Genomic DNA, 41952 nt, shown 5'->3' with positions numbered 1-41952 from the left:
CTAGTTCCAGCGCCTAGCCCCTCGGGTCAAACAACCCTCAGAGAATAAAAGGAAAGACCGCCTTTTTTCTTCTGAGGAACATTTGCCTGTCGGGGCTGACCAAGGCGCTTCCACTTTTGATGACAGGTGAGACCAAGGTTACGTACCCACTGGAACGTAACCCCGCAGGCAAATCTAGCTCCAGCGGCCAGCACCTAGCGGATTTCGGTCTCCTTCCTTGCGATAAGTCATCATCGAATCGCTTTCGCTCTTCGTGATTCCTTTATCTCATGCAGGAGCCCTACAATCCGTACGGTGCTGAACGGCCGCTTCCGCTTTTTATGAAGCCGAGGAGGCTCAGCGCCCGCCCCGCGGAGTCGTGCACCTGGAGCGGAAATCCTTTCTTTATACTCAGACACATTCTTTTGAAAAGAGCTTTTTATAGGGTTTTGTCCCAGCCTCAATTCATTTTTATATGAATCCCCAAAAAAAGATGGGGCTATAATCATTATTGCTGCCATTGCAGTAAATACAGTTTAAACTGCACCTGCCAATCCTCCACTCATTGCCCGCTCTTTATGTTTTCAAGTAACAGCTCCATCAGTTCTTCCCCGCTCAATACTGCATGTCCCCCTCCTTGAGCCAAAGAAGGTCTTCCTCCGCCTTTACCACCTGTCAAGTTGACAGCATATTCTATGAGCTTTTTCATATCCTTGCCGCAAGCTGATCCGGATCCAAAAACAAATTGGAGCTTATCTTCATTTTCGCTCACCAGCAAAACGACAACATCATTTTCCTGCAGCATCCTTCTGGCCAGACTTTGCAGATCTGCCATGGACCTTTTACTAAACACATGTGCTGCTACTTTAATCCCGCTTATATCATAGTATGCAAGAATTAGACTTTCAGCTTCGTAATCAAGGTTTTTCTGCCTTGCTTCTTCCAGTAGTTTTTCGTTTCTATTCCCATTTTTGATTAAAGTACGGATCGCCTGGACCATTTGGGAAGGAGGTGAATTCAACACCCCTGTAAGTTCCTTTAAGACTTCATTTTTCTTATGAAGCTGGGTGGAAACACGCTGGCCGCAGACAAATGTCACCCTCATATGTTCCCTCTGTTTTTCCCAATTCAGAACCTTGATCATCCCTACCTGCCCTGTACTTTCAGGATGTGTTCCCCCGCAGCCATTATAATCATACTCAGGAATGATAACGAGCCTGATGTCTTTTTCCACCGAAGGCGTTTTTCGAAGGGGGTATTTATGTAGTTCGTCTTTAGAAATCCATTTGGTGTATACAGGAATATTTTCAAGAATCTTCTGATTAGCCGCAGCTTCAGCAGACATGCACTCTTCTTTTGATAGCTCCTTACTGTTTAAGTCGATTGAGCAAATGTCTTGTCCCAGGTGGAAGCTCACAGTCTCATACCCTGCCTCTTCAAAAAATGCCGCTGAGAGAATATGCTGGCCGCAGTGCTGCTGCATATGGTCAAATCGCCTGTTCCAATCAATCCGTCCATTTATTTCATAATCGGAATCAAGCTGCCTGTCCATATAGTGCCTAATAATGCCTTCTGTTTCCTGGACATCCACCACAAAGTTATCATTCAGCATCCCGGTATCCGAAGGCTGCCCCCCTCCCTCAGGGTAAAAAGCAGTTTCTTCCAAAATCGCGAACCATCTTCCATTCTCGCTTTTTTCCTGTGCAATCAATTTTGTTTTAAACTCACGAACGTATGGGTCATTGTAGTACAATTTTTGTGTCAATTTCTTTTACTCACCTTCTTTGTTCAAGATAGCCGGAGGGATCGGCAAATAGAGATATACTATCAATTATACCAACATATACAAGAAACAATCCTAGCAGAATAAACCCTATTTTAACGATCTTGTTCTGTACATTATCTGCATCCTTGTCTTTCAGCCCCGCAAATGCAAAAATCAATAGAGCCAAACCTGCAAGCAGCGGTACAATGAACATCGGCACTCCTCCTAATTTCCTTCAAAAGACGAAATTTTTTTTAGTATCTTGATTTATATTTTTCCATTGAAATGAGTATTCAAACACTAGAAAAGCTTTCCTATAGAGCGAACAGGTGACAACTGTGGTCCACAACGGACAATCGCAAGTCAATTCAACTCCAAAACACGCCTGCACTTCTTAGTAGGTAATGCCCTGAGATGCAATAATTTTTATGTGATTTCAGTACAGGTAAGCAACAATTTATGAGAAAACAGCCTTGTTTTAAAAAAAAACGCACTGTGAATTCTAAAGAGAATACACAGTGCGTTTTATTTGTATTTTGAATGTATGTCTCTCTAAAGTAAACCACTTATAAAGAGAGAGCCTTGATTATTATCCGTTGACAATGGTGCCTCCGTTTACATGGATCATCTGTCCGGTAATATAGGAAGCATCCTCACTGGCAAGGAAGACGTAGCTGCCGGCAAGCTCAGCAGGCTGTCCAGGTCTTTTCATCGGCACAGGTACAGCGTCGCCGCCAAATCCATCAACTGTTTCTTTGGAAAATGTCGATGGGATGAGAGGTGTCCAAATCGGTCCTGGAGCAACTGCATTCACTCTGATTTTCCGGTCAATCAATGACTGCGAAAGAGATCTTGTAAATGTGGTGATCGCGCCTTTGGTTGCCGAATAGTCTATAAGCTGCGGCATCCCTTGATAGGCAGTTATGGAAGAAGTGTTGATAATCGAAGCTCCTTCTCCCATATGTTTCAGAGCTTCCTTCGTCAGATAGAACATCGAGAAGATATTGGTACTGAACGTTTTTGTCAATTGTTCTTTTGTAATGTCTTCAATTGAATCCTGCGGGTGCTGCTCTCCGGCATTATTAACCAGAATATCCAATTTGCCATATTCATCAATTGTCTTTTGAATTGCTTGCTGGCAGAACTCTTCGTCACCCACATCTCCCGGAATCAACAGACACTTGGCTCCTTCTTTTTCAACATACTCTTTCGTTTCTTTTGCATCACTGTCTTCTTCTAAGTAAACTATTGCTACATCTGCACCTTCTTTAGCATAAGCGACAGCAACTGCTCTGCCGATCCCGCTATCACCGCCTGTTATCATCGCTGTTTTCCCATCAAGTCTCTTAGATACACCAGCCAGGTTGCTTGTAAAATCAGGCCTTGGGTCCATCTCGGATTCAATTCCAGGCTGATGACTTTGTTCCTGGCCTGGTACTGATTCTGGTCTTTTTTTATCTGCCATAATATTGTCCCTCCATAGTTTTGAAATATATCTTAACCATTCCCTTTGACTTTTGTGGTAAACATCATTCTCTCACCATTATTTTTGGACTTTGAATGAATTTCCCTGCAGAGGGCATTTTATAAAAAAAGGAGGAGTTTCATGAATCAATTCATTGAAAGAATCAAAGCGTTTTCTAAAAACCTGACTTATGATATAGCGGACGCAATCCACGAACATACAAGTGAGAAAATTCCTTTCTCAGATATTTCTGAAGCTATAACAAGTCATGAAAAAACGAAGCATACAATGAAAAAACTTTTGGAGAACGTCTATCATTCATATGAACTGGACCTATCCCCTTACTTCATAAAATTGGAAACGAAAGGAGAACAAAATGAATTCATTTTGCAGCTGACGATATCATCACAAGAAAAGATGATTTATTCTTTCAGGTCCTATGATGAATCCCCCGCATACCAAGAGATAATTTCTGTCCCTGCCCCTTTATGGGAAAAGATAAACGATCCTCTTACTCAAAAAAACATTCACTAAATGTCTGACTGAAAATTAATCTTGAACAAATTTAACTCGTCAGGTTGAAAAGTACATAACGCTTAGCTGTCCAGAATTGGTTCTGATTTAAAGTACAGAACTAAAAAGCTCAAAAGGGGTGGATCAGCTCTTTTCACTCATTCATACCTGGATTTTTCTTAAAAACTTTTGGCGTTATCGAGCGAAATTATATTTAGTTTACAAACTGAGCCTTCTAAAAGCAAAACGGTCAGAGGCATTTTCGCCACTGACCGCTTTGCATTCCTATAACATTGATAATGTGATTGCATTAAACTAAACCATTATTTTGGCGAAATAGTACCTTAATAATTGTATTGGGCTGGATGCCTTAATCTCTAGGCAGACATCCTATTGAAGAAAAGTGGATACCATCTCTCCTTATTCCTTCAGCACACTTAAAGGGATATCAAAAATCATCCAGAGTGTAATGATAATCGGGCCAGTCAGAATCCAAGCAGCCAAAGGCCTTTTGTAATGTATGATCAGCATTGTAAACATGATTAAATTGAAGGCTATATCCCAACCAAAATGCCAGCCTCTATGGTAAGTTAAGCCGCCGAAAAAATTAGTTATGAATTCATTCACTCCATAAATCGCTGTCCACATCAGCACACTGAAAACCTGCCCGCCTAAACCTTTTGGCAGCCTTCCAATAAAAATGGCGATTGTCACAGTGTAATGTACCGCCATCTTTAATAAAGCAATAAAAGTATGATTCAAATGAAAGAATTTACCGATGGGATCAATGGGGTGAAACATCCATAGAGAGTGTTCATATAAGAGAAACTGTGCCAGCAAATCACCTATGATTAAATAAAGCAAAGTAGGATAATACTTTTCAAACTCGGACCATTCACCGAATTTAATTCCTGCTAGAATATATATAAATAAGATAATCATACTCATTACAAAACCTGCCATATCAATATTTCTCTTAGTTTAAATCAAAATCTCCCTTTTTATGTGCAATAGTTCATTTCAACTTGATAAAAAAGGGGTGAAACCATAAGTGATTTCACCCGCCTTAGTAGTAAAATTGTTAATCAGTCATGGCACCATGAACGGGATAATCTTTTAAATCCAATTCCGTCTCCATGTCCAATGCCAGTCTGGCCAGCTCTGCACCCAGGTACGGTCCGCTTGTCAACCCTGAAGCTCCAAGTCCATTGGCAATCAAGATGCCTTCAAGTCCGGCCGGCCTTCCGATTATGGGAAGGAATCCTGGTGTAAATGGCCGGAAACCAACTCTTGTTTCAATTATTTCGCCATTAAAGATTTCAGGTGCAACCTTAATGGCTTTGTCCAATATTTCATGAATTCCTCCAGCAGTTGGACGAACGTCATAGCCGGTATCATCTTCGTGTGTGGCTCCAGCTACAATTCTTCCATCCTCAAAACTAAGCAAGTATTGATTGTTTGGCGGCATGACAACCGGCCAGTCTTCTGTCTGGACTCCGCTCATTCGCAAATGTACAATCTGTGCTTTTTGAAACGTCACATTCAGCTTCAGCTCCAAAGGTTTTAGAAGGTCGGCACTCCAAGCCCCTCCTGTAAGGATGACTTCATCCGCCAGATAACGTTCACCCTCAAGTGCGGCACCATAGACCTTTTCACCTTCAAAAAGGAGGGAAGCCTGGCCATGCAGCAGGCGGGCTCCATGCTTTTCCGCTCCGCTCAGTAACGCATTTCGGAGTGCCCTGCCATTGACTCGTGCACCTCCGCTCACATACACGGAACCGTACTCTTCGGATAGAATGGGGAACAGCTTTTGAGTCTCTGCCTCGGACAGGACACGAACTTCTCCAATTTCCGGAGCATCTTCACGCCTCTTTATGGCTCGTTCAGCCATCTTAACTAATTTAGCTCTATCTTGATGAAGGCTTAAAGCCCCAACCTGTTTATACCCGGTATCCGTCTCTCCATCCTCTTCAAGCTGTTTAATAAGATCAGGATAATAACGGGCACCTCCTTTGACAAGTCTGTACCAAGCTTTATTACGCCTTTGTGACAGCCAAGGACAAACTATTCCGGCAGCAGCATCTGTAGCCTGACCTCTGTGCCCTTTGTCCATTATGAGAACTTCTGCTCCTTGTTTTGCCAGATGATAGGCTGCTGATGCGCCAAGAATTCCTCCGCCAATTACTATGATTTTCTTCATTTGAACACCACTCTTCGCATTCTCTATTCGTAGATTGTACTAAAGGAATGCTGAATTCTCAACATTTTAATGATGTAACACTACAGTGTAAGCGGTGCTCAAAAGTTAAGGCTGTTTTCGCAAAGATTGTGGCTGAATTAAACGAAATGGATTTCCGCTCCAGGCGGACGACTCCGCGGGGCGGGCGGTGAGCCTCCTCGGCCTTCATATAAAGCGGAAGCGGCCGTTCAGCACCGTACGGATTGTAGGGCTCCTGCATGAGATAAAGGAATCACAACGAACAACGTGAGTTGATGATGACTTATCGCAAGGAAGGAGACCGAAATCCGCTAGGTGCTGGCCGCTGGAGCTGGATTCGTCTGCGGGGTTACGTTCCAGTGGGTACGTAACCTTGGTCTCACCTGTCCCGCTAGTACCGCAGGAGATCATACGCCTTCCGCTTCAATCCTCCTACGAAAAAAGGGGGGTGAAATTGAATTCTAAATCTGCAATTAATTAGAAAAATCCTATTAAAAAAACTGTTTTCGCATCAATTTTTCATTCGGCAGTATCACCCTCCTGACACTAAGAGTTATTCACTCTAAGCGAGGAGCAGCTCATTTCATTTGACTTAGCAGAATATAATGCCGTTACCTTAAGAAGTTAATATAAAACAGCAACAAAGTTTACGAAAAGAGCCAAAGTTAAAAAATCAGATTCATGTTGAGGCAGTCTAAACGAGATAACCCAAAAGAATACTTGGATTGAGTTAAGAGCCTCCCTCCAATGATTAAACAGATGACACTTCCTTTTTGAATTACAAAGAAAACAGCCCGGAACAAGTAAAACTTTTTGTTCGGGGCTGTTTTTTATTTCTTGGATAGAGAAACCACGTGCTTAGCTATTGAATTCGAAAGTGTGGATTCAATTGAAATCCTGTCCAGAGGAATGCCCAGCTGGACAGCTGTTACAGCTATCTCTGGCCGGATTCCGGAAAGGGTCGTTTTGACACCGATCAGGTTAAGTGCATCTATCAGCTGGAAAATTTCATGTGCTACCATCGTATCTATTATGACGACACCTGAAAGATCAATAAAAAGTTGATCGACTTCCTTTGCTGTGCATTGCTGAAGCGTATTTTCCAATATCACTTTGGCTCTGGCTGTATCAATGTCTCCCACAAGCGGAAGCAAGGCAGTATCGGAGCTGATTGAGATAATAGGTGAACTAAGCTCATTAATCATTTCCTGCTGAGCTTTTAGTTGTTTCAAGGAAGCGTTATGAGTGCCTTCGACAAATTGAAGAACGACATAATCAAATACGTCTTGGATAAGATCTTTCCATTGATCAATTCTCTGTTGTTCAATTTCTTTGTCGTTTTCTTTTGCAAATCTGTTGATATATGAGAAGTATTGATCTCTCACTCTTAAGAATTCTCTGATTACATAATGAATCGGTGTATCTATGTGCGCAGAATCATTTGCTATTTTATGTATCCACTTATTAAATTCATCAAAGAACGCGTCTCTTTCTTCAAGAAAGAGGTTTGCCATATGTAAGTAGAACTCATAATTTTGCTCCTTCAATTTTTTAACAGAGTCCTGGTCGGTGGTAACATAAATACCAGAGGATTCTTTTTTATTAATGGTTTGATACCATTCTTCACTCATTTCTTTTGTACGATTCAAGAAAAACTCATGCAATTCTTTGTTCAAGTGCATATAGTCTTACTCCCTTCTGCAGCGTTTACCATTTTATAATAACCTAACACCCTCAAAAAAGATACCTATAATGCTTTCGTGTCAAGGTTCAAACGCATTATTTCGTTTGAAGGACAGCACCAGGAATTAGTTTAATTTGAAGATTCCGCTTCGAGTTTATTGACAGTCCTGCTTTGCTTGAAGATGGAAAGCAGCATGGTCAATATAGGCAAAATCCACAAAAACACAGCATACGGAAGATATGAAAGGATTGGCACTCCTAAGATCGTGCTGCACATGATAGCGAGTACACTCCAGGGAATCATCCCCGGAAACAGCATTGTGGAATCCCCCATGACTCTTGCTAATTCCGACTTATTATACCTGTTGCCCCAATGGCTCAGGAAAGACCGGCCGGTTAAAATGATAGGCAGAGTCTGGTTTGCCGAAATCAATGAAATAACTAATGTAGCCAATATTGTTTTGAAGGAATCATAGAAGAGTCCCTTTGATTCTCTCAGCCATCGGTCAAGGAGCGGCTGAATGATCCGGTATCCTTCCATTATTCCATTATACGCACCAGCCAATGCTAAAAATAACAGCAGGAAATACATACTGGAGAGTCCCCCTCCAATCTCATCGGCTCCAAACCAAAGTGCTTTCAGGATTGAGCCGATCCTTATCCCGTCCAACAAAGCAATGAAACTGGCCGTTAGTACACTGCCTATGAACGCATACAGAATGTTGACCCTCAGCACTACAAAAGCGAGCAGGATAAAAGGGGGAAGAAATTTGATCATTGAAATAGTTTCCCGGTCGAACACCTCATTGATAAAAACAGTTGTCCCGTAATGCCTTTCCGAATCCATCACCATATAAAAAACTGCGCAAATGGTTATGGCAGCTATCGTAGTAGGAAGGAATTTAACAAATTGCTTACCTGCCCCGACTTCCACTGTATGTGAAAGAAGCTGATGAGAGCTTGAAAATGGAGAAGTCCTGTCTCCTACAAATGCACCTGAAACCAGCGCACCCGCAGTTATGGCAGGTGCAAGATCAAGCGTAAGCGCACTGCTCATGATAGGGATGCCGACAGCACTTAACGTTCCTACCGAAGTGCCAAGAATCATTGAAAAAACCAGAGAAATCAGGAAAGAAAGAAAATAAAAATGTTCCGGTGTGATTAAATAAAGAGCCAAGGAGACAAGCTGTTGAATCGCACCGGAAATATACCATGATGGAAGAAGAAAGCTGACGAGAAGCAGGATATAAATAACCCCTCTTGTCTTCTTGACTCCGTTCCAAGATATGCTAAGCACTTGCTTAACAGGCGCCCCTTTTAGAACAACCAGTATTGCCAGGGTGCTATAACCAGGCAGGAACCCGAAGAAAAGAGGAATGCCCAGACTGACAGAAAGCAAAACTCCTGATAATGTAACCACTATAATAGCCAGCACTTGCCTCATGGTAAAGTGCAAAGATTTCATAAAACACACTCCTATCCTTCTTAACTAAAGTTTACTATAAATCTTATTTTCTTGGACTGCTTTGAGTCTCCATATATTATATATAATAGGTTGCTTAATTAAGGGTGATAAATTACAATTATCTGAAATTCGATCTAGACTTCATCGAAAAATCAGCTACCTCCATTGTTACACCGGTTCTTTTTACAAACCTGACAAAATTGTCTGTCAAGAAACAAGGACAGGTCATTCAAGGTGAAAGCGGCATTTTATCAATAGAGTAGAAGCTTGAGAAACAGATGAGCTTCGCTTGTCGAATTACTCACTTAAGCAGTAGTGTCCGGTTCAGATTATGTTCTGATCAGACACTACTTTTTTCTTTAATGAAAGCTGGAAGCGGGCGATCAAATTGCACCACTAAACCAACGGCATTTATTTCTAATTCCATCTGCTTTGAGTGCCACTAAAAAGGAAAAAGCCTTTCTGGTGGCACTCATGGAAGTCGTGAGTGCCAACTTAAAAGGAAAAAACCTTTCTGGTGGCCCTCGTGGGAGTGGTAAGTGCCACTAAAAGGAAAAAGCCTTTCTGGTGGCACTCGTGGGAGTGGTGAGTGCCATTAAAAGGAAAAAGCCTTTCTGGTGGCACTCGTGGAAGTCGTGAGTGCCATTAAAAGGGGAAAAAGGCTTCCTGGTGGTACTCGTGGAAGTCGTGAGTGCCACTAAAAGGAAAAAGGTTTCCTGGTGGCACTCATGGAAGTCGTGAGTGCCACTAAAAGGAAAAAAGGTTTCCTGGTGGCACTCGTGGAAGTCGTGAGTGCCATTAAAAGGGGAAAAAGGCTTCCTGGTGTCCCTCCCCCACACACTCTCAACTAATTATTTAACGTCCGTGACTTGGGCTATGTGGAATCAAAAAAGCGATAAGAATTTGCGAAAAGTTGATCAGTAAATAACAAACGCACTGTGAATTCTAAAGTGAATTCAAGTGCGTTTACATATGTTCTTTAAAGGTCTGTGCCTCTATAGTAAACCGGATAAGCTGTTATAATTTACGAGTGTGTTAGATGAAAAGATGACAACTCTCTTCGTCGCTAATTACAATTTATAATTCCCTGCACCAAGGAAACAGTTTCAATTATTCAAAGTTGAATTCCCGCAGCTTATCGCTGTGGCTGGCGATCATTGCTATAATGGTATTTGCTTCTTCCTTACTGAAAATGAAATGAGATTCATCCTTTATCAGTTGGTCGTCCTCTGTCAGGATTCTATTCAATCTTCTCAAAACACCATCACCTGTTTCCTTGATGATTCCAAACTGATACGTGACTTCCACTTCATCACCGTGAATAAAGGCAGTGACCTCTGGTGTTTCCCATTCCACATCGACCTCTTCGAGAATATCATCTCCTTCTGCCTGCTCTTCGTAATCATAATCATGGTCATCAACTACATAATGTACAGGACCTTCTTCATCTTCATCATCCACAATATAATCAATATGATTATCATATTCATCGGTTTTATCACAGTAATCAAATTCTTCCATATTTAAATAGTCATGAAGACTTTCATGTACGGCATCAATCAGGTCTTCAATATCAGGAAGAATAATTTTCAGACTCTGTCCATAATCGACATCATAGGATTCCATGTAAAATTCCTCATTGTAGGGATCGAAAAGCAAAGAACAGAAGTAGTCTCTTTCTCCATCTTCCGTCTCTACATAGAATTCTATCCGGGGATGCTTAGCCCCTCGATCTATATTCATTTGACCAACGCGGTCATATTTCTCACAAATTGATTCAAGATGATCTTGAAGTTCACCGCTAACTCTGTCAAACCACTCTAAGTTCATAATAATCCATCCCTTCTTTGTCTGTCATAATTTTTTTCTGATATGAAAAACAGTATTTGGTAACATGTTCCTCAATTTGATTATGTAGAGGAAACTCACCTATGAACTAGAATCTGAACTCTTCTAAAAAAGTCCCATACTTATATACCTGGACAGCCCCTTTTGAGTACTAACACTGAATTCAGTTTCAAAGACAAATCCATTTCAATCTATTGCTCCCAGATTCAGTCTCCTCATTGGGCCCTTCTTTTAGTATGATGAAAATTCATTAAGAATAACCCCTGTTATCTTGATTTACTTTTTATGATAAAATTTCCATATGCACTTGATCAGACACTTAAGGAGAATGGATAATGAAACAATGTTTTAATTTTTGGCTGGAAATTGACAAGCTAAAAAGAGTAATTAGAAGAACCTACATTTCTGATGCGACCAGAAACGAGAATACTGCCGAGCATTCCTGGCATGTTGCCATGATGGCCATGACTCTCTGGGAAGTTTATGAACTTAAAGAAGAAGTCGAGTTATTCAAAAGTGTCAAAATGCTGCTGCTTCATGATATCGTCGAAATAGATGCCGGAGATACATATGCATTTGATGAAGAAGGGTACAAGGATAAAGTGCACCGGGAAAATCTTGCTGCTGACAGGCTGTACGGCTTGCTGCCTTCAGAAATCAGAGACGACTACAGAAGCATTTGGGAAGAATATGAGGACTTCCAATCCCCAGAGTCAATTTTTGCTCACATTATTGATCACATCCAGCCTTTGATGCTGAATATTGCCACGTCCGGCGTTTCATGGAAGGAGCATGGCATCCACTCTCACCAGGTTTTGAAACGAAATGAATGGATCCGGGAGGTTTCTCCGTCTATCTACAGCCAAATTGAGGAGTGGGTCGAAAAAGGCATAGAAAACCGCTGGCTCAAGCTGTAGTAAAAAACCTTATAAAGGAGAACATACATTGGAAAATTATGAAGCATTATCAGAATCATTGAGGGAATATAATGATTTTCTTAAAGAGGTTGTATCACCAAATGAGAATCATGCTGAAATATCAATAGCTGAGGGGAGCTGGTCCATCAAACAAATCATCACTCATATGTACCGCTGGGATCTATATCTTTTAGAAGAAGTACTGCCATCCGCTGTTGCCAAAAAAGAGGTGAGTTTTCCTTCTCATAATGAATACAATGCTGAATCTCAGGAGTATTCAAAAACAGTCAGTATTGAAGACCTCCTTCAACAGTCCATTTTACTAAGGGGACAATTGATAAAAGAGCTGGAAACTGAAAAATTTAAGATTATGCTGGATGAGCCTATTACATTAAACGGTCTGACTCATTGTCCAAATACCAAAACGCGGTACAGCCTCACATATCTGATGCATGAATTTGTTGATCATGACAAACATCATACCTGGCAGATCACCGATTTTTTGAAACTGACCCAGACAAAATAAAAACGCCATCCCGGCGTTTTTTATTCGTGGCTATCATTGTTTCCAGTTACATTCTTGATTGTTTTTGATGTCACATCAACGGCTCCCATAGCTGTATTTTCAGTAGCTTCCAGAGCTTTGTGAGTGGCATGGAATAGGGCGCCCGCTCCATCTTTAATATTGTTTGTGATTGTATCTTTATGATTTTGTCTATCTTGATCGGACATGAATTCACCTCCTGAACAACCTTAGGTTATGCTATTGTCAGGAAATTATCCTTTAAAGAATTTCTGATTCACATCTCCAGCCGCTTCTCAAGAAAGAATTGCCGCTCACCCTTGGGGAAGTCTTCCACTTTTCCAATAACTTTATATCCCAATCTTCTGTAAAATTCAGGAGCCTGAAAACTGAACGTATCCAGCACTATTAAGTATCACCCTTTATCTTTCGCCAGGTTCTCCATCTTCCTTATCAACTCTTTCCCAAACCCCTGCTTCCTGCAGTTTTGAGCGACCCACAAGAAATCGATATGACAGTGGCCCCAGAATAAGGTGCCTGTTATTCCTCCTATAATCTCCTCCTGCTCATTTCTGATAATATAGCTTACATTTTCAAGCGGTGTTTTCACTTCATCACTTATAATGTCCATGTTATGCTCTATCACTTTTTTTCTAATAAAGTCACTATCTTCCTGATTCCATTGCTGAATGATTTTCATTTCAAATTCTCTCTCCTTTTATCTGAAAATGTACTGCTGAATCGACCTGCCTTCAACTTCAAACTTAGTCCAAGCCCCTTTTTATACGTTTCAATAACTGACCTCCCAAATTTATTCGCCGGTTGATCCCCCTTAATCTGTGAAACCTCCCAATCCCCTTTGAACATATTGAACAATTGGAGTTCTGTCATCAACGCCGATGATTTTTCAAGAAAAAAATTCCGCAACCGTGAAGAATTTCTTATCTCCTTCTTGTATGTACCTCACGAAAACAAATCCTGCATCCTTATTCTCATACTTCAGATCATTGAAAATCTGCCTTCCTCTCTCCAGTAATGATCCAGACAGGGGTATTCTCTAAACCTTCCGTCGTTGAAAGCATCCGCACGATTAAACTCAGAAAAATCATAGAAGTAAAACTGCATAAGATTCCGGATTGTTTCTATTTCCTCCCTTGCCGCCTCCACAAGTTTACCATTCATTATTTGCCTCACTCCCCCAACTTGCTCCATTAGCGAAATTTATTATTTTCACCCCTTGGTTTGGAAGAACCTATGGCTGCCTGAAGAAACCTTATATACTATTCTTAGATGAATCCCTTCTTTCGGTATCATTTTTAACGATTATGAGCAATACCTTTTCAAAAGGTCTCTTTCATATGCTAACTTACATATGAAGATACTAATTATTGAGGAGGAGTTAATATGATCCCCGAAAAAAGCAGAAGTGTCAGCTTAGCGTCACGCCCGCATGGAAAACCGGAAAGGAACGACTTTCAATATGAGGAAATCCCTGTCCCTGTACTTGGAGAAAACCAAGTACTCTTGAAAACGATCTACCTTTCAGTAGACCCTTATATGAGAGGAAGGATGTCTGATGCCAAGTCGTACGTTGAACCTTTCAAATTGGGAGAACCAATTGAGGGAGGAGTTATTTCACAGGTTGTTAAATCCACTTCAAGCCGATTTTCTGAAGGAGATTATGTAATTGGAATGCTCCCTTGGCAGGAATACTGTGTCGTTTCCGAAAATGATGTTCGAAAAGTGGATGCTTCAATAGCCCCGTTATCCTCTTACCTTGGCATCCTTGGAATGACTGGTCTGACTGCCTATTTCGGCTTGACCGATATTGGCCAGCCTAAAGAAGGTGAAACAGTAGTCATATCCGGGGCTGCGGGGGCAGTCGGTTCTGCGGCAGGACAAATTGCCAAGATTAAAGGAGCCTATGTTGTAGGGATTGCAGGTTCCGATGAAAAGGTTAATTATTTGACTGAAAAACTCGGGTTCGATAAAGCTATCAACTATAAATCGTGTGGAAATATCAAGGAAGCATTGAAAGAAGCCTGCCCAAATGGAATCGATGTATATTTTGAGAATGTCGGCGGTGAAATAGGCGATGCCGCACTCAGCCTTCTCAATAAATTTGCCCGTGTCCCGGTTTGCGGTGCTATTTCAGCTTATAACAGCACAGAAGGTGATATCGGAAACCGTGTCCAGACCATTCTCATTAAATCAAGTGCCCTTATGAAAGGTTATGTAGTCAACGACTATGCAGACCGCTTTAAAGAAGGTGCTTCTCAATTGGGGAAATGGTTATCGGAAGGAAAACTTTCTTACGAAGAAACCATCACAGACGGCTTTGAAAATATCCCTGACGCATTTCTCGGCTTGTTCCAAGGGAATAATCTAGGAAAGCAGCTGGTTAAAGTCAGCGATCCCGAGTAAGAGACAAAATCACCTAACTTACGATTGTAATCAGCGAACACCCGGTCAACTACTCTGGTTCGTTAATAGAACGGACAGTTTAGTCGATAGGAGCCCTACTGCGTAGATAGAAATTTCATTTCGTAGATAGGACCACCACTTTCGGCGATAGAACCAGATTAGCCATCTTGGTAATAAAAGACAATGAGAAAAAGATCGACTTACGTAAATCTGTAGGCATTTAGCTTTCAGTATACTAAAAGACCGGCAGAATTTGGGCAGCCACTGAAAATCTTCAGATTTCAAAAATATTATTTTGAATCATAAAGTAAGTAAAAGCCGTCTCTTCACCCTATTAAAGGAATGAAAGACGGCTTTTTTCTCCTCGTTGATTGGAGTGGAAGGTGAGCGACCTCCTGCGGGACTAGCGGGACAGGTGAGACCAAGGTTACGTACCCACTGGAACGTAACCCCGCAGGCGAAGCCGAGGAGGCTCACCGCCCGCCCCGCGGAGTCGCACACCTGTAACGGAAATCAAGACCTTTGGAGTGAACGATTGCATTTTTACTTATTATTTGACTTTTTCAGTGACCACGAATTTAACTGCCGGTCTTTTACTTTACCTCTCAACCTCTATGTTTTTTGCCAGGCTTGTATTCTCTGCCGGCTCTTTTTCTTTAGAAAGAAACCATCCTCCCGCTGCAATGAGAAGCAGTACTGCATAAAAGGTAATCTTCCATTCTGGTGATTTAGCAAAACTTTCGCTCAGCACTCCTAAAGCAGGGTGTGACAGGGTGTACACGGTTAACTTAACGCCCACCCATCCAACAATCAAGAAAGCAGCAATTTCGAGCCCAGGTTTCCTGTGGAGCAATTTTACGAAGAATCCAGCTGCAAATCTCATTATGATCAAACCAATTAACCCTCCTGCAAAGATGACAAGGAATTTCCCGCCATCTAAGCCCCCTATCTGCGGGAGAGGTGTATCCGGAAGCACAATAGCAAGGGCTACCGCTGCCAAAATTGAATCCACAGCAAACGCTATGTCGGCAAGTTCAACTTTAAAGACGGTTGACCAAAACCCTGAAGGCTTCTTTTCTTTTTTAGCTGATGCTCCGTCGTTCTGTTTCTGAACGACAAGCTTCCTGAAAATATGATTACCAGCAATAAATAGAAGATAAAGAGCCCCAATTGCTTGAACCTGCCACACATTCACGAGGAAACTGATAGCGAAAAGGGAACCGAATCTGAATACAAAAGCTCCTGCTAATCCATAAAACAATGCCTTCTTCCGCTGCTCCTCAGGCAGGTGTTTAACCATTATTGCCAGCACCAATGCATTGTCTGCTGCAAGAAGACCCTCAATTCCTATTAGCAGCAGCAAAACCCATAAATACTCCATTATTAAAGCCCATTCCATTTATTATCTCCTCCTCTGTCTTCTTAACAGCCGCGCATTTGACTGATTGTTATAACATCCTGGTCTTTACTTTCAATGCCTTCCTTAAACGAAAGCCTGGTTTTAAACTGATAAAAATTTGTTTTTGTTGAAGGAGAGAGATTCTCAGGTATCTTAAATGTGAAGTTCCTCGGAGATTTCTCTTCAGCATAAATTACAGTAGAAGTTAAGATGGTTGCTGAATCAATCAAACTTTCTACTTTAGCAAGCTTGTCAATCCTGACTAACTCACATTCAATTCTGTTTATCCTTTGGTCCACCGTGCCTCCTTCAATATTAAATACTCCCTTAACAACTTCGCCGGGACAATATTCTTCTTTGGGGAGCTGCAAGTCAATTTTTGCTGCACCAATCCCCAACAAAGACATATATTTCCTTAAAAGCAATCCATTCGCCTCCATAAAATCATTGTTTTAATTCTTCATGTACTTTTCTTCAATACGCAATTCAATTTTTTCAATCTTCACTTTATCTTTTAGCAGCTCTTCTTTATTCCTTTTCACAAGCTCTTCTATTGTTTGTTGACCTTTTTTCATAAAGCTCACTCCCTTCATCCAATCATCGTCAATGTATCTCCAAGCCTTTTTTTCAACAAAAAAAGCCTTTACCAACTATGTGGTAAAGGCTTTATAAACGTAAATAAAGACCTGTACCAACGAGGTAAAGGTCTTGCTAACAACATTTCTGCTGCCAACAAAGCCGAGAGTTTTCACTCTGAAATGACGACTTTGCTGTAAAAGCTACTCCCCTTTAAGGAGAAACTATTCAACTTGTAAATTAACTATATAACAATCTCAAGAATCTGTCAATTAGTCAAATGCTCAATTTAATTTTTTACATGGTAATAAATCGTTTATTTACAATCCGCTGTTCAGGCAGACAGTTGGAATAATTCAACCTGTTTGAATTCTCTAACACCTTAGAACAATACTGAATTATTCTGTTATTGAAGTGTTAATTCTCAGTCTCTCAGTCTGCAGGGAGGCTGACGTTAAAGAGGAATAACCTATCCTTCTTTTTTTCAGAAAATCTATTGTATTGACCTGATCATTTAAATGTTTTCGCATAAATAATTAATGATCGGGCAAACTTTTCTTAACCCTTTCACAGTTAAAAATCTTATATCAAGATAACATTTTTAATCTTAATAATGTTCAAAATATTGTTCATTTTGACAAACTTGTCAATTTAATAACTATTTTGATATAAGATTTAATTGTTGCATTTGTAAAAATTTTTGATTAACATGGAAACTGTTCCCTAAGAAAGGGGATACATACAATAAAACAGATAGGTGGTTGCGTTTACATGAAGAAACAGTCAATAATTTTACTGTCTATCCTGCTTGTTTTAAGTGCTTTTCTAACAGCATGCGGCGGCGGTAACAACAACGACAATGACACTGCCGATACTGGCAGCGGTAAAGATGAGCAAGTTCTTAACTTGCTGGAAAGTTCAGAAATCCCATCATTGGATTCCACACTGGGAACAGATTCTGTTTCCTTTAACGTTATGAATAACGTCTTCGAAGGTCTATACCGCTTAGGTGAAGGTGACGAGCCTGTTCTAGGTATGGCTGCTGAAGAACCAGAAGTTTCTGAGGATGGTAAAACTTATACTTTCAAAATACGTGATGCTAAATGGTCTAACGGCGAGCCTGTGACAGCCAAGGATTTTGAATATGCCTGGAAAAAAGCTTTAGATCCTGATAATGCATCTGAATATGCCTATATCATGTTTGACATCAAGAATGCTGAAAAAGTTAACAATGGCGAGCTTCCTCTTGAAGAAGCCGGAATCAAAGCACTTGATGATAAGACACTTCAATTGGAACTAGAAACAATTGTCCCATACTTTAAATCGTTGCTTACATTTGCCACATTCCTTCCTCAGAATCAGGCATTTGTTGAAGAGCAAGGAGATCAGTATGGTCTTGAAGCGGATACAGCGATTTATAATGGTCCATTCGTATTATCCGATTGGAAACATGAACAAAGCTTCCAAATGAAGAAGAATACTGATTACTGGGAAGCGGATGTAGTTAAACTTGAAGAAATCAATTTCAATATTGTAAAAGATACGTCAACTCGTGTGAACCTTTACGAAACGAATGAGACGGACGTCGCTGTATTGTCTGAACAGTATGTAGATACTTATCAGGAAGATCCTAACTTCAATACACAGCTTCGCACTTCAACTTTCTTCCTTCGTCTTAACCAGGAGAATGAGGTACTGTCTAATAAAAATGCCCGTAAAGCTTTCGATATGGCGTGGGATAAAGAAGGTCTGGTAGAAGTTCTTCTTAATGATGGTTCCATTCCAGCCTACTACCTTGTCCCAGACGATTTCGTAACTGGACCGGATGGCGAAGATTTCCGCGACACTAATGGAAAGCTTGGTGAATTCAATCCAGAAGAAGCAGCAAAGCTTTGGAATACTGCTAAAGAAGAACTAGGTATTGAAACAGCTTCACTTGAGTTGTTGAACTATGACAGTGAAAATTCCCGTAAAGTCGGTGAATACTTGAAAGAGCAGCTTGAGAACACTCTTGATGGCCTGACAATCTCAATTTCTCAACAGCCATTTGCCCAGAAGCTTGAAGTTGAGCAAAGAGGAGATTATGACTTCTCATATGCCGGCTGGGGTCCAGACTATCCAGACCCGATGACTTTCCTGGATATGTTCATAACTGGAAGCTCTTATAACCAAACAGGCTTCTCTAATGAAAAGTACGATCAATTAATCGAAGATGCTCAAACAACTTTGCTGGATGACCCAGAAAAACGTTGGGAAGCTTTGTTGGAAGCTGAGCAAATCCTTTTAGAAGAACAAGCAATCAGCCCAATGTTCCAAGATGGCTCTGCTTACCTGCAAAGAGAGTATGTCAAGGATCTTTATCGCCACTCATTCGGTGCTGACTACTCTTATAAGTGGACACACATTGAATAAGAATATTTGAAAAGAGTCTGGGACAAAACCTTATTAAAAGGCTCTCTTCGCAAAGATTGTGGCTGAGTAAAAAGAATGGATTTCCGCTCCAGGTGCACGACTCCGCGGGGCGGGCGGTGAGCCTCCTCGGCTTTGCCTGTGGGGTCTCACCTGTCCCGCTAGTCCCGCAGGAGGCCGCACACCTTCCGCTTCAATCCGTCTACGTTCAGGAAAAGCGGTAAATAACCTGAAAAGTAATCTGTTTTAATAGAGATAAATAAAATGTAAAAACCGCCTGAAGTCAAGTATATAACCTTGATTTCAGGCGGTTTTATTTTCGATTATTATAACTTACATCGACTAGTTTTCAACTTATGTCCCAGCCTCTTTTTGCATGCAGTTCATTTGCAGGTTATTCTTTTGAACATTAATTCAACCACTAACGTTACCATTTTAGACACACCTTGAATCATATTCTCTATAGACTATGATTCAGTATAATTATAAAATGTAAAAAATTAGTGATTATTTTTTTGGAATTCATGTTTGTAGATCTGTCGATGGGTTATGGTACATTAAATACCTTTTAGCCACTAGCACGTTCTATTTGCTTTGAAGAATAGTAACTAAGGTCATTTTTTCAGCTATCTTATTTGCAGGCGCCATGGATAACTTCTTAATAAAGGTGTGACTCTATTGCGGGTGGTAAAAGTTTATTTCCCTGAAACCAAAGGTGTCATCAGGCTGATGGCCGTCGTTTATATTATTCTTTTGGCTGGCGGCAGCGCCTTTAGCCTTATTCTTCATGAAACACTTGCCCAATGGGCCTTTTTCTTGCTGCATAGCCTGCTATATATATTGGTATGTTCACTTATTTATTTTGCAATTAAAAGCCAGCGGATCATTATCACCGAGAAACAATTCATCCTGAAGGTGATCGGCATCACACGCCATAAGATCGACTTTGAGCATATCCGACAAGTCAGAAAAGGGAAAATGAGCGGATCTCCCATCATGGAAATCCTAGCTGTAAAGGGTTCATATTCTAAGGTATGTCCCGTTCCATTTCTTCCATTCTCAGAATCCTGGGTTGAGCTCCTCATGACAATTGAGAAGAAATGCGGAAGCAGTGCGATAGGAAATATGGACTTAAAGAGACGTAAAGGGGAAATCCGGTCTTGGAGAGAGAATTAATGAAACTCAAGAAAAAGGACAGCGAAAACTGTCCTTTTAATTTGCCCAATATACTCACCAAAGGCCTCACCAAATCATCTCCGCCCATTCCGGGTGATCGATAAACGGATTCCTATTTCCTTGATATTCTTCAAATATGAGATTATTTCTTCTCCTCTCCCTTTCATCTACCGGGTCCATGCTATGCCATTCCAATAACACCGACACCTTTCCATGAAAAGGATTGGAGCCATTCTCAACTTTGTCATTCAATTCTAGGTCCAGTTCACCTTCATCTCCTTCATACCTCAGGGCCATATAAAACAACATCCGTGCAGTATCGCCTTTCACTTCATCCCTCGGCTCCCATGAATCGGTATCAGAGAAATTTCCTTTGGCTTCTTTATGCGGAATACCTCCGTTATCGAAATCGAGATTGCTCCTTGAAGAATTAACCGTTGTATCTGTCGGGCGCAAATGATGTAAATCAGTTCCCTCTCCTTTAGCAGTTCCAAACCCTCCATGAGACTTCGCCCATACATGCTCACGATTCCACTCATCAGAACCTCCCCCATTCAAAAGTTTTGATTGTGAACGGCCTGTATAAAATAAAAGCACATTTTCTGGATTGTCAGGGTCTTCATCCGTTTCCCTCAGTGCCTCCCAGACCTCATCATAAGAAAGGGTTCTGTGGTCATCAATAATCTCGTGCAGCGCAGTCTTTAATTCCCTTCCTGTCTTACCAGAAGCGGATTCATAATAAGGATCAATTATTTCAGGTGGTTCAGGCTCTTCTTTCTCATCTTCTCCTCTATCCGTCTCTTCATCGGTTGACTTAACTTCAATAGAAGAGATGGATTTAATACCGGGATGGGCGAAATAGCTTTCACGCTGTCCAGTTACTATTATTTTTTACCCATTAATAAAGGGTTACTCTGTAAGCCATAGGAATTACGATAGTTGTCAGTTATTTGGACAAAGATCATTTTTCCGATGTCATTTTCTTCTTTTGAGTCAGCTATAGCCAAAGCGTAGTCATTCGTAAATTCCTCTTCCATAATGGTACTATTGGATATAGGTTGTCCTATAATATAGCCTTGTGTGGTAACCTCTCCTCCTTCCTCTTCAACGATTGTTTCTTCCACTGTCAGTGATGAATCTTGAGCAGTGTGGTAGGATTGGTGGAGGCTGCACCCTGTTAATGACACAAACAAGATAGCCATAATCAAACCGGTATATTTATGAATAGACAAATTTTCTTCTCCCCTATCCGGCAGTTTAAATGTAAAACATATTCTCACTTACTCTCATTAAGCTTACTATAAGATTTACTATATAGTAACCGCCAGATAGCTTGGTACATTGGAATTACTTACTTCAATGTATAAATTTTTCAGACGAGTCCCTCGCCTTAAGGCAATCCAACTCTAAAACTCTTTTACAAATTTCTGTAAACTTTGTTGCTTTTAAATTTGGACATCGAAACATAAGGCTATAACGATTGAAATGTCCTGGTTAGCAAGAAAGAAAAAGTGCTGCATTCCTTCTTAAGAGAAAACCCCCTTAGTATCCAGTTTGCAAACATTTTTTCGGGAGCATCCTGTTTGTAAATTAACAATTTTTAAAGAAAAGTCAATTATAAAAATCTAACAGAGCAGCCTTACTTGGCATTTGCAGAAGAAACGTAATTCAATGATACTTGAATAAAGTGACCTTAGTTTGAGCCTCTTATTTGGCAAGCGAAAAAGAGCAGCCAGGTAAAAACCGGACTGCCCTTTCCTTCTAATCTATAATCCTATAAGTACTAAGAGTATTTGATATTCTTAACTTCAAAACTTTATAGCTTCAGCCAGCCTTTTTGCAAAGGATTCAGGCTTTTCAAATGTCTGGACATGTAAGTATTTAATGGCAGGCTCTGCAAACAGCCAGTGGTTAGGAATTGCTGATATGGGAATGTCATTCTTCCCTAAAGCCAAAGTAAATTCAGGAACCTCCTTATGAAGCAGGACGATTTCTGCATGATTCTTAGCTGTTCCTTCTTCAGGTAATGCTTCAAAATATAGCTCCCTATCCGATTCGCTCTTGAAAGGCCTCCCTTGCACCGTCACATTAATATTCCTTGATATCTTCAGTGCAATCATCCCTTCGTTGGAATCTCCTTCCGCTCCCAGCAATTCCTTTAGTTTAACTGTGATCTTTTTCAAGTCTTTCACCTATACACTCATATCATATACGGAAAGTTTTTACAAAATCCGTGTTACTTTTCTATTGAAAATTCAATAAATTCGCTCGAAAGATTTTTCGCAGTATGTTTATTGAAGTTTTTCAAAGCGTTAGAAAGCTCCAAGAACCACTCCTTGTCGTTGGTTTCAAGCGCTTTATCAATTAAAAAATTCAGCTGTGGTTCTGTCAGCGCACTGCTTGTCTGCATTTTCTCCATCAAACTGTCATCCATATTAAGTGTGTACCCGATCAAATCCTTATCGTCACTGTCGATTACTCTTATCTTGAACAAAGGGTCAATGGGATCAATATTTTCCATGTATCCTTGAATCAAAGCCCCATTTTTGGCAAAACCTCTAACCCAGTCACCTACATTCACTTTATCGCGTTTGAAATTACTCATACTATTACACCGCCTTGTTTTTTGGTTTTCAGAATTCATTTTAATAAATTTATATTAGATTTTTTTATTATCTTAATTGCTAATTATCCTTTAATCGAGGAAGTCAAACATCTTCACCACATATTTAAAACTCTCTTTTCAAGAAAATAGCGACAGTCAATGCTGCTCTACTCAACTACTCTTTAAGAGATTTTTTCGGCAGGTGTGCTCTCTCCGGCAGACTAGCAGGCTCAAATAATTTGAAATAAAAAAACTTACCTATAAAGGAAGTTTTTTTAATATTGCGGCTGAAATTTTTTCCACCTCAAAAAAATTGGAAACAAGAGGGCTTATGAGTAAACACTTGCCTTTCCGCCAGTCCAGTTTCCCTTCATTCCTCTACAATCAATGCGATTGATAACACAACAGAGGTCAGAAACGCAATCATAAATGAATATCCGGCATATGCAGTGTCATCACAGAAATAGGCTGTCCCTGAACTAATGATAATGATTACAGAGCAGGTCATGATAACCTTAGGTTTTAATGTTTCTTGTTCCATATACATCTCCTAAACTTACTATTTTAAGAGGAAGCCCTTACCGGAGAGATTAAATGAATTGTTGATTTCTTATTATATGGTTTAATGGTAAACGGCCTCATGCTTCCTCCGAAACTCAGTGACACTAATTCTTCTTGTATGGATTTTAAAGCTTCTGCAAAGAACTTCCCATCGAAAGATACTTTCAGGTTTCTTTCTCCTTGGACTTCCACAGGTTCTAATCTTTCATGAATCTGTCCAACTTCAGATGTGCTTGAACTTAACCTGATTTTACCGTCCATATTCATTGAGAGGGTTACATTATTATTCTTCCACTGTGCGGCAAGCAGATTAGCCCTTTCTATCCCTTCGAGTAGCCTCCCCTTTTTAACAACCACTTCTGTAGCTGAATCTTTAGGAATGATCCTGTTAATATCCGGATAAGTCCCCGATATCAGCCGGGAGTAGAGGATCAAGTCTTCTGACTGAAATGTAAACATACTTTCACTGGGATACATGTTTATAAATTGATGTTTATCAATGGAATGAACAAGTTCAGTTAAAGTCTTTATAGGCAGGATGAAGGTTCCAGTCAAGTTCGTTTTCAAAGATGCCTTCCTCAATGCAAGCCTCTGTGAATTTGTCGCAATCATCGTCAATTCCTCTTCTTTAAAGTTCCAGTTCACACCAGTTAAAACTGCACGCGTATCTGATTTAGCAGCAGCGAATTGAGTTTCCTTTATCATTTCTGTCAGCAAAGAACCCTTGATACTGATTCCATCTCCAGGTGGTTTTTCAGGCACAGCAGGATAATCTTCTTCGTTTAGTCCACTCAGAGTTGTTTCAATATCCCCGCAAGTGATTTGTACCTTCTTATAGAGTTTCTTTATTGTAACCAGGCTGTTATTCGGCATTCTCTTAATAAGTTCATGAAAATACTTGATCGGTACCACAAGTGTTCCCTGCTCCACTATTTCCTCTTGTGGGCTTTCTTTCAAATCTATGGTTTTTATGATGCTGATGTCCGAATCTCCTCCCATAACTATCAGACTTTCCTTAACACCTTCTAATTTTACGCCGCTTAGGACTGGAAATGACGGGTTTGCGGAAATTACTCTCCCGACTATGTATAATGCTTTCTTTAATGTGTCAGTATGTATAATTAATTCCATGTTTCTCTCCCTCGTTTTGAATTCTTTCTCAATGATAACATATGAAATATTCTGAAATTAGGGAGAAGGTGTAATCAGGCTCTTTAGACTTTTCCGAAATCTTTTTATTAAAGCACCGTTCACAAGGATTGGGGGCTGAACTAAAAAACTTTTTTTCTAATGTTCAACTAGGAGTTAATCCAAGACTAAATCTTAAGCCGGTCTGCTTCTATGCCTGCTTTGTTGAGCTTTTGTTCAGCTTCATCCTGAATCAGGTCTTTCAGGATTACAAGCTCCGGGCTGAACTCACAATGACTTCCAAGCCGAAAACTCATTGCATGTTCGATCTGAAGCCAGGTTGATATGTCACTTTCGTTATGTTGAATCTGCGCTTCCAGCTTATCAAATGCATTTGCCACTTGGGCTTCAATAGAAGCTTTGTCTTCAAAATCCATCCATAATTCGTAAATTTCTTCACCAACCTCACCTCCCAAGGTATCTCTTATATTCATAATGGCTTTGATTTCATTTTCTCTTTTCTTAGATTTGATAGAAGCATTATTTAAAGTTTCAAATGCTGGAATATCCCCTGCTTCAGCTTCCACTAAATCATGGATAATGATCATCTTAAGAAGTTTTTCCATATTTATTTCAACGGAAAGTTTAGGACTGATCAATACCGCCATGAGAGCCACGCGCCATGTATGTTCTGCCACACTTTCTCTGCGGCCATTAGACAACCAGCTGTGCCGGAGTTCATATTTAAGTTTTTCACCTAGTTTGATTATTTCCATCACTTTACTTAATTCTGTTCTCATTTTATCCCACCTCAGTAATGAAAAGCGCATCCTTGCTGCAGGATGCGCTCTTTATTATTATTTCTCCTCTTTATCCTCTTCTGACGGTTCTTGCCCGCTGTCCTGGACAGCTGCTTGTGGTGCTTCTGCCAGCGCCGTTCCTCCACCCTGATGGGACGAATGGTTTGAATTGGATCTGGAGGCATAGGATTTAAGCAATTCACCTACATCAATACCTGTCATTTCCTTTAATGGTTCCTGCATATCGACCATTGTTTTGGTGATGCTTTTTCCGAAAGAAGGAATACCGTTTCCATTGCCGGAGTCAATGATTTTAACAGAGTCAATGTTATTTAAAGGCTGGGCAATCTTCTCTGCGAATAAAGGAAGCATTTCAATCAGTTTTTCGGTAATGATGACATCGCCATGTTTCTCCATGGCTTCAGCCAGCAGTTTACGCGCTTCTGCTTCTGCTTTACCACGTTCACGAATAACGTCCGCCTCAGCAGAACCTTCTTCACGGCGGATTTTGGCTTTTGCTTCTCCGTCAATTTCCGATCTGCGGGCTTCTGCTTCCGCTTTTCTCGTAGTTTCGTAGTATTCTGCGTCAGCTTTAGTTTTACGGACCTTGCTTTCTTCTTCCTCGAGTTTAACAGCACGTTCACGCTCAAGGAATTTCAATGTTAACTCTTCTTCTTTAACCTCTTTTGATAACTTTGCTTTTTCGAGTTCATAGGATTGTTCAGATTTGGCGCGCGCTCTTTCTGTTTCCTCTTTAAAAGCGGCATCTTTGATATCCTTTTCTTTCTTACTCTCTGCTATGGAAATTTGACGCTTATACTCTTCTTCTTTTGCTTGCTGATCTGTTTGCGCTCTGTGAATCCTCGTTTCACGTTCATTTTCCGCCTCAGCAATTTCAGCCAATTTGCGTACTTCTGCTATACGAGGGCGTCCAAGGTTTTCTAAGTATCCGTTCTGTTCATCCGCATCCCTTAAGTCAGTCAATCCGAGGGAAGTAATCTTGAATCCCATTAAATCCAATTGCTTCTGAGCGATTTCAGCCACATCTGCATTGAATTTTTCACGGTCGCTGTTGATATCCTCAACAGTCATCTTTGAAAGTATTGCTCTCAGGTTACTTCCCAATACTTCAATAATTTCCAATTCAATTTCGTCTTGGTCTTTACCGAGGAACTGCTCTGCATAATTAGCTATACCATTCAGAGAATCAGCCACCTTCACCATGGCAACCGCGTCTGCAACGATTGGCACTCCGCCATTGGTATAAACACGAGGTGTGGAGAGCTTCAATTGAAATGATGTCAGGTTGACAGGTGTGGAAGTTTGGAACCTTCTTAAGCGGTAGCCTCCTCCACGGATGATCTTCATGGATCTTCCTTCATCATCTGTAAAGATATTCGTTTCTTTTTCAGGATCACCCAATCTTGGTCCCGTAATAATCAAAGCCTGGTTGGACTTCGCAGTGCGGTACCTGAACCTCACCCAGAAGAAGTATGCAATCCCGGCGATTGCTGCGACAACAAGCACTGGAATCAAAATCATTAGTACACCGAATAATTCCATATTCAAACCCCTCTCTATGTTTGTCCCCTCTTTTGATTAACTGCTAGAGGGTATACTATGTATACGATGGAGAATACAAAATAGTTTCATATTTTACATTTTTTTAAAACTTTGCGCCGTTTCCCTGTCTTAAAATGGGGAAGACCTTCGGATGCAGTCGAGTCCGGGGGCAATTTTTAGAAGCCACTTTGTTATTCAAATTTTTAATTTCATAACGGCTGAAATATTTTATTAATATTTCTACTCTCTTCCCATTTTGAACATTCCTCATCTTCATCTAATTGAACAATGACGTCTGTCACTCTGTTCTCTCTTAATATCCCATCTCGAAGCCGATCTTTAATATCATCTGCATCTGTTAGATAGAATGATTCTCGTCCTTCAAAGGGCACACATCTTCCTAAAATTAAATGAGATGATATGTTAGGGAAATCTGCTTATCACTTCATTAAGGGGAAATCTTTTATACCACGCTATAAACTCTCTTGAACCTCAGGCATAACCAGGGGTTTTTAAAGAACATCAAAATAAAAAAGCCAGCAGGTAAACCTGCTGGCTTGAAAGACTTTCACTAAGTTTATGAATTATGCTTTATTAACGTTTGCAGCTTGAGGTCCGCGTTGACCTTGCTCGATGTCAAATGTTACTGCTTGACCTTCGTCAAGAGATTTGAAACCTTCGCCTTGAATAGCTGAGAAATGTACGAATACGTCTTCTCCACCTTCAACTTCGATGAATCCGAAACCTTTTTCTGCGTTGAACCATTTTACTGTACCTTTTTCCATGTTTGTTGCCTCCTAGTGCGTTTCACACATTATTAATACTATCCTTGCTCTCAGGGTATTCAGAATTAAAGATTTCATTCTCTTTCTTTCTTACATACCGAACAAAAATAATTCTTATTAATCATAACAGGTTATCGGAAGATTTGAAAGGAAAACACACTACTTTCTTTATAAAAAATTAATTTATTTTCTCTATGACATATTTCAGGCCTGCATGGGCATTTCTGAAAATAGGAAGCTGACCTGATAAATCTCCCGCAGCCAATGCAAATTCCGGGGTAATGCCGGCAATTACACATTGAGAACCAATAAGACTCAGACAATCACAAAGCTTTTGTATGTGGAATTTAATATTCATGTCCAATTCATAAATTCCGCTTAGATCCACCAGTACATATTCAACTTTGTTTAGTGCACATTCATGCAAGACAGAAGCAATCATGCTTTCAGCACGATCGTTGTCAAAATGTCCTATCAGCGGCAATGCAATGGTGTTGTCCCAGACTTTTATAATTGGGACAGAAAGCGACTTAATTAGTTTTTCTTTTTCTTGTTCCTCTATTGCCTTAGTTGTCACATCCATAAGCATGACGACATATCCATCAATTTTATCTTTCTCGTTTTTTATGGGGGTAACGACTATATCAGCAGCAAATTTATCGCGGATTGATATACGGGCCCTGTGGATTTCAGTCAGTTTATCCATTACTTCTTTTTGGTGAGAAGGAGTATGGTGAAATGCACTCATATTCAACCCGACCATGTCTTCAGCAGTATTCAGCCCAAATAATGGTGCGAGCTCAGTCATTAGATCAGCAGCATGACTGTTCATCCAGGAGACGGTATAATCCAGGTCTGCGATAATGATATTTTCTCCTATACTATTTAATGCATTTAACAGAGAAATTTTCTCAGGTAATTCTCCGATTGGTTTCATCTTTCTTCACCCTTACTAACAGAATACCCTTATTATACTACAAGTATATTAAAGAGTATCCTTAACATTATTGGGAAAAAGTCCGCATCTAACTAAAAAGCTCCATTATGCCTTGATAACCAAAATATGCCCCGAAGCCTATCAAGGACAGGCCGGATAAAATCGATACCGCGATAAGAACATTAGAATTAAAATATTTTTTTAAAGAAGTAGTAAGCAATGCCACAAAAACATCCCAAATAGTCAGCCCCAGAAATATCATGCTGCTGTAAACCAAAAGATCTCCAGTACCATTTTCCGAAGCGGTTTTCGCCAGAATTGATCCGTAAATGCCTAGCCAGAAAAGGATTGAGAGCGGACTGGATATAGACATAATAAAACCTGTAAAAAAGCATTTGGTCAACGAATCTTTTTTTCTGATGCTCTCGAATGAGTAAGACTTTACACTTATCATGCTTTCTATCCCTGAATAAATCAAAATAAATCCGCCGAAAAGCCAAAGAAATATCTGGACTGCTGGAATATTCAAAAACTGGACCATCCCGACATAGACCAACAGCATAAAGACAGCATCCGCTATCATTGACCCGGCTCCAACTACCCAGGCATGCCAAAAGCCATTCCTAATACCTTTATCCAGCCTTGCTGAATTGACGGGACCAATTGGTGCTGCCAGTGTCAAACCTAGAAAGACATAGCTGAAAAGAATTGTGATACTCAACGAACCTCTCCACCTTTATAAAAACAGCTTGTACAGTTTATGTTTTCTGAAGGTAAATTAGAATCAAAGAAAGTGAATGATTGACTGTCTTTCTATCAGAACTGCCGACAGACTGTTTCATAAAATTGGGCTTTCTGCTTGTTCATATTAGGCTTTTATCGTAAACTTTGTTTCCGGGTAATTTAATTCCTAAAGATGACGACTCATCTCATCCGAAATATCCTTGTAATCGAAAAAGAAAACGGCTTCCCTTGTTTTAAGAGAAATACTTATGAAGCGGGAGGATATTTCCCAGATTACGAAGGACACCTAGCTTCGAAAAACGGACTCCTGGTGTCTCTCAACATGTTCTCGAGGGACACCTATCATCAATAAAACGACTCTTGGTATCCCAAGCTGCTCAGCAGGCACCCCTAACAAAAAATCCGACTTTTGAGATTTTTCCGAAAAGCAGCATTGATAGCGATAACCGCCTCATACAAAAAACCTTTTGCTGGCAGCAAAAGGTTCAAATCTAATAATACAAGGCATATCTCTAAAATGGGATTCATTCGAGAATCTAAATATTAAATGGGTGCGGCAGCCCCATCAATTTACCGTTAAATACTAACTCGTCTTTACAAGCTCATTCCTGCTTTAGAAAAGCTTATTCTAAAAATCTTAATAAGTCACCATAAATGATGTCATCGGAAAGTTCCAGCTCACGCCTCACAGTTTCCTTATAAGGAATACACTTTACAGGAACTACCTTTTCGTCCGTGTTTTCATAGCAAATCCCATCATTGAAAGTAAGGTCCTCTGTTACAAAACTTCCATCTCGGAAAATAACCGGGTGTTCCTCATCTCTGGTAAATAAGACGTGTCCAAAAGAAAGTTTATTTTCCGTCTTGATGCCCAGCAAGTGAAGAATCGTAGGACGGATATCAATTTCTCCCCCTGCCCTGGTAACCAATCCACCTTCCTGACCGGGAATATGGATAATCAAAGGTACTTGCTGCAATGAAACATGGTTAACAGGGGACGCCTCTTTCCCCAGGATTTCATATATGCCCTCTTCAAACTTCTCTGATATTCCATAATGGTCTCCATAAAGGACGAACATAGTATTATCATAGAGTCCTTTTTCCTTCAAATCCTTGAATAACTTTTTAATTGCTTCGTCCTGATAACGGACAGTGGTGATATAACGATTGACAACCTCCACTTCGGTATCCGCTTCTTTGATATATTTATCTTCCTCTTCAAGAAGGAATGGGAAGTGGTTGGTCAAAGTGATCAGCCTTGAATAGAATGGCTGAGGAAGTTCCTCAAGCTTATCTGCGGTTTGACTGAAGAATTCAATATCTTTTATCCCGTAATTCACTGAGTTCTCCTCTGTTACATCATACTCACGTTCTGAGTAAAACCGGTCATAGCCCAAAGCATTATACATTTTTTCACGATTCCAAAAGGTTTTTTCGTTACCATGAAAAACGGAAGTATAATAGTCCCTTTCCTTCAAAATATGAGGAAGACTGTAATAGGTATTTTCAGGCTTTTGTACAAATACCGATCCGCTTGCCAGCGGGTATAATCCCGTATCAATCATGAATTCAGAATCGGATGTCTTTCCTTGGGCTGTCTGATCATACACATTGCTGAAATAAAAACTGTCTTCAATCAAATCGTTTAAAAACGGAGTAATTTCTTCTCCATTGATTTCACGGTTGATCACAAAATTCTGAGTGGATTCCATACTGATTAATACCAGATTTTTCTCACTCGCAGCGCCAAATAAGTCAGTTTTAGAACCTTTCTTGCTCTTTAAATAATCTACAGTATGATTTGCATCAGTCTTAGTGGCAAATGTCCGGTTAAGAGGGGTCACCGCCCCGAGAGCAAAATCAAAAAGATGGTAATTATAGGGCCCGAGTGCCTTTACCATGCCATCGCGGTCATACGAGGCGGCAAAGAGATATGGTGATCGGAGCAAACCGATACCGACCGTAAATAGTACGAGCAATGCTCCTGCAGCTGCGTATAAAACTTTCACCCTCGAATTAATTAAAGTCCCTTTTTGTGTTCTTGTTCTCATTATCCAAGGTAAAATAAACAAATCCGAAAATAGCAGCAGGTCCCAAGGGCTCATTAATTCCACGGTACTCGGACCCAATCCTCCTACATTGCTGAACTGAAAAAGTATGGGCAGGGTGACAAAATCAGTATAGAACCTATAGTACAGCAAGTCTCCATACAACAATGCATTGGCGACTACCCAGGCTGTCCAGAAGAGAAAAGGTTTGAAGCTTTTCGTGAAATAGAAACTGAAACCGAACAACAGCAGTAACGAACCAATGGGGCTTATCATGATAAAAGGAATTTCAACCGCTGATATAATTTTCAGATCAAACCCTAAGAATAATACAAATAATGTTTTTATCCAAATTGCGGTAACAGCTATGATGACTAGTCTAATAGATGAGATCTTGATGGCAGGAGTGATCGTGGGAAATTTCATAGGACCGCTGCCGCACTGGCTGTTTGTTCTTCATATTCTTCTATAAATTGATCCATAGCCATCATCACTTCGCTGGAATTATATTCGCCCATCAAGGCGATTTGAACCCAATTTCTTTTCAATAAGTAGTCACTTTCATAGCTGATAAGAATTTTTTCTTTTTAAATTATCACCAAAATCCCTTGAAGAGATGACGCCCGGCAGAGGAATGGTAATGATACCCGGAGAATAAGTGCTGTCTCCTAGACAAGTTATTCCCGACCTTTCCAGAGTCATTCTTACTTCCTGGTTAAGCTTAGCTTTGCTACAAGGATCCAATTCTAGTAATGCGGCATGAAAAGCGGCTACCAGGTTAGAAGAGTGGGTATAAGGAACGCTATTATGCTTATGATACATACCAAGATCTAAATATCGAGGCAATGACTTATCCGCGTCTACTGGATCACGATGAAAGACAATGGCCAGTCCCGGGTAAGAACCAATTGCTTTACCGCTGACAGTGGTTGCCATGAATACCCCCCTTAGATTCAACTGTGTGACACCAGCTGAACTGCACGCATCCACACATAAATTCACTTCATGCTTATTGCACAGCTGTTTAAACCTTTCCAAGTCGAACATATAACCAGTGGAAGTTTCACAGTGAGCCAGCCATAACCATCTGATATCAGGATGGCAATCAAGAAACTCATCTACTTCTTCCATAGTAATCTTTTCATTCCAATCCTTTGCTATAACTTCGTAGTGAAGTCCCATCCGGCGTGCGTGATCAATGAGGCGCAATCCGAATTCCCCGTTAGCAAGGATCAATCCCTTTTCCTCCTGGCGTAGCAATTGCGCTGCAACAAGATCATTAGATAGAGTGCCAGTCCCGACAAGCACATGAACATTTGTCGCACCAGTCAACTTCTTAAGCCTGCTTTGCACATCATTGATCTGTTCCATGAAATCCGTTGATCTATGGGAGACTGCTTCCTTAGAAAATGCTACTTCCACCTTCTTGTTTACCGGCACTGGACCAGGAAGGAAATTCATCATCTTCCTTTTTGAATCTTGTCTGTGCATCAGCCTGTTAAATGCCTTGGTCGCCCTTTCAAAATTGTCCTTCGTGATATACATAGGCTGGAAACGAGCGTCGTTTTCACCAACAAGCGGACCAAAAGTCTCAAAGCCTATACGCTTATACAATTTCAGCTGCCTGACAGTCCCGGAAATGAGCGCCAGATTATATCCATTCCTCAAGCAATGGGACACCGCTCTCTCTACCAGCTTAAAAAAGACGATACTGCTGCGGTAGTCCTTTTGTACAGAGAGTAACCGTATTTCACACGGGATCCCTCCTTCAGGCAAATAAGAATCAATTTCAGGTAGTTTTTGATCCAACGAGAATGGTCTATTCCCCCTGACCGCAATCATCCCAATCAATTCATTCCCTTTTTTTGCAATAATATATGTATTTTCATTGTGAAAACGGTCAATGAGCATTTTTTCTGGATTTCTTTCATGCTGAGGAATTTCATCCACAAAAGTTTCATAGTTCATTCTATGAATCTGGTTAAATTCTTCCCTCTCGTTTGCTATCTTAAAGTGAAGAGAAGCAGTTTTCATTCTAAAACCTCCTAATGGTGCCGGTTATGAAGTTGCGGCAATGGTGATTTTTTTATGTACGAGCAAGACTATAACAAACATGATCAGCAAAACTGTCCAGTATTCGAAAGGAGCGTCTACGAGATAAGCAGTGATGGGAATTGAAAGCATCGACATAAACCCTGCTTTCTTGTAATCCTTTAACAATATGAAAGTTATTCCCATGATAATACCGCATACCGGAATACTGATAGGGACCAGAAAAAGGGAGTTTGCAAAAAAGACAACTACTCCTTTTCCTCCCCTGAATCCAAGCTGCAGAGGAAAGATATGCCCGATTAGCAGGAAAAACGCACTCCAAGCCATGGCGAGACTTTCATTCTCAGTCATCCAGTAAGCAATCGCCATGGCAGCCGCCACCTTTGAAACATCCACGATGACTGTCAATATAAAACCTTTTTTCCCAAGAATCCTTCCTGCATTTGTAGCTCCCACATTTCCGCTTCCATAGCGGCGGATGTCGTCCTTTAAATAATATCCGGTTAAATAATACGCTCCGTTCAGACCTCCAAAACCATAGGAAAGGAGACAAACAGCGATTAACATATATAAATTCATGTAAATTCACGCTCAATCTTAGTTTTTTCAAAAAAGGAAGTGGGTAAAAAGACCGCCCCTTATAACATAACGAATCATATCCTTAAAAAGTTTCACTTTAACCATTGTTTTTTAAGAAAGCTGTTTTCACCTAAATTGCTGCTTTTGGATATCATCGAATTCCAAGGTTATCTTACTAATCGAAGTGAGCAGCCAAGTTTCATGTAAATTATGGAGTTATCACAACAAATATATATAAAAGCAACTTAGTTTACGAAAAGAGCCAATAAGAAAGATTCAAAGAGTATACCTATTCTTAGTTAATAATCCCGTTTTTTACTGATTTCTGTCTGCAATGATACTTCTATTCTAATAAAATTCCTTCTTGAAGAATATATTAACACTATCTTACTTATAGAAAAGAGGTGAGGAAATGGACTACAGAGGAAATCAAGAAGGTGATCAGTTTTTTTGCGCACAGACATCAAATCCTGCTCCTTTGTTTTCAGCGGAGGCTTTTTTTAATGCCGATAAATCAATTAAAAACATTTCATTGAATCAGCTGCGTGGTAAATGGGTGATCCTGTTCTTTTATGGAAGTGATTTTACATTTGTATGACCTACTGAACTAGCAGCGGTCGCTGCTATCTACCCTGATTTTCAATCTTTAAACGCTGAAGTGCTGGCTATAAGCACTGACAGTGTATATGCCCATAAAGTTTTTAGCGAAGTTTCGCCTTCACTTTCCAAAGTAATGTATCCTCTCGTGAGTGATAGAACACAAGAAATATCAAGAGCTTACCGGGTTTTGAATGAGAAGAGCGGAGCGGCATTGAGAGCAACCATTATAATCGACCCTGAAGGAATCATTGTTTCTAAGCTTGTCAATCCACTGGAAGTCGGCCGCAATATATACGAGATTCTGAGGCTTCTTCAAGGTATACAATATGGACGTGAAACGGGGCAGGGCATACCTGCCAACTGGATTCCGGGACATTCCGGCATTTCAAGGGACCCAAAGTTAATAGGCAGAATCTAAGATGACTAAAGTACCTGGTATAAAACTGCCCTTTATACCAGGTACCTGATTCTGCCTAATCCTGCAAAGCTTTCTTTACAGCCTCTTCAGCATGAATGGCAGCTGTATCAAAGATGGGCAGCTCCCAATCTCCGCCTGTTATAAGAAGGCCGATCTCTGTACACCCTAAAACAATTCCTTCAGCTCCCTTACTATATAACTTTTTCATAACTTCTTGGAAAAAATCTCTTGATGGACTCTCAACCCTGCCCACACATAATTCGTCAAAAATAATAGCATTAATTCTTTCTCTATCTTCTCTTGCAGGTATTATTACGTTAATTCCATTATTCAGCAGACGTTCTTTGTAAAAATCCTGCTCCATCGTATACCGTGTACCAAGCAGTCCGACTGTGACGATACCTTCCTTTCTGATTTGAGCTGCAGCTGCGTCTGCTATATGCAGAAAAGGGATAGTGACGCTGCTTGAAATATCCTGATACACTTTGTGCATCGTATTTGTACATAGGATAAGAAAATCGGCCCCGGCCTTCTCCAAGGATTGTGCTGCCTCTATCAATAAACCCGCCGCTTGATCCCATTTCCCGAGTGACTGGTATCTTTCAACTTCTTCAAAGTCCACACTGTATAGAATACATTTTGCTGAATGAAGCCCGCCTAGAGATGATTTCACCCCTTCATTGATGAATCTGTAATATTCTGAAGAAGATTCCCAGCTCATTCCGCCTATCAAACCGATAGTTTTCATAGATAAACACCTCAAATACTTCGAAATTATATAGGGATATTATAAGGTAAGTTTCTGTTTTTGGGGAATATTTTGTCTCTTTGATTTAATATCCTACTTCTTCACCTATCCTTCCAGAGTTATACAGCTTTGATTCTTCAGGAACTTTTCTTGTAGCAAAAGAAGGGTTCGTTTTTCAATAGCTGGATGATTTCACTGAATCTGTTTGGATACATCTTCTTCTTATTCTTCTTATTCTTCTTTTTCACTTGTTTTTGTCCTCAGGTTGTCTGCTTTACTTCTTCCTCTCCATCGTTTTCTTTGTTTGCAGGTTGATTTTCATTCCCGCGTCAAAGATCATCATTACTTCTAATGGAACATCTCCGGCCAAATAGCAACCTAACAGCTTCGATTCCTCGAACCATAGACTGTGCTGGTTGCACAAGCCTCAGGTCATAAACTATTGTAAATGGAGGGGCTGCCTTTCTAAAATCCCTTTACAAACACCAAGAGCCAACAGCTTATTTATCAAGCTGTTGGCTCTATAAGGGGTTTAGTTTCTCAAGAACGTATTTTTTCTTTATCTTTCTTGATTTGCTTGCTGCGCAATTGCCCGCAAGCAGCATCGATGTCTGTACCATGTTCAGTTCGGACGCCGCAGTTAATTCCCTGATCCATTAATGTACCGTAGAATTCCACGATTGCTTCCTTGGTACTGCGCTGGTATTGCCCATGCTCGTCCACAGGATTATAAGGAATTAAATTTACATACGAAAGATGCTTTTTACTTTTCAGAAGCTTGGCAAGCTGAATAGCTTCTTCTTTATGATCATTGACATCCTTTAACAAGATATACTCAAATGTAATCCTTCTGTTTGTCTTCTCCAGATAATAGTCAATTGCCGGCATGAGCTTTTCCAGTGGATATGCCTTATTGATTTTCATGATTCTGGATCGAAGTTCATTATTCGGCGCATGCAATGATACTGCCAAGTTCACTTGGATGTTTTCATCAGCCCAGTCATATATTCTGTTTGCCAGGCCGCTTGTAGATACGGTGATATGCCTCGCCCCGATTGATAATCCTTTTTGGTCATTCACTACACGAAGGAAATCCATCAAATTATCATAATTATCAAATGGTTCGCCGATTCCCATGACAACGATATGACTTACCCTGTCATCATTTCCTTTAGCGTCAAGATGATGCTGAACATTCATAATCTGCTCAACGATTTCTCCGCTTGATAGATCTCTGTTTTTTCTCAGCAGGCCGCTCGCACAGAAAGAACATCCTATATTACAGCCAACTTGGGTAGTGACACAAACGGAATATCCATAATTAAATTTCATCAAAACCGTCTCAATCAAGTTTCCATCTTCAAGTTTGAAAAGGAACTTGATTGTGCCGTCTTTTGATTCCTGTTTGATTTCCTGCTGAAGCGTACCGAGATGGAAATTCTCTTCAAGCAATGCTATCAGCTGCCCGCCTATATTCTTCATATCAGAGAAGCTTGTTACGCGCTTTTTATATAGCCAGTCCCAAATTTGTGAAGCACGAAATTTCTTTTCGCCCTTTTCAACAACCCAAGACGTCAATTGATCTATTGTTAATCCATATATAGAAACTTTTTCCATTGAAAACCCTCATTTCGAAATACTTGCCTTTTTCTACTTTTCTATACTACTTAAAGTATGCCAATGTCGCAACCCATTTATAATGAAAAGAAAAATATTATTGCCTAAAGACAAAGCAGTTCTATTCAAGAAGGCATAATGAGATTTTTTCCTTTGGCTCTTTCCTTAAACTTGTTGCTTCCTCACCTATTTTACCGGAACTATTATGGGAAGCAAGAAAACAGTACCCAGGAGAAAAATCCGGCATTTAGTAATTAAGGAAAACAATCTATCCTAAAATAGCTTTTCTTTTAAATTCGGAAAACGCTTTTTAGCAGACTTGTCATTTAGCCGTCTGTTTATTAAAATATGCTATCACAGAGTTTTTCCATCCCGCACATCTTTCAATATCCATCAGTTTTTCACTAATTAAACAGACGGCTTGCTCCAAATTATCTTGTTGTGTGTGAATTACAACATCATACTCCTCATTTTGCTGATGCACATAGTTCAGTTGACCGCCAGCCTGCCCAACCGGCCTGTCTCCCCTGGCCGCTTCCCTTCTTTCCAGTTCATCCGGAGGGCAATGGGATTGTTTAACGTCCTATAACAATCTTCATGTGTTTCCTCATTAAAAAGAATTTGATCTACAACGAGATTCACTCCTTTATCAGAAAACATAGCCACCGTTTTATGAAAGAAATATTCAGTCGGCACGGGTATTAATCTCTGATTATCACGGTCCTCCATCTTTTCGATGATATAATCGTAATCATCGATTGATAGATGGAAATAATTCGGCAGTTTTTTTACAATTGCTCCTGCTACTGTGCTTTTTCCAGAACTTGATACTCCATTTAATAAAATTATTTTCCCCTTTGACATGTCGGACACCATTCCATTTCTATACTATTTACTGACAGGATCACCATTACCTCTGCAGCTGGAAAACGTAATAACAGAAAGTTAATAATAAAGCATTAAAAAAACGTTTTAATTATTTCTATATACACTGCGAAATATCCTTTTTATAAAAAGCTATTTTCGTAAACTATGTTGCTGTTTAGTATTAGTTTCAAAGATATCGCCTTACTTCACAGAAAGCCTTTTAAAATATAGGCTAAAGAGAATTGGTATATGGGGGCATGCAAGTAAATGAGTTAGTGTGAGAAAAACTGTACCATTACTTATTGAAGCCACGAAGTTAATGGCATGATTAGCCAGGAATCTTACCATTAAATAATGAAGCAACGAAGTTAATGGCATGATTAGCTAGGAATCTTACCATTAAATCATGGAAACTCGAAGTTAATGGCATGATTAGCTAGGAATCTTACCATTAAATCATGGAAACTCGAAGTTAATGGCATGTTTAGCCAGGAATCTTACCATTAAATCATGGAAACTCGAAGTTAATGGCATGATTAGCCAGGAATCTTACCATTAAATCATGGAAACACGAAGTTAATGGTATGTTTAGCCAGGAATCTTACCATTAAATCATGGAAACACGAAGTTAATGGTATGTTTAGCCAGGAATCTTACCATTAAATCATGGAAACACGAAGTTAATGGCATGTTTAGCCAGGAACTTCCGCTAAAGTTCCTCCTGTGGGACCAGCGGGACAGATGAGACCCCAATCCAGTTACAGCGCCTAGCCCTCAAGGTCTGATCAAGGCGAATCCAGCTTCAGCGGCCAGCGACTAGTAGATTTCGGTCTCTCTCCTTGTGAATCTAGCTGCATGGCCAAAGGCGGCTAGCGGACTTCCCTGCCTCTTTGCGATAAGTCAACATCAACTTAACTACGTTCGTTGTGTTTCCTTTATCTCATGCGGAGACTGTCCAGTCCGTACGTCGCTGAACGGCCGCTACCGCTTTTAAAAAGCCGAGGAGGCCGGGCATCCGCCCCGCGGTGTCGGGCGCCAGGAGCAAAAATCCATTAATTTAAAATAGCCACAACCTTTGCGAAAATAGCTATACAAAAAGATCGATTTAAGATTTTTCCCCTGGCTCGAATAAAACTAAGTAAAATCGAAATAGAACGAAACTTTTTTGCCCTGTCAATCGTACTTGATAGCAATGAATATATTTTAACGATTTTCATCACTCTGCCTTTTTACCACTGGCCAATAAAGTTATATTATTGCTTTTCTTATCATCTTTATATTATATTCGGCAGACTAGTAAATTTAAGACCCCCGCCGCTTAAAACTCAGTCTTCGGACCGAGATAATAATCTATCAATTCAGATAAAATATCTATATAATAGAAAATACGTTTAACATTACTTTTATATTAAGGAGGGGTATTATGACAGGCACCATCGCTGTTGTCATGATTTTTTCCATCCCGATTATAGCCATCGTTACCGACCATTTTCAGAAAAGCTATAAGTATAAGCAAGCCTTATTAAAAGATGAACTTAAATTGGAAAAACTTAAACAAGAGAACTTTGTCATGGAAACTGAAATGATGAAATTGGAATTGGAGCGAATGAAGCTGGACCGTCCGAAAGAAGACAAGACTGAGGTCCTATAGATATACCCGGCCCCGGAACCCTCGATGAATCCTGGGCCGCTGCATCTTTCGTAATGCCAAATTCACTTCACTCCTTGCTTTATGACAGGCAGATCTACCACACCTTCTACCCGATTTCAAATTCCCCTGCCAGTTTCCTTGAATATTAATCAGTCGGGCAGGCAATGATTTCTCCCCCGGCTCAAGTCAGATTACTCCTAATACAAGGCATTTCGGTTGTAAGTATATTAATTCTTATGTACTATTAACTAGGAATCTTATAACTTATATACTAATGGGGTAAAAACATGGATCAATTAGAGTTACTATCGAAAAAATTAATCGAGAATAAATATACCATTGCCAGAGAAATAACAAATATCAAACCCTATCAAGAGTTAGACCTTGATGAATCTGTAATCCAAGAACTGCTTGAAGGCAGAGCACAATTCATTTACCTGCTTGCCCAATCACTTCAGCAGGATAAACCTGATTCACTCATGAAAGACATAGCTCACTGGGCTGAATTTGCCGGACAGGCGGCTATCGCTTCCAATGCACCAATGAAGAGCACTTTGAGCACTTCAAAGTTATACAGAAAACATATTTGGAAGTATATCCGTGAAATAGCCACAGAATATGACTTATCTCTTGAAACGGTTTTTGACGCAGCATCAATCATAGATCCTTTATTGGATGAAGCCATTTTGATTTTCGGGTTAAGCTATGTTCAATATCATGAAAATGCACTCAAAAATACAAAAGAGGAATTCCTCAGTATTTCCTCTCCAGTTGTTAAAATCTTTGATAGTGTTGCGATACTGCCGCTGATTGGCGATATTGATGGGGAGCGGGCACACATCATCCTTGAAAAAACCCTGAACAAGGCATCCCAATACCGCCTCTCACATTTAATCATTGATCTTTCAGGAGTCACGATGATGGATGATATGGTGGCATCAGAAATCATGAAAATCGCTGAGGCCCTGAAGTTACTTGGAATCAAGGTAATCTTAACGGGAATCCTTCCTGATATGGCACATAAGATCATCCAGCAGGGAATCCACCTTCCGGACATCGAAACACTTGGCTCACTTGAAAAAGCCGTCAGGGAACTCCTAATGATACAATAAAGGGAAGCAATTTTGCTTCCCTTTTCTATTTGTGCAGGCAAAATCTTCTCCAGCAGGAGGAAGTATATATTCATACATTTTTATTCTTGATTTAGATGATGAATTCTTGTTTTGCATTAATCCATTCATCAGCAAACTCAAGAATTTCGGCTAATGCATCTTCTTCAAAAGGGGATTTCAGTCCGGCCGCCTTGATGTGCTCATGAAATGTCCTGCTGCCACCCGCTTTACACATTTCCAGATAGCTTTGCCAGGCAGCCGCTGGGTCTTTTTGAGCTTTCTTCTGCAACTGTACTGCCACTGTATGTGCCAAGTCATAGTCTATGAAGTAAAAAGGGGTTAAATATATATGGGCAATACTATGAAAACTTCCGCCACTGCCCAAATATTTATTTCCGTCATAATCCATTTCAGGCATGTAGCTTTCTTCCAGCTCTCTCCACTTTTCTCTTCTTTCCTTGATAGAAGCTTGTGGTTTTTCATAAATGAAATGCACAAATTCATCCACTGCATTTGCGAGAGGCATGTACATAAACGCTTCTGCCAGGTGGGAGTACTTGTATTTCGATGAATCCTCTTTAAAAAAGTCATTCATCCACGGCCACGCAAACCTTTCCATTGCAAAAGAAAAAATCTCTGCAGAATCGACTGGAATAATATATTCAGGACACCCCAGCCCGCTGCTCATAAAAAATTGAAAGGCGTGCCCCGCTTCATGAGTAAAGACACGAACATCATTTGAAGCACCTGTTAAGTTTGCAAATATGAAAGGCTTTA

The 41952-nt window shown here is 40.2% G+C and carries 41 protein-coding genes and 2 pseudogenes (1 of these 43 only partly in view); 10 read left to right on the top strand and 33 right to left on the bottom strand.

All coding sequences use genetic code 11. From position 1 onward, the window contains the following. Window positions 1-541 precede the first annotated feature (541 nt). From B9Z54_RS19940 to B9Z54_RS19930, 3 genes are all read right to left on the bottom strand, one after another. Window positions 542-1744, bottom strand: coding sequence for an alanyl-tRNA editing protein (locus B9Z54_RS19940; protein WP_113930118.1), 1203 nt, complete (start codon window positions 1742-1744; stop codon window positions 542-544). 10 nt (window positions 1745-1754) lie between these two features. Next, on the bottom strand, window positions 1755-1958 hold the full coding sequence (locus tag B9Z54_RS19935; RefSeq protein ID WP_113930117.1) for a hypothetical protein: 204 nt from the start codon (window positions 1956-1958) through the stop codon (window positions 1755-1757). 375 nt (window positions 1959-2333) lie between these two features. Next, the gene (locus B9Z54_RS19930; protein WP_113930116.1) at window positions 2334-3209 is read right to left on the bottom strand and encodes an SDR family oxidoreductase; all 876 of its coding nucleotides are present in this window, start codon (window positions 3207-3209) and stop codon (window positions 2334-2336) included. 141 nt (window positions 3210-3350) lie between these two features. Here B9Z54_RS19930 and B9Z54_RS19925 point away from each other — a divergent pair, with 141 nt between their 5' ends. Beyond that, window positions 3351-3743, top strand: a complete 393-nt coding sequence (locus B9Z54_RS19925; RefSeq protein WP_113930115.1) for a hypothetical protein — start codon at window positions 3351-3353, stop codon at window positions 3741-3743. A gap of 399 nt (window positions 3744-4142) precedes the next feature. Here B9Z54_RS19925 and B9Z54_RS19920 read toward each other — a convergent pair whose 3' ends face one another. The 4 genes from B9Z54_RS19920 to B9Z54_RS19905 form a co-directional block, all read right to left on the bottom strand. Continuing rightward, on the bottom strand, window positions 4143-4685 hold the full coding sequence (locus B9Z54_RS19920; RefSeq protein ID WP_113930114.1) for a hypothetical protein: 543 nt from the start codon (window positions 4683-4685) through the stop codon (window positions 4143-4145). Window positions 4686-4803: 118 nt separating this feature from the next. Further along, window positions 4804-5922, bottom strand: coding sequence for an NAD(P)/FAD-dependent oxidoreductase (locus B9Z54_RS19915; protein ID WP_113930113.1), 1119 nt, complete (start codon window positions 5920-5922; stop codon window positions 4804-4806). 848 nt (window positions 5923-6770) lie between these two features. Then, entirely contained in the window at window positions 6771-7622 is an 852-nt protein-coding gene (locus B9Z54_RS19910) for an STAS domain-containing protein (protein ID WP_113930112.1), read from the bottom strand. 131 nt (window positions 7623-7753) lie between these two features. After that, complete coding sequence (locus B9Z54_RS19905) at window positions 7754-9088, bottom strand: Na+/H+ antiporter NhaC family protein (protein ID WP_113930111.1); 1335 nt, start codon at window positions 9086-9088, stop codon at window positions 7754-7756. Window positions 9089-9192: 104 nt separating this feature from the next. Here B9Z54_RS19905 and B9Z54_RS25020 point away from each other — a divergent pair, with 104 nt between their 5' ends. Beyond that, window positions 9193-9351, top strand: coding sequence for a PTS sugar transporter subunit IIA (locus B9Z54_RS25020; RefSeq protein ID WP_162785301.1), 159 nt, complete (start codon window positions 9193-9195; stop codon window positions 9349-9351). 847 nt (window positions 9352-10198) lie between these two features. Here B9Z54_RS25020 and B9Z54_RS19900 read toward each other — a convergent pair. Then, window positions 10199-10918 carry a hypothetical protein gene (locus B9Z54_RS19900; RefSeq protein ID WP_113930110.1) on the bottom strand — a complete coding sequence of 240 codons (720 nt, stop codon included), beginning with the start codon at window positions 10916-10918 and terminating at the stop codon, window positions 10199-10201. 353 nt (window positions 10919-11271) lie between these two features. On the opposite strand from B9Z54_RS19900, the gene B9Z54_RS19895 reads away from it, so the two are divergent. Beyond that, window positions 11272-11853, top strand: coding sequence for an HD domain-containing protein (locus B9Z54_RS19895; RefSeq protein ID WP_113930109.1), 582 nt, complete (start codon window positions 11272-11274; stop codon window positions 11851-11853). Window positions 11854-11881: 28 nt separating this feature from the next. Next, on the top strand, window positions 11882-12379 hold the full coding sequence (locus B9Z54_RS19890) for a DinB family protein (protein WP_113930108.1): 498 nt from the start codon (window positions 11882-11884) through the stop codon (window positions 12377-12379). Window positions 12380-12399: 20 nt separating this feature from the next. On the opposite strand, the gene B9Z54_RS19885 is transcribed toward B9Z54_RS19890, so the two are convergent. The 3 genes and pseudogenes from B9Z54_RS19885 to B9Z54_RS19870 form a co-directional block, all read right to left on the bottom strand. Further along, the gene (locus B9Z54_RS19885) at window positions 12400-12585 is read right to left on the bottom strand and encodes a hypothetical protein (protein ID WP_113930107.1); all 186 of its coding nucleotides are present in this window, start codon (window positions 12583-12585) and stop codon (window positions 12400-12402) included. 68 nt (window positions 12586-12653) lie between these two features. Further along, window positions 12654-13076 (bottom strand): annotated as a pseudogene (locus B9Z54_RS19880) (GNAT family N-acetyltransferase). A gap of 299 nt (window positions 13077-13375) precedes the next feature. Next, a complete protein-coding gene (locus B9Z54_RS19870) occupies window positions 13376-13558 on the bottom strand; it encodes a hypothetical protein (protein WP_113930105.1) in 183 nt (60 codons plus the stop codon). Between the two features lie 225 nt (window positions 13559-13783). On the opposite strand from B9Z54_RS19870, the gene B9Z54_RS19865 reads away from it, so the two are divergent. Further along, complete coding sequence (locus B9Z54_RS19865) at window positions 13784-14800, top strand: NADP-dependent oxidoreductase (protein WP_397541226.1); 1017 nt, start codon at window positions 13784-13786, stop codon at window positions 14798-14800. A gap of 598 nt (window positions 14801-15398) precedes the next feature. Here B9Z54_RS19865 and B9Z54_RS19860 read toward each other — a convergent pair. Genes B9Z54_RS19860 through B9Z54_RS19850 form a run of 3 tightly spaced genes read right to left on the bottom strand, consistent with a single transcriptional unit; the run spans window position 15399 to window position 16774 of the window. After that, window positions 15399-16199, bottom strand: a complete 801-nt coding sequence (locus B9Z54_RS19860; RefSeq protein WP_113930103.1) for a TerC family protein — start codon at window positions 16197-16199, stop codon at window positions 15399-15401. A 23-nt stretch (window positions 16200-16222) separates the two neighbouring features. Continuing rightward, window positions 16223-16624, bottom strand: coding sequence for a sporulation protein (locus B9Z54_RS19855; protein ID WP_113930102.1), 402 nt, complete (start codon window positions 16622-16624; stop codon window positions 16223-16225). A 27-nt stretch (window positions 16625-16651) separates the two neighbouring features. After that, window positions 16652-16774 carry an FbpB family small basic protein gene (locus B9Z54_RS19850; protein ID WP_113930101.1) on the bottom strand — a complete coding sequence of 41 codons (123 nt, stop codon included), beginning with the start codon at window positions 16772-16774 and terminating at the stop codon, window positions 16652-16654. A 772-nt stretch (window positions 16775-17546) separates the two neighbouring features. On the opposite strand from B9Z54_RS19850, the gene B9Z54_RS19845 reads away from it, so the two are divergent. Both B9Z54_RS19845 and B9Z54_RS19840 read left to right on the top strand, forming a co-directional pair. Continuing rightward, a complete protein-coding gene (locus tag B9Z54_RS19845) occupies window positions 17547-19187 on the top strand; it encodes a peptide ABC transporter substrate-binding protein (protein ID WP_113930100.1) in 1641 nt (546 codons plus the stop codon). Window positions 19188-19862: 675 nt separating this feature from the next. Then, window positions 19863-20360 (top strand): hypothetical protein, encoded by a 498-nt coding sequence (locus B9Z54_RS19840; RefSeq protein WP_113930099.1) that lies wholly within the window; start codon window positions 19863-19865, stop codon window positions 20358-20360. 66 nt (window positions 20361-20426) lie between these two features. Here the strand turns inward: B9Z54_RS19840 and B9Z54_RS19835 are convergent. The 14 genes and pseudogenes from B9Z54_RS19835 to B9Z54_RS19775 form a co-directional block, all read right to left on the bottom strand. Then, window positions 20427-21562 (bottom strand): annotated as a pseudogene (locus tag B9Z54_RS19835) (endonuclease). A gap of 606 nt (window positions 21563-22168) precedes the next feature. Then, window positions 22169-22543 carry a DUF1259 domain-containing protein gene (locus B9Z54_RS19830; RefSeq protein ID WP_113930098.1) on the bottom strand — a complete coding sequence of 125 codons (375 nt, stop codon included), beginning with the start codon at window positions 22541-22543 and terminating at the stop codon, window positions 22169-22171. 53 nt (window positions 22544-22596) lie between these two features. Continuing rightward, window positions 22597-22965, bottom strand: a complete 369-nt coding sequence (locus tag B9Z54_RS19825) for an IDEAL domain-containing protein (protein ID WP_162785300.1) — start codon at window positions 22963-22965, stop codon at window positions 22597-22599. 370 nt (window positions 22966-23335) lie between these two features. Further along, window positions 23336-23506 carry a hypothetical protein gene (locus B9Z54_RS25015; RefSeq protein WP_162785299.1) on the bottom strand — a complete coding sequence of 57 codons (171 nt, stop codon included), beginning with the start codon at window positions 23504-23506 and terminating at the stop codon, window positions 23336-23338. 23 nt (window positions 23507-23529) lie between these two features. After that, window positions 23530-24657: a DNA polymerase III subunit beta gene (gene dnaN / locus B9Z54_RS19820; RefSeq protein ID WP_113930096.1), complete on the bottom strand. Its 1128-nt coding sequence runs from the start codon at window positions 24655-24657 to the stop codon at window positions 23530-23532. 185 nt (window positions 24658-24842) lie between these two features. Next, window positions 24843-25454: an HD domain-containing protein gene (locus B9Z54_RS19815; RefSeq protein ID WP_113930095.1), complete on the bottom strand. Its 612-nt coding sequence runs from the start codon at window positions 25452-25454 to the stop codon at window positions 24843-24845. A 57-nt stretch (window positions 25455-25511) separates the two neighbouring features. Further along, complete coding sequence (locus tag B9Z54_RS19810; RefSeq protein ID WP_113930094.1) at window positions 25512-27017, bottom strand: flotillin family protein; 1506 nt, start codon at window positions 27015-27017, stop codon at window positions 25512-25514. Between the two features lie 584 nt (window positions 27018-27601). Continuing rightward, window positions 27602-27802 carry a cold-shock protein gene (locus tag B9Z54_RS19800; RefSeq protein WP_113930092.1) on the bottom strand — a complete coding sequence of 67 codons (201 nt, stop codon included), beginning with the start codon at window positions 27800-27802 and terminating at the stop codon, window positions 27602-27604. A gap of 178 nt (window positions 27803-27980) precedes the next feature. Continuing rightward, window positions 27981-28739: an RsbR, positive regulator of sigma-B gene (locus tag B9Z54_RS19795; protein WP_113930091.1), complete on the bottom strand. Its 759-nt coding sequence runs from the start codon at window positions 28737-28739 to the stop codon at window positions 27981-27983. Window positions 28740-28827: 88 nt separating this feature from the next. Next, window positions 28828-29460: a LysE family transporter gene (locus B9Z54_RS19790; RefSeq protein ID WP_113930090.1), complete on the bottom strand. Its 633-nt coding sequence runs from the start codon at window positions 29458-29460 to the stop codon at window positions 28828-28830. A 646-nt stretch (window positions 29461-30106) separates the two neighbouring features. Then, window positions 30107-31957: an LTA synthase family protein gene (locus tag B9Z54_RS19785; protein ID WP_113930089.1), complete on the bottom strand. Its 1851-nt coding sequence runs from the start codon at window positions 31955-31957 to the stop codon at window positions 30107-30109. Continuing rightward, window positions 31954-32079: a hypothetical protein gene (locus B9Z54_RS26265; RefSeq protein WP_275887829.1), complete on the bottom strand. Its 126-nt coding sequence runs from the start codon at window positions 32077-32079 to the stop codon at window positions 31954-31956. Before B9Z54_RS26265 ends, B9Z54_RS19785 begins: the two co-directional genes overlap by 4 nt. Before the next feature lie 13 nt (window positions 32080-32092). Beyond that, entirely contained in the window at window positions 32093-33565 is a 1473-nt protein-coding gene (locus B9Z54_RS19780) for an aminotransferase class V-fold PLP-dependent enzyme (RefSeq protein ID WP_240190017.1), read from the bottom strand. Between the two features lie 24 nt (window positions 33566-33589). Next, window positions 33590-34162: a glycerol-3-phosphate acyltransferase gene (locus B9Z54_RS19775; RefSeq protein ID WP_113930088.1), complete on the bottom strand. Its 573-nt coding sequence runs from the start codon at window positions 34160-34162 to the stop codon at window positions 33590-33592. Window positions 34163-34574: 412 nt separating this feature from the next. Here B9Z54_RS19775 and B9Z54_RS25885 point away from each other — a divergent pair, with 412 nt between their 5' ends. Next, entirely contained in the window at window positions 34575-35180 is a 606-nt protein-coding gene (locus B9Z54_RS25885) for a peroxiredoxin (RefSeq protein ID WP_240190025.1), read from the top strand. A gap of 55 nt (window positions 35181-35235) precedes the next feature. Here the strand turns inward: B9Z54_RS25885 and B9Z54_RS19760 are convergent, their stop codons facing one another. The 4 genes from B9Z54_RS19760 to B9Z54_RS19745 form a co-directional block, all read right to left on the bottom strand. Then, a complete protein-coding gene (locus B9Z54_RS19760; protein ID WP_113930085.1) occupies window positions 35236-35928 on the bottom strand; it encodes an aspartate/glutamate racemase family protein in 693 nt (230 codons plus the stop codon). Window positions 35929-36468: 540 nt separating this feature from the next. Next, window positions 36469-37545: a dual-specificity RNA methyltransferase RlmN gene (gene rlmN / locus B9Z54_RS19755; protein ID WP_113930084.1), complete on the bottom strand. Its 1077-nt coding sequence runs from the start codon at window positions 37543-37545 to the stop codon at window positions 36469-36471. A gap of 322 nt (window positions 37546-37867) precedes the next feature. After that, complete coding sequence (locus B9Z54_RS26740) at window positions 37868-38095, bottom strand: phosphotransferase-like protein (protein WP_113930083.1); 228 nt, start codon at window positions 38093-38095, stop codon at window positions 37868-37870. Further along, window positions 38035-38409, bottom strand: a complete 375-nt coding sequence (locus B9Z54_RS19745) for a phosphotransferase-like protein (protein WP_162785298.1) — start codon at window positions 38407-38409, stop codon at window positions 38035-38037. Before B9Z54_RS19745 ends, B9Z54_RS26740 begins: the two co-directional genes overlap by 61 nt. Window positions 38410-39835: 1426 nt before the next feature. On the opposite strand from B9Z54_RS19745, the gene B9Z54_RS19740 reads away from it, so the two are divergent. Both B9Z54_RS19740 and B9Z54_RS19735 read left to right on the top strand, forming a co-directional pair. Next, window positions 39836-40063 (top strand): hypothetical protein, encoded by a 228-nt coding sequence (locus B9Z54_RS19740; RefSeq protein WP_113930081.1) that lies wholly within the window; start codon window positions 39836-39838, stop codon window positions 40061-40063. Between the two features lie 287 nt (window positions 40064-40350). Then, window positions 40351-41175, top strand: coding sequence for an STAS domain-containing protein (locus B9Z54_RS19735; RefSeq protein ID WP_113930080.1), 825 nt, complete (start codon window positions 40351-40353; stop codon window positions 41173-41175). Between the two features lie 91 nt (window positions 41176-41266). On the opposite strand, the gene B9Z54_RS19730 is transcribed toward B9Z54_RS19735, so the two are convergent. Further along, on the bottom strand, window positions 41267-41952 hold the final stretch of the coding sequence (locus tag B9Z54_RS19730) for a M3 family oligoendopeptidase (RefSeq protein ID WP_162785297.1). 1012 nt of this gene lie beyond the right edge of the window; the window shows 686 of its 1698 coding nt (coding positions 1013-1698); its start codon lies off the right edge, out of view; its stop codon occupies window positions 41267-41269.

It is taken from the genome of Bacillus sp. P14.5, from assembly GCF_003316765.1.
Taxonomy (GTDB): domain Bacteria; phylum Bacillota; class Bacilli; order Bacillales; family Bacillaceae_B; genus Rossellomorea.
The sequence above is the reverse complement of the archived record's forward strand: the minus strand, read 5'-3'. Positions and strand labels throughout refer to the sequence as shown.

Excerpts from the sequence above, each read along its gene's own strand:
- B9Z54_RS19935 (WP_113930117.1), bottom strand. The coding sequence starts at position 1,958 with ATGTTCATTGTACCGCTGCTTGCAGGTTTGGCTCTATTGATTTTTGCA.
- B9Z54_RS19930 (WP_113930116.1), bottom strand. The coding sequence starts at position 3,209 with ATGGCAGATAAAAAAAGACCAGAATCAGTACCAGGCCAGGAACAAAGT.
- B9Z54_RS19925 (WP_113930115.1), top strand. The coding sequence starts at position 3,351 with ATGAATCAATTCATTGAAAGAATCAAAGCGTTTTCTAAAAACCTGACT.
- B9Z54_RS19920 (WP_113930114.1), bottom strand. The coding sequence starts at position 4,685 with ATGGCAGGTTTTGTAATGAGTATGATTATCTTATTTATATATATTCTA.
- B9Z54_RS19915 (WP_113930113.1), bottom strand. The coding sequence starts at position 5,922 with ATGAAGAAAATCATAGTAATTGGCGGAGGAATTCTTGGCGCATCAGCA.
- B9Z54_RS19910 (WP_113930112.1), bottom strand. The coding sequence starts at position 7,622 with ATGCACTTGAACAAAGAATTGCATGAGTTTTTCTTGAATCGTACAAAA.
- B9Z54_RS19905 (WP_113930111.1), bottom strand. The coding sequence starts at position 9,088 with ATGAAATCTTTGCACTTTACCATGAGGCAAGTGCTGGCTATTATAGTG.
- B9Z54_RS19900 (WP_113930110.1), bottom strand. The coding sequence starts at position 10,918 with ATGAACTTAGAGTGGTTTGACAGAGTTAGCGGTGAACTTCAAGATCAT.
- B9Z54_RS19895 (WP_113930109.1), top strand. The coding sequence starts at position 11,272 with ATGAAACAATGTTTTAATTTTTGGCTGGAAATTGACAAGCTAAAAAGA.
- B9Z54_RS19885 (WP_113930107.1), bottom strand. The coding sequence starts at position 12,585 with ATGTCCGATCAAGATAGACAAAATCATAAAGATACAATCACAAACAAT.
- B9Z54_RS19870 (WP_113930105.1), bottom strand. The coding sequence starts at position 13,558 with ATGAATGGTAAACTTGTGGAGGCGGCAAGGGAGGAAATAGAAACAATC.
- B9Z54_RS19860 (WP_113930103.1), bottom strand. The coding sequence starts at position 16,199 with ATGGAATGGGCTTTAATAATGGAGTATTTATGGGTTTTGCTGCTGCTA.
- B9Z54_RS19850 (WP_113930101.1), bottom strand. The coding sequence starts at position 16,774 with ATGAAAAAAGGTCAACAAACAATAGAAGAGCTTGTGAAAAGGAATAAA.
- B9Z54_RS19845 (WP_113930100.1), top strand. The coding sequence starts at position 17,547 with ATGAAGAAACAGTCAATAATTTTACTGTCTATCCTGCTTGTTTTAAGT.
- B9Z54_RS19825 (WP_162785300.1), bottom strand. The coding sequence starts at position 22,965 with ATGAGTAATTTCAAACGCGATAAAGTGAATGTAGGTGACTGGGTTAGA.
- B9Z54_RS25015 (WP_162785299.1), bottom strand. The coding sequence starts at position 23,506 with ATGGAACAAGAAACATTAAAACCTAAGGTTATCATGACCTGCTCTGTA.
- dnaN (WP_113930096.1), bottom strand. The coding sequence starts at position 24,657 with ATGGAATTAATTATACATACTGACACATTAAAGAAAGCATTATACATA.
- B9Z54_RS19815 (WP_113930095.1), bottom strand. The coding sequence starts at position 25,454 with ATGAGAACAGAATTAAGTAAAGTGATGGAAATAATCAAACTAGGTGAA.
- B9Z54_RS19810 (WP_113930094.1), bottom strand. The coding sequence starts at position 27,017 with ATGGAATTATTCGGTGTACTAATGATTTTGATTCCAGTGCTTGTTGTC.
- B9Z54_RS19800 (WP_113930092.1), bottom strand. The coding sequence starts at position 27,802 with ATGGAAAAAGGTACAGTAAAATGGTTCAACGCAGAAAAAGGTTTCGGA.
- B9Z54_RS19795 (WP_113930091.1), bottom strand. The coding sequence starts at position 28,739 with ATGAAACCAATCGGAGAATTACCTGAGAAAATTTCTCTGTTAAATGCA.
- B9Z54_RS19785 (WP_113930089.1), bottom strand. The coding sequence starts at position 31,957 with ATGAAATTTCCCACGATCACTCCTGCCATCAAGATCTCATCTATTAGA.
- B9Z54_RS19780 (WP_240190017.1), bottom strand. The coding sequence starts at position 33,565 with ATGAAAACTGCTTCTCTTCACTTTAAGATAGCAAACGAGAGGGAAGAA.
- B9Z54_RS19775 (WP_113930088.1), bottom strand. The coding sequence starts at position 34,162 with ATGAATTTATATATGTTAATCGCTGTTTGTCTCCTTTCCTATGGTTTT.
- B9Z54_RS19760 (WP_113930085.1), bottom strand. The coding sequence starts at position 35,928 with ATGAAAACTATCGGTTTGATAGGCGGAATGAGCTGGGAATCTTCTTCA.
- rlmN (WP_113930084.1), bottom strand. The coding sequence starts at position 37,545 with ATGGAAAAAGTTTCTATATATGGATTAACAATAGATCAATTGACGTCT.
- B9Z54_RS19745 (WP_162785298.1), bottom strand. The coding sequence starts at position 38,409 with ATGTCAAAGGGGAAAATAATTTTATTAAATGGAGTATCAAGTTCTGGA.
- B9Z54_RS19740 (WP_113930081.1), top strand. The coding sequence starts at position 39,836 with ATGACAGGCACCATCGCTGTTGTCATGATTTTTTCCATCCCGATTATA.
- B9Z54_RS19735 (WP_113930080.1), top strand. The coding sequence starts at position 40,351 with ATGGATCAATTAGAGTTACTATCGAAAAAATTAATCGAGAATAAATAT.